This is a genomic window from Desulfomicrobium macestii (assembly GCF_014873765.1).
GTDB lineage: Bacteria > Desulfobacterota > Desulfovibrionia > Desulfovibrionales > Desulfomicrobiaceae > Desulfomicrobium > Desulfomicrobium macestii.
Map to the genome: position 1 here is coordinate 1 of NZ_JADBGG010000008.1, position 57671 is coordinate 57671.

Below are 57671 nucleotides of genomic sequence, written 5' to 3' on the forward strand. Positions count from 1 at the left end.
ATAATTTTGGATCGTAACCCTTCCACCTGCATGACACGACGCACAGTCTCAAGACTACACGACAGACCCGCGTCTTCGACGAGGTCTCTGTGCACCTTTCGATATCCGTAAATACCATTGCTTTGGCGATGGTAAAAGCGGACTGCCTCACGCAACGTCTCATTTCGAGTTGCCCGCCGGCTTTTTCGAGCGGACAACCATCCATAAAAACCGCTGGCACTGACTCTGGCCAGTTTGCACAGTAAATTTACAGGATATTGATCTCTCAGTGTTTTTATCCATGCGTACTTTACAGAGATTCCTTGGCAAAGTACGCCGCAGCCTTTTTTAAAATCTCCACCTCCAAACGCAGACGGGCATTTTCTTCCCGCATAGCTTTAGCGTCCTGCGCGGCAGCATCAGTGACTTCCGCCGCTGGAATCTCTCCGCTGGCACGGAATTGTCGGACCCAATCACGTACTGACCACGAACTGCAACCTAATTGCTCTCCGGCCACACGACACGAATACCCCAACTCGGTAACGAGCTTGACCGCAGATAATTTGAATTCTTTTGAATACTTGGCTGATCTTCCCATGTGTGTCTCCTCATGAGCGGAAGATAACCTCTCAAGCCGTGTCCGTCATCCTTAAGGCAGTCCAGCGGACCGGATCGCGACCGCCCTGCCGCCCATTCTCTTCATCCTCCAAAAAATTCCACGAACACCACGCCTTTCCAATTCCCACCAACAACCGCCTCACACGTCGCACCAAGCGGTCCGGTTCGTCCCGGTCAAGGCGCGCCGACTGTCTGATTGAGCCAGGCATCGTTTGCTGAATCGTTGCCAAACGTCCGGCCCCGGCCTCGCGCGCCACCACGCAGCGGCTCAGCATTACGAGGCCCGCGAAAGAGTTTCGGCGGGTCTTGACCGGGGCGGACCGGATCGCGACCGCCCTGCCGCCCATTCTCTTCCATCTCCACAAAAGCCCAGTCCAAAAAAAACGCGCCCCGGAAGGCGCGTTTCAAAAAACATTGAAGGAATAACTCCTAAAGCTTGAACTTCTTCACCAGTTGTTCCAGGGCTCCCGCCAACAGGGACAGGTTCTCCGAGCTCTGCTTGAGTTCGGTGCTGTTGCCCGAGATATGGCCGGAAGCGTCGCTGACCTGCACGATATCCTTGGCGATTTCACCAGTGACCATGGAGGCCTGGGACACGTTTTCGTTCACTTCCTGGATGCCAAGGGAAGCCTGGCCAACGTTTTCGGCAATCTCCCGGGTGGCGGCAGACTGCTGTTCCACGGCGGCGGCGATGGTGGAGACGAAGTCTCTCACCTCACCGATCACCGCCATGACCTGGGCGATCTCCTCCACGGTGGCGGAGGTCGAGGTCTGAATGCCTTCAATGCGCTGCCGGATCTCGTCCGTGGCCGTGGCGGTCTGGTTGGCCAGTTCCTTGATCTCGTTGGCGACGACGGCAAAACCCTTTCCGGCATCGCCTGCCCGGGCCGCCTCGATGGTGGCGTTCAGGGCCAGCAGGTTGGTCTGGGAGGAGATGGCGTTGATGGCCTCGGTAACCTTACCGATTTCCCTGGCCGCCACTCCCAGCTTGTCCACACGTTCCGAGGCCGAGGTGGCCTTGTCCACGGCCCGCATGGTCACCTCGCGGGTCTTGTCCGTGGTTCCGGCGATCTCATGGATGGTGGAACTCATCTCCTCGGCAGCGGCGGCCACGGTGCCCACGTTCACGGAGGCCTGCTCCATGGCGGCGGCCACGGTGTTCATGTTCGCGTTCATCTCTTCCGAGGCGGTGGCCACCGTGTTGGACTTCAAGGACAAGTCCTCGGCGTTTCTGAGCATTCCGTCGGACATGCGCTCCAGTTCCGCCGAGGAGCCCATAAGCACCTTGGCCCGCTGGGTGATCTCGGTCACGATGCCCCGCAGGCTGGACGCCATGTTGTTCAGATCTTTCTGCATCCGGCCCAGCTCATCGCCGCTGTCGATCTTGAGCTCTCCACTCATGTCGCCCGTGGCCATGCGCTTCAGGAATTCACCCGTGGATCGCAGCGGATTCAGGAGACTGGCCCTGACCAGCAACCAGCCGAGCACGCCCAGGATGATCAGGATGCCGACAGTCCATCCGCCCATGCTGAGGGCGGCCATTGTCACGGCCTCGTTCGCTTCCTTGAGGGAGGAAATGATGACGAACGCTCCGTGGACCTCGCCGGGCTTCCAGCCTTCCTTCACGCCGCCCGTCGGATCCTTTTCGCCCTTGGGATCGCCATGGCAGTACATGCAGTCCTCGGAGAGGCGGATGGGCTTGAAATAGAGCAGCCGGTCCTTCTCAACGATGACTTTCTCGGCCAGGTTCGTGCGCGAAAACTCGGTCAGGACTTCCCTCTCCAGGGCGCTTGGCGCATTTTTCGGATTGCGCGGACTTTCCTTGGGAACCCTGAATTCATAGCCGGCCTCGGCCGCCTTGGCCGCGGCCGTGTTCATGGCCGTGACGATGGGCACGGCCTGCAGGAGCTTCGCAGGATCGCTACGAAGTTCATCGAGGGGCCGAAGCACTCCAAGTTTGTGCTTGTGCGCCATGTCCTCGCGCACCGATTCGGCCATCATGACCACGGATCGGCTTTCCTTCAGTCGTGCGCTGATCGCCGCCTCCTGGATGTCGCTGATGTGCAGATAGGCCATAACGACGGCCAGCAGGATGGGACCACAGAAGATGATCAAAAGCACCTTCCAGGTCAGGCTGAGGCGATACCACATTATTATTACTCCGAAATTCATTTAAAGGTGAAGTCACGGCAGATCGAAAATACATAAGCGGCCAACAACGGTGAAAAATTATTCAGACAACGAGGTGAAAGCAAAAGCCTCCACGTCCACCAGTCCCCTGTCCGTCAGGCGCAGACGGGGAATGACCGGCAGGGAAAGGAAGGAGAGCTGCATGAAGGGGTTGATGTTCTCCGGGCAGCCGAGTTCCCGGGCGCTGGCGTTCAGGTGATCCAGCCCGGCCGCGACCGTTTCGGGATCCTCATCGCTCATGAGCCCGGCCAGGGGCAGGGGCACCAGATTGAGCACCCAGCCGTCGCGCACGCAGACAAATCCGCCGCCGCAGTCGGCCAGGGCGCGCATGGCCAGGATCATGTCGCTGTCCGAGACGCCCGCCACGATCAGATTGTGGGAATCGTGGGCCACGGTGCCGGCGATGGCGCCGCTCTTGAGCCCGAGGCCCCGCACCAGCCCGAGCCCGACCCCGCCGCTGCTGCGATGCCGCTCGAAGACGGCCAGCTTGACCACGTCGGCATCCGGGTCCGCCATGATCATGCCATCGCGGACCAGAGGCTCGACCAGGTCCATCCCGGTCACGATCTGTCCAGGAATCGTGCGGATGACGCGAACTTTCTTCCCGGCGGCCGGGGCGGGCATGTCGAGGCAGGAGGATTTCATCTCCCCCAGGTGCACGCTTTTTGTCACGACGCGTTCCGTGGAGGCGGGCCGCCAGGATTGGGGACTGATGGCCCGGCCGCCGAGGTAGGCCTGAAAAATGGAGAAGGATTCAAGGTCGTCGAGCAGCACGAAATCGGCCCGGTAGCCCGGCGCCACGGCCCCCCTGCGGCGCAGGCCGAAATAGCGCGCGGTGTTGATGGAGGCCATCTGGATGGCCCGCATGGGCGCAAGGCCCCGGCTCACGGCCAGCCGAATGGTGTGGTCCAGGTGTCCGTCCCGCAGCAGATCGTCGCAGTGGCGGTCGTCGGTGACCAGGGAGCAGTTCTGACTGTTGAAGTCGTTGATGAGCGGCAGGAGGTCGAACAGGTTCTTTTCGGAGCTGCCCTCGCGGATCATGACGTGCATGCCTGCGCGCAATTTTTCCAGGGCCTCCTCCAGATGGCAGGCCTCGTGATCGCTGCCGGGTCCGGCCAGGACGTAGGCGTTGAGGTCGAATCCGGACAGACCCGGAGCGTGCCCGTCAATGGGACGGTCTCCGGCCGCGAAGAGCTTGCCCATGACCTGAGGGTCCTGGTAGAGTACTCCGGGATAGTTCATCATCTCCGCCAGCCCCAGAATGCGGTCCGGATATTCCTTGAACATGGCCGCGATGTCCTGGGCGGTGATGAGCGCCCCGGCGGTCTCCAGATGCGTGGCCGGAACGCAGGAAGGCATCATGCAGCGGATATCGAGGGGCAGGTCGCGGGTGATCTCAAGAAGCCACCTGATCCCGTCCAGTCCCAGAACATTGGCCAGCTCGTGCGGATCGCAGACGACCACGGCCGTGCCGTGGGAAGCCGCCACCTGCGCGAACCGGACAGGATCGAGCAGGGTGGACTCGATGTGGATGTGCCCTTCGACCAGGCCCGGGCACAGATGGCGCCCGCAGGCATCGACGACATCAAGGGCGTCGTATTCGCCAAATCCGACCACCACTCCGTTCTTCACGCCAACGCTGCCGGGATGGATTTCCCCGGAGAGGACGTTGACCACCTGACAGTTTCGGATCAGCAGATCCACCGGGGTCTCGCCTCGGGCGGCATGTAAAAGGCTGTTCATGGGCATGTATTCACCTCGACTGGTTTTGAATCCGACTTTGGCTCACGGCTGGGTTTTCCAGCGACGATGCATCCAGAACCACTGCTCCGGGTAGCGAAGCACCATCTGTTCGACGGCCCCGGTATAAAAACGGCAGATCTGCTCGATCCGCTCCGCCCTGCTGCCTTCAAGAACGGCCGTGTCCAGGCTGGGCAGGGTCACGGCCCTAAACCGCCCCTGCGGCAGGCGGATAAGGAAAAAAGGCCAGACTTCGGCCTTGGCACGCAGGGCCAGAATGGCCGGGCCCTTGTTCACCGCCGCGGTCTTGCCCAGAAAGGGCAGAAACTGCGCCTCGGCGCGCTTGCAATTGTGATCGACCAGAAACGCGCAGAGCCCACCTCGACGCAGTTTGCCCAGGGCTTCGGTCGCGGCCTCGCGATGGGGAAGGACCCGTATCTTGCTCTGGGTGCGCATGTGCATCAAAAGATCGGCCAGGGCGGCATCCTTGGGCAGCCGGGCCACGACCTGGCAATCGGTCTTGGTGTTGAAGCGCTTGAGCACTCCGCCAAGCAGCTCCCAGCATCCAAGATGCGCGGTCACGCCCACGACGGGACGCTGCGTTGCGCCCATGCGCTCGAAGAGATCCGGATTCTCGTATTCGATGCGCTCCTCCAGGAAGCGGTGATCCATGTAGCGGGCGTGAAAAAGCTCCAGAAAAGAGCAGGCGCTGTGCCGGAAACTGGCTTTGGCGAGTTCCCTTGCCTCACTTTCCCCAAGGCCGAGGCGGTCGCGCATGCAGGCCGTGGTTTCCTTGCGCCTAGAAGGCAGGACGGCCCACATGAGTTTGCCGATACCGTTTCCCAAGGCATGCAGCCGCTCCAGCGATAATGACGTGCCCAGGGGCAAAAAAGCGTTGTAGGCTATGTGTCTCACAAGTTTTTTCCAAGAGAGTTCATGATCTGTTCAAGATGTTCGCACTGCCTTTGCATTTCCGCAGGATCGTCGCCAAGCTCGGGCAGGAAAACGGGATCGCCGTAGATGATGGTGCATCTGGAAAACGGCCAAGGCAGTTGAAATTTGTCCCAGGCGCGATGAAAGACCTTTGCCCGGCTCATGACAGCCCGCACCGGCACGATGGGCGAACCGGCGTGCCGGGCCAGGAACACGGCCCCCGGCTTGACCTTGTGGCGCGGTCCGCGCGGCCCGTCCACGGTGAAAATGATGCCCACGCCCTGCTCGTCCATGACCCGCTTGGCGGCGATCAGGGCGCGCATGCCGCCGCGCGAACTGGAACCGCGCACGGACATGAAGCCGAAACTCTCCAGCACCCGGGCCAGGATTTCCCCGTCCTTGCTCTGACTGACCACACAGGCCATGCGCTCACCGGCATGGGCGGGAATAAGGGGAAAAATCTCGTCGTGCCAGAGCATGATCACGGGACGCTTGGCGCGCAGCTCCGGATCAGTGAAGACATCGGTATTGAGCCGCTCCACACGCAAGGTCAAGTGCCACAGACGCACAAAAAAGGCCAAAACGGCACCAATCAACCTGGGGGAAACGGGAATCCGCACCATGCATCTCCTCATGTAATCGGAATGGAATCGAATTTTTCGTTGGAAAGATAAAAAACGTATAGGTTTAAACGATTTGACCGGAACCCGGGGTCACGACAATCATCTGAAAAAAACAAAAAGGGAGTCTCACCATGCCCATAGTTCTCAATTGCGAAAACGAACCATGCCCCAACCCCGTATTGCGTTGCAAGCGGCTTCTGGACGAGCAAACGCCCAAAATGATGGAAGTCATAGTCGACAACGAGGCAGCCATGGACAACGTCAGCCGCTATCTGGCCAGCAAGGGCATGCGCATAGACGAGACGCGCAAGGACGGCACGCTGTGGACCATCAAGGCCTCTTCACAGGACCCGCAGGCATCAGCCTCGCAGGCCCCGCAAGCCTCGCAGGCCTCGCAGGACGGTCCGGAGAATGCGAAATCGTCCGACGCGGCCAAAATCCTGGTCTTTCTCACGTCAGACACCATGGGCGCGGGAGATGACACTCTGGGTTCCAGGCTGATGGGCAATTTCCTGAACACCCTGCCGGAGCTTGGCGATACGCTGTGGCGCATCATCATGGTCAACGGGGCCGTTAAACTCGCCACGGCGACAAATCCGGCCGTGGAGGCGCTCAAGAAACTGGAGGCCGCGGGAGTGTCCATTCTGGTCTGCGGCACCTGTCTGGAATTCTTCAAGCTCATGGATCAAAAAGCGGTCGGACAGGTCACCAACATGCTCGACGTGGTCACCAGCCAGCAGGTCGCGGACAAGATTATCAGCTTGTAGGCGGTAGCCAAAAGTCCAGTATTCCTTCCAGACAATAAAAAAGGCAGGGATCCCCTTCTTCAAGGGGATGACGACTTTTTGCAGTGACATCTTCAAGGGGATGACGTTTTTTTTGCAGCGACATCTTCGTTCATGAAGCGGGACTGTCTGGCGCTGACGGTGTCTTCATCCCACCTTCGGCCAGCGGCAGTCCCGCCTCTTTCCAGGCCAGAATCCCGCCGCGCAGATCGTAAACGCGCCTGAACCCCAGCTCATCCGCCATCCGCAGCACATGCGAACTGCGATTGCCGCTGCGACAGTACATGAAGATGGTCGCGTCGCGGTCCAGCTGTGCGAAACGTTCCCGGAAATCCGAGGCGTAGTAGTCAAGCAGTGCAGCGCCTTCGATAAAGCCCTGACCGAATTCTCCCGGTGTGCGCACGTCGAGGATGAGGAAATCGGGGTTGTTCCGGTTTCGGCTCATCAGATCGACGGCGGCAGCGGGTTCGAGCAGTCGCTCATCCTGGGTCAGGCATCCGGCCGAGAAGACGAGCAGAATCCAGAAAACGGCCGCAAACACGCACTGCATGCCCACGAACCGGGTTTCGCGGGTGTTCACAGAATTCGCTCCGGAGCCGAGAAAATGGAAAAGCGGTTCTGGCGGGCGAAGCCGATCAGGGTCAGGTTCATTTCCCGAGCCAGGAGCACGGCCTGGTGAGTCGGGGCGCCCAGGGAAACCAGGATGGAAATGCCGGCCCTTCTGCCCTTGTGCACGATCTCCGAGGAAATGCGCCCCGAGGTGATCATGACCGTACGCCCGAGGTCCACGCCCAGCGCCAGGGCCCGGCCCACGACCTTGTCGGCGGCGTTGTGCCGCCCGACGTCGTCCCGGATGAGCTCCGGATCCTGTCCGTCCACGCTCAGCGCCACGGTATGCACGCCGCCCGTGGCGTGGTGCAGGTCCGAATAGCGGCGGAACCAGTTCGCAAGCTCCTGGACGCGCCCGGCGGGGAGGGTGAAGCCGAAAGGCATGGGCCCGCTTCCGGCCAGTTCCAGGGCGCTGGCGAACATGACCCCCTTGCCGCAACCCGAGGTGAAGGTACGACGGGAGAGTTGCTCCGGGTCCACTGCACAGGCAAGGCTGACACGCACCGCCCAGACGGCCGGATCGACCTCGCAGTCCAGAAAATCCTCGGGCCGGGCCAGCAATCCGGAAGTGTGCAGAAAGCCGCGCGCCAGATCGCCAAGATGTTCGGGGGTGCACATCAGGGTGGCGATTTCCGTATCCCGGGTCATGATGGTCACGGGCACTTCCGTGGCCACGACATCGGTCTCGTGCGCGAAACCGGCGGCCGTGACCTTGACGATATCCATCTGCACCAGAGGCTCTAAAGGCTGGGGGTCTGCCATGGGGACTCCTGAGAAAAAATTGAAGAACTCCGCCGTCATCATCCGGAGGAGGCAACCCGGAACGGCGAAAGAAGATGGGCACGGGGAATGTCCTACTTGCAGCCCGTCTCCTGTCAAGGCGAAGAATCGCGTTTCCGCCGGGGCACATGCAGTCAATGCACCACGTCGACACCCTCTTGAAGAAGGCCTTCCATGTCTTTTCAACTACCCGAAAAGAATGGATTCCAACTTTCGCGAAAATGACTTTTCACAGCATCGCCTCACTGTTGGCAATAACCAATCGTAACAGATCCGAGCGCGACCTTCCGCTTCGTGACAAAGTTCACATTTGAGTCCTTGCCCTCCAGAAGCTAAGAATATAAAGAAAAAACTTTACCCGAGGGACACCCTGACCCGCTTTTAATTCCCCCACGACGAGGAGGAAAAGCGGCATGGGAATCAGATCTGGAACATTCAAGGAGGAAATGATGAACCGTCTTCGTACGCTGGCCCTGGTAGGACTGATGATCTTAGGCAGCGCCACGATCGCCCTGAGCGAAACTTTCGAAATTCCCGAGAGCGTGACCATGAGCCCCAAGCAGTTTGAAGGCTACACGCCCAAGAAAGGGGATGTGACCTTCAACCATGCTTCGCACATGGATATCGCCTGTCAGCAGTGCCACCATACCGTGCCTGACACCTATACCATTGAAAGCTGCATGACCGAAGGCTGTCATGACAACATCAAGGAACGGACGGAAATTTCCTCGGTCTACCGGACTTTCCACACCACCAAGGACTCGGAAAAGAGCTGCGTCGGCTGCCACCGCGAACTCAAACGCCAGGGCCCAAGCGACGCGCCCTTGGCCTGCAATAGCTGCCACGTGCAGTAATCCTTCCACGCCCCCGGCTGTCCGGGGGCGTTTCGTTCATGCCCTCATCTTATCGCCTCGATGGAACATTCGTGAATCGAAGGCAACTTCGAACTCACACCTCACGTCATTCCCGCGCAGGCGGGAATCCTGCCTTGACCAGACGAATCTTGAAAATCGGGGGATGGATCCCCGCCTGCGCGAGGATGACGCACCCACCACGACGCATAGTCTCCCTGATGCCGCCGGATGGATCCCCGCCTGCGCGGGGATGACACCGAGGTGAACGCAGACTTGTACCCTGCCGTCCCCTGCACAAGCCCGAGCGGTGCGGTTCGTTGCGGCAAGGGCCGCCGACTGTCTGACTGAGCCAGGCATCGTTGGCTTCCCCGTCGTCCCGGGCACCGCCTCTTCCACCCTCCATCAATCTCAACTCAACCACCACGTTCTCACCCCCGACTCTTCAACGGCTTCGCCCCTGCACAAGCCCGAGCGGTTCGGTTTGCGCCTTACAAGGTCCGTCGACTGTCTGACTGAGCCAGGCATCGTCGGTTTCCACGTCGTCCCGTCCATCCCTTGCTCAAGCCCGAGCGGTCCGTTTTGCGCCGGGAAGGGCCGCCGACTGTCTGACTGAGCCAGGCATCGTCGGTTTTCCCTGTCGTCCCACGTCCATCCCTTGCTCAAGCCCGAGCGGTCCGTTTTGCGCCGGGAAGGGCCGTCGACTGTCTGACTGAGCCAGGCATCGTTGGCTTCCCCGTCGTCCCCCGCCTGACCCTGATCGTTCGCCCTGCACGCGACGGGGAAGCCTTACGAGGCCCGCGAAGGAGTTTCGGCGGGCCTTGTAAGGCGCAAACCGGATCGCGACGCCCTGAGCAGCCCATGCCTTAAGCTGTCTTTTCATCTGCCTCCGCCCTGCCTTTTCCTCCACCCTCCACTCAAAATTGACCTCAACCCCCTATTCATGCTTCAGTACTACCGCATCAAAAAAATACGGAGTTCCGCATGACCACGCCGCCCCCCTCCCCCCTCATCAGCGCCCGGGACCTGACCAAGGTCTATTACCCCGGCGCGGCCGTGGAAGTGCGGGCCCTGGGCGGGGTCAGCCTGGACCTCTTTCCCGGCGAACTGGTCGTGCTCCTCGGCGCATCCGGCAGCGGCAAATCGACCCTGCTGAACATCCTGGGCGGCCTCGACACCCCCACCAGCGGCGCCCTCTCCTACCGCGGGCAGGACCTGACCGGCGCCGACGAAACAACCCTCACCGCCTACCGCCGCGAAAACGTCGGCTTCATCTTCCAGTTCTACAACCTCATCCCCAGTCTCACGGCCCGCGAGAACGTGGCCCTCATCACCGACATCGCCGACGACCCCATGGACCCGGCCGAAGCCCTGAACCGGGTCGGCCTGTCCGGACGCATGGACCATTTCCCGTCCCAGCTCTCGGGCGGCGAGCAGCAGCGCGTGGCCATCGCCCGCGCCATCGCCAAGAACCCCGACGTGCTCCTGTGCGACGAGCCCACGGGCGCCCTGGACGTGCGCACGGGCATCACCGTGCTCTCGGCCATCGAGCGCATCAACGCGGAGCTCGGCACCCTGGCCGTGGTCATCACCCACAACGTGGCCATCGCGGACATGGCCGACCGCGTCATCCTGCTCTCGGACGGGCGCATCACGGACATCCGCGCCAACGCGACCCGCCGCCGGGCGGAAGAGCTGGAGTGGTGAGATGCGCGCCCTGAACGTCAAACTCCTGCGCGACCTGTGGTCCATGAAGGGGCAGATGGCCGCCGTGGCCCTGGTCATGTCCTGCGGCCTGATGGTCATGATCATGGCCCGCGGGCTGGTCATGTCCCTGGAGACGGCCCGGGACGAGTACTACGCCTCCCACCGCCTGGCCCACGTCTTCTGCGACCTCAAGCGCGCCCCCAACGCCATCGGGACGCGCCTGCGGGAGATCGACGGCGTGGCGTCCCTTGAGACGCGCATCAAGGGCGCCCTGACCCTGGACCTGCCCGGCCTGGCCGAACCGGCGGACGGCCTGGTCCTGTCCCTGCCCGACGGCCGGGAGACGGAGGTCAACCGCCTGCACCTGCGCCAGGGGCGCCTGCCCGAGCCCTACAGCCCGGACGAGGTCGTGGTCAGCGAACCCTTCGCCAAGGCCCACGGCTTCGTCCCCGGCCACACCTTGGAGGCCACCATCTACGGGGCGCGGACTACGCTGCGCATCGTCGGCGTCGGCATGTCGCCGGAGTACGTGTACGAGACGCGGCCCGGCGAGACCGTGCCCGACAACCGCCGCTACGGCACCTTCTGGATGAGCGAAGGGTCCCTGGCCGACGCCTTCATCCTCAAGGGCGCCTTCAACAGCGTCATCCTGACCCTGGCCCCCGGAGCCGAAACCGGTCCCGTGAAGAAGGACCTGGACCGTATCCTGGCCCCTTACGGCGCGCTGGTGGCCTTCGACCGCTCGGAGCACGTCTCGACCAAGCTCATCGACGACCGCATCGCCATGCTCAAGGGGTTCGCCATCGCCTTCCCGGTCATTTTCCTGTCCATCGCCGCCTTCATGACCAGCGCGGCCCTGACGCGGCTGGTCCGCCTGCAGCGCGAGCAGATCGCCCAGCTCAAGGCTTTTGGCTACTCCTCGGCGGACGTGGGCCTGCACTATTTCCAGTTCGCCCTGGCCGCCGTCGTGGCCGCCACCCTGCTGGGCTCCGTGGTCGGCCTGTGGCTGGGGCAGAATCTGGTGGAGATCTACCGCCGCTTCTTCCAGTTCCCGAACCTCGTCTTCCGGCCCGACTGGTGGGCCCTGGGCCTGGCGTTGGCCGCCAGCGCCGGAGCGTCCTTCATCGGTGTGCTCGGGGCCGTGCGCCAGGCCGTGAAGCTGCCCCCGGCCGAAGCCATGCGGCCCGAGCCGCCGACGCGCTTCGAGCCGTCCGTGCTGGAGCGCATGGGCCTTTTGCGCCTGCTCTCGCCCATCCAGCGCATGGCCCTGCGCAACCTGGAGCGCAGGCCCTGGCAGGCCTTTTTCACGGCGCTGGGCCTGGCCATGGCCACGGCCATCCCCATCGTGCCCGGGGCCATGGGCGACGGCATCGACTACCTCATGGACTTCCAGTGGCGGCTGGCCCAGCGCCAGGACGCCACCGTATCCCTCATCGAACCCGCCTCCCCGGCGGCCCTGCACGCCCTGGCGGCCATGCCGGGGGTGCTGCACGTCGAGCCCTTCCGCGTGGTGCAGGGCCGCATCGTGAACGGCCTGCATGAGCGCCGCGTCGGTCTGACCGGGCGCCTGCCCGACGCGCGCCTGAACCTGCTCCTCGACGACAAAGGGCGGGCCGTGGAGCTGCCGCTGGCGGGCCTGCTCCTGTCCGAGAAGCTGGCCGAAGTGCTGGAACTTGCGCCCGGGGACCCGGTGCGCATCGAGGTCCAGGAAGGACGCCGCCCGGTGCTTGAAACCTTCGTGGCCGGGACCATCACGGATTTCGCCGGGGTCGGGGCCTACATGGACTTCCACGCCCTGGGCCGGCTCATGGGCGAGGAGCGGGTCGTCAGCGGCGCGCACCTGACCCTGGACAATACATATCGAAGCGAGTTTCTGGACGCGGCGGCGGACACCCCGGCCATCGCCTCGGCCGTCTTCACCTCCTCGGCCCGCGAGAGCTTCCAGCTGGCCATGGGCGACATGATGGGCGTGGTGCAGGCCGTCTATTTCGGCTTCGCCATCATCGTGTCCTGCGGGGTGGTCTACAACGGGGCGCGCATCGCCCTGTCCGAACGCACCCGCGACCTGGCCACCCTGCGCGTGCTGGGCTTTTCCGAAGCCGAAACGACCATGATCCTGCTCTCGGAGCTCATCTTCCTGACCCTTGCGGCCCTGCTGCCTGGACTGCTGATCGGCAGCGAGATGGCCCGGGTCCTGGTCCTCACGGCCAACACCGAGTCCGTACGCATGCCGCTGGTGCTGACCGGCAGGGCTTATGCCACGGCCGTGCTCATTGTCCTCTCGTCGTCCATGGCGTCCTTCCTGGTGGTCGGACGCCGCATCAGGAACCTGCAACTCCTCGCCGTACTGAAGGCTCCCGAATGAACACTACGCGCAGGCGCCGTCCGTGGCGCATCCTCCTCTTCGTCCTTCTGTGCCTCGCCCTGGCCGCGCTCCTGATCGCGGGCTTCTGGCCCTCGCCCCTGCCCGTGCAGACGGGGCGGGTGGCCAGCGCGCCCATGACCGTCAGCGTGACCGAGGAAGGCAAGACGCGCATCCGCAGCCGCTATGTGGTCTTCCCGCCCACTGCGGGGTTCCTGCGGCGCGTGGAGCTGCGCGCCGGGACGCGGATCATGGCGGGCCGGACCGTGCTGGCCGTGCTCACGCCCGAGGCCTCGACCTTCCTGACCCCGCGCGCACGGGCCGAAGCCGGGGCCAGGCTGGACGCGGCCGAGGCCGCCGAGCGCGTGCGCCGGGCCGAGCGCGAGCGCGTGGCCACGAGCCTGGAGCTGGCGCGCACGGACCTTGCGCGCCTGGACGCCCTGCTGAAAAGTGGCGCCGTGGCCCAGCAGGAATGGGACAGGGCGGAGAACCAGGTGCGCGTGCTGGAGCGGGAGCTGCAGGCGGCGACCTTCGCCCTGCAGGTGGCCGGGCACGAGACCCGCGTGGCCCGGGCGGCCCTGAGCCGGGGCGCCGCGCCAGGCCAGGACGAGGCCGTGCCCATCCTGGCCCCGGTGGACGGGTACGTCCTGGCCGTCATGGAGGAGAACGCCCGCGCCGTGGCCGCGTCCACGCCCATCATGGAGGTCGGCGACCCGCGCGACCTGGAGATCGAGATCGAGCTGCTCTCGACCGACGCCGTGGCCGTGAAGCCCGGGGCCGAGGCGGCCATCGCGCACTGGGGCGGCCAGGGGGAGCTGCGGGCCCGGGTGACGGTGGTGGAACCCGGAGGGTTCACCAAGGTCTCGGCCATCGGCGTGGAGGAGCAGCGGGTCAAGGTGCGGGCCGAACTCATGGACGACCTGCCTGAAGGGGTCATGCTCGGCGACCGCTACGGCGTGCAGGCGCGCATCGTCACCTGGCGCGGCGAGGACGTGCCGCAGGTGCCGACGAGCGCCCTGTTCCGACGCGGCGGAAAGTGGATGGCCTTTGTGCTGGACGCCGGCAAGGCATGGGTGCGGACGGTGGAGATCGGCCGAGAGAATGGCCTGCATGCCGAAGTGCGGGACGGGCTGAAGGAAGGCGAACGGGTCATCCTGCATCCGCCGGATACGCTCGCGGACGGGATGCGGGTCAGGGAGGAGGGGCAATGATACCGGGCTGCGGACGATGACCTGTCGCAACTGTCTGTAGCGTCAAGAAAGCATGGTTCCCCGCCTGCGCGGGGATGACTGGGAAGGGCCGTCAGGTACGCCCAATCCGAACCATGGTTCCCCGCCTGCGCGGGGATGACACGTTGGTTTCCCGGGCATTCGGAGCAGGAATCGGCAGATGGCGGATACCTGCCGTCCCGAACCCGATCTTTCCTTCGTCCCACCCAACGCCCGATCTTTCCTTCGTCCCGCCAACGCCAGGTCCGAGCGTGTCGGGCGGTCTCCGGCGAGGGTCGTCGACTGTCTGACCGAGCCAGGCATCGTTTGCTTCCCGGCCGTGTCCGTTCGAAGCGCCGCCCAATGCCCAAGACTCAAGGCCGGGAAGCATTACGAGGCCAGCGAGGGAGTTTCGACGGCCCTCGCCGGAGACCGCCCGGCACGCGACCGCACTGATACAGCCCCATCACGCCCGGGAAAGGATCTCCACAGAAACATTGCTACAGGGACCACCAATCCCCCCGACGCCCCCGCACGTGCTCAGAACTACAGCCCGTGCACGAACACCCGGTCTTCCATCCCCATCTTGCGGGCCATGTCCGCGATCTGGGCCTGGTGGGTGAACATGATGATCTGGTTGCTCCCAGCCATGCCGGCGAACACGTCGAGGGTGGCCCTGGCCCGCTCTTCGTCGAAATTGATGAGGATGTCGTCGACGATGAAGGGCATGGCCTCCGCGCTTTGCAGGCGCAGCTGCAGGCTGGCCAGGCGCAGGGCCAGGTAGAGCTGGTCCCTGGTGCCGGAGCTCATGCCCTCGACCCGCACCAGAAATCCGTTTGAACGCACGCCCATGAGAACGGGCCTATCGCCGTCGTCGATATCCGCCCGCAGCGCGGCAAACGAGCCCAGGGTCAGGTCCTTGAACAGGCCGGAGGCGATGGCCAGCAGCGGGTCCTGGTGGGCGGCCCGGTAACGCTCGATCTCGGCGCGCAGCACCCGGGAGGCGAGCTTGAGCCGGATGAAGCTGTCCGTCAGGCGCGCGATGCGGGCCAGAACCTCCTGCATCTCCTCGGCGATGCGCGCGGCGGCGTCGTCGCCGTTCATGCGCGCCAGCTCGCTTTTTTCCTGGCCCACCCGCTCCGCCAAAGGCCCGGTCCGCGGCCTGACCTCCTCATCGAGCTCCGCGCGCAGGGCCGCGATCCTGCCCGGCAGGGCATCGGCGTCCTGCCCGGCGGCCAGCGCCTCCAGATCCTGCAAGGTGCCGCCCTCGGCCATGCCGGCCAAGGTCGATTCGACCTCGTGCAGATCACGGCGCACCTCGGCATACTCGGCAAAACGGCGCTCGGCCGCGTCCATGCACTCGTCGTCCGCGCAGTGCGACTGTAGACGCAGGGCGGCCATGCCTTCGTCCAGAAGCCGCAGCTCCTCGCGCAGGACGCGGACAGTCTCGTGCAGGGCGGCCTTTTCCTGGGCGTGCCGCATGGAGACGGCCTGGTCCCGAACGGCCTGGGCCAGAAGGCCCTTGAGCCGCGCCACGGCCAACGCCGCATCGAGCTCCTTTTCGTCCGGGGCGATCAGGGCGGCGAGCTCCCGCACGCTGTTCTCGAAGGCCCGCGCGTCGCGCTCGATGCCCTTGAGGCGCTTGCGCAGCACATCCTCTTCGTGGAGCTTGGCCAGGCACTCCTGCACCGTCTCCACATAATCGGCGGCCTCGTCCGGGGACGCGCCGTCAGGCAGGCCAAGAGAGCCCAGGGCCTCATCCCAGGCCTGCCGCCACTCGTCCAGATTCAGGCGGGCGGTCTGCACGTTCGCTTCGGCCTTGTCCCGGGCCGCCTCCAGCTCACGGACCGACCTGGCCAGGGCTTCGCGCCTGGAGTTGGCTTCGCGCAGGCTGTCGACCACGGCCTGGGCCCGGCGCACCACCACCTCAAGCCCGGTCCCCGGCAGGGGCGGCTGCTCCTGCGCCGCCGCCAGCTCCCGCATCAGCACGGCCCGCAATTCCTGTTGCCGCGCCTGCCCGGCCCGCACCTCGGCCTCGATTCTGCCCAGTTCCTCGACCTGCAGGCGCAGGGCCTCGAAATTGCCCAGCCAGGCCCGCATCTCGCGCGGGCCAAGGGGGATGATCGAGCTTGCGGCCCACTGCTTACGCCAACGCGCCAGAAGATCCTCGCGCGCCTGGCGCGAGATTTCCGACCTGCGGCACAGCTCGTCCAGATTCCGGCTCGCGGCCTCGATCCCGGCCAGAAGCTGGCCGTGCTTCTGCACCCGGTCCGCTTCGCGGTACATGCGGTCGGCGGTCTGGTCGGCCAGCTCCACGCTCTCTTCGTACGCCTCGGGCAGGGGCCGCTCCGGCGCATAGAGAAGGCTTTCGCGCGTCACGTCCTCCCCATCGAGCCAGCACCGGCGCAGCAGCGACCAGCCCTCTTCGCGGCGGGCGCGGCAGCCGGCCAGCTCGGTCTCCGACGGGACCACGGAAGCGTGCTCGATGGCGCGCAACTCCCGGTTCAGGTTGGCCAGCTCCTGGCTCAACCGCTCCTCTTCGACGGAATGCCGCCGCAGCTCCTCGTCCACCTGGTGCAGCGCCTGCTCGAATTCATTCACGGTCTCGGGCAACGGCAGGCGGACCCCCGCCACCCCGTCCAGGGTTCCGTCCCACAGCCCGAGGCGCTGCAGGGCGGCCTGACAGGCGCCCCGGGCCCGCAGCAGATCCGCGCGGCGGCGTTCCAGTTCGCCGTCCAGGTCACCGGCCTTGAGCACCAGATTGAGGGCCTGGATCAGGGCCCCGGCCTCGGCGGCCGGACCCGCGGCGGCCAGCTCGGCCTTTTTGCCCTCGAGCTCGCGCTGCACCTCGCGCAGTCGCTGTTCGGTTTGGCGGACCTCCTGCAGCACGGCCTCACGCCGCTGCCCAAGGGTCTGGACCGACTTGCGCCTGGCCAGCCCCGGGCGCAGGCTTTCGGCCTGCCCGACGTCGAGGTCCGGCCGGATGCGGCGCAGGAGCTGGGCCGCTTCGGTCTTGTAGGCCACGCGCATGCCTTCGAGGCCGGGGAAATCCTTCTGGCCCTTGCGGTACTCGCCCAGACGCTGATGCAGATCCTCGATGTCGTCGGCATGGTCGAGGACCGCCTGGTTCAGACCGGCGGCAACCTGCATGCCCTCAAGCTCGGCCAGCCGCTGCAGCGCGCCTTCCAGACGGACCTTGGCCAGTCGCCGCTCTTCATCCAGCTGCCGCCGTCTGGCGCCGAAATCATCGGGCAGGATTACAACCTCACCCATAACTTGAAGTTTTTCGAGCAGCAGATTCCGCCGGCCCAGAAACGGCAAGGCCCGTCCCAGGCGCTCCAGCCGGTGGATCTCGCGCTCCAGCTCAAGGCCCCGGCTGGTCAGGACGCGCAGCTCCTCCTCGGCCTGGGCCAGGGCCTGGCGGTGCCTGGTCCACTCCTGGCTGCCCAGGCTGGCCTGGCGCAGGCGCGACTGCAACTCCTTGTAATGCGCGACGGCCAGGTTGATCTCCCGGCTGGTGGCCTTTGGCCGGAACAGCCCGTCGGCCTCGCGCTCAAGACCGTCGATGACGGCCCGAAGGGACGCGAAGCCCGCTCCGGCCGAAAACAGGGCCTGCCCGATCTCGCCCTCCTGATCGAGGATGCTCTGCCCTCCCTGGACAAGGGTCTCGTGATTGATGCCGTACATGCTGGAAAAAAGGTCCTGCCCCAGCCCCTGCAAATACGGGGCGAGGGCCTCGGCGGGGAGGGGCTGGTCCTGCGCGTCGAAGAGGTCGTTCCTGTTCTTCTTGCGCCGGTAAAAACATAGCTCGTCGCCGTCGGCGCGCTGCAAGCAGCCGCCGACCAGCAGCTGGTCGTAGGCGTGCAGGAAATTGTCGCCGGTGCGGGGCGGGAACCCGTAAAAAAGGGCCTGCAGCGCGCGCATGGCGCTCGATTTGCCCGCCTCGTTGGGACCGTGGACAACGTGCAGCCCGGGCAGGGCCGAATCAAAATCCAGCACACGGTCGCTGAACGGGCCGTAGGCCTTGAATTCCAGACGCCTGATTTTCATGCGCCCTCCTGCAGCCGGGACAAGAGCAGATCCCTGACCTCGTCGCGCAGCATGGCCAGCCCCTCCCCGTCCGGGCCGAAGGGATCGGCGTCCCCCAGCAGCTCGGCGGGAAGCTTGGAGCGCAGGGCCTCGAACTCGGGCACCATTTCCGTCAGCGGGGATGCGTCGAGGCGCAGCTGCGCGATGGCCTGCACCAAGCCGCCGAGCGGGGAATCGGCATCCGGGGCGGCGTCGGAGGCCAGGGGTTTCGTGGCGATGCGCAGCTTTTCGAGCCACACATCGCCCAGGTCCGCGGCCATGATGCGGAAGTCATCGCGCAGGCGCTCCTCCATACGATGCAGCTCTTCATGCAGGGCGCTGCGCCCCTCGAGCACGACCCGCAGCGCCACGGGGCGGCCTTCGGCGTCGCGCCGCTCACGCTCCATGGCCTCGCGCACGCGGTCGGCCACGGCTTCGATACGCTCGCACGGCGCGAGGTCCACCCGGCAGAGCGCGAAACGCAAGACGTCGAGGCACCGGAATTCCGCGTCCGTGATCCGCCCGTCCTCGACGGTGACGATCCGGCAGCCCTTGGCCCCGGCTTCGCGGATGTGCCGGGCCTGGATGTTGCCGGAAAAGACCACCCACGGATGGGTCTGCACGACCTCACCCTGGTGCACATGCCCCAGCGCCCAATAATCGTAGCCCTTGGAGGCCAGGCCTTCCAGCGTGCACGGGGCGTAGGGCTCGTGCCCGGCGCGGCCGGTCAGGCTGGTGTGCAGCAGGCCGATGTTGCACAGGCCGGGCAGGGCCTGCGGATAGGCGCGGCTCAGATCCTCGGTCACGCTGCGCCCTGCGAAGCTCTGGCCGTGGATGGCCACGCCCAGCTCATCAAGCGTCCTTGTCTCCGGTTTCCTGTGGGAAAAGATGGTCACGTTGTCCGGCAGGCCGAGGGCGCGGGTCAGGGAGCTGGCCGCGTCATGGTTGCCGGAGACCAGGAAAACCCTGATGCCCGCCTCGCGCAGGCGGCCCATGCGGTGGGTGAAGTACAGACCGGTGTTGTAGTCCTTCCAGTCGCCGTCAAAAAGGTCCCCGGCCAGCAGGACAAAGGCCACGCCTTCGTCGATGGCGAGGCTGACCAGGTTGTCGAAGGCCCGCCGCGCGGCCCCGCGGATCTGCTCCACGGGGGCGTCGGGGTAGGATTCAAGGCCCCTCAGGGGGCTGTCGAGATGGATGTCGGCGGCATGAATGAAGCGGAACATGGGTCACCCTTGAAGAAGCTTGGAGGCAGGCCGCCTGTCAGAAGATGGGCATGTCCTGTCCGTTCACGGCCAGCTTGCCGCTGGCGAACATGGCCTGGGTCTTGATGATGCCGTCCTCGCGCACGATCAGGTTGCGCGCCAGCAGCGGCTCGATCTGTTCGGCGTAGCGCTGTTGCACCAAGGTATCGAGATCGCCTTCGATCTGTTCGTTTTCGAGAGCAATACGCAGCAGGCCCTTGAGCAGTTCCTCGTGCACGGCCATCTGCGCGGCGGCTTCAAGATGCTGCAGGAGCATGAGCGGATTCAGCGCGGCCTCGGCCCCCGGAGCCAGCAACTTGAGGGAAAAGGCGCCCGTGAAATCACCCATGGGCGTGGCCACCCGCAAATGCGGCATGTTCAGCTCCGGCGTTCCGGTCAGCACCTTGGCAAAGAAAGCGGCATAAAGTTCTCCGACCCGGTCAAAGAACATCTCGGACTCCGTGTCGGGCATGGTATGGTAGAGTTGCCTGAGTGCGGCCTGAAATTCGCTCAGGGCCGCCGCGTCGATGTTCCTGCCCGTCAGCTCGCAGGAGGCCGGGCCATAGGCCGTGCCGCCCACGTCAACGCTCTGAAGGTCGACAATCTGCGAGTAATGATACAGTGCGCCGTCGCAGCTGCTATTGGAGGATACACGCAGATCACGCACCGTGATCGCGTCCCCTTCCGCCGGAGTGATGTTCATGGCCGAAACGCCCACCGTGGCCTGACCTGCATAGACGAAAGGCAGGACCTCGATCATGTCGAAATCCGACGACAGGGCCTCAAGTTCCATGTTCCCGTCCGCAGTCTTCAGCGCCAGACCCGGCATGGCCAGCTCGCCGCGCAGGGCACGGGTCGTTGGGAGATATTCGCCCTTCAGGGCAAGGCCCCCCCAGGTGACATGCTCGCCGTCCATGTCCCTGTCGATGGCGGGGATGAGCACATCGCCCGAGACCTCGCCGCCGAAACCGACACGCACCTCGGAAGTGGTTTGCGCCAGCTCGGGAAGCCGGGTGAAAAGGGTCTGTCCCACCCCTTCGGCAGTCAGGGGTTCGACAGTGCTCGTGATCCTCATGATCCCCGGCTTGCTGAAAAAGTTTCCGCCCTCGCCCGTCAGGGGTCCATGATGCAGGACATGACCGACGACAAAACGCAGGATTTCATCGTCGTTCGAATCGGTCAGGGTTCCGGGAACCCGAAGTTCAACCAGGGTCTGAGCCGTGGAAGTGAAGAAGCCGCGCTCGTAACGCTGATTTGAGAGCGAGAGAAATCCATACCGCTCGTATTCTTTAACTGCTGAAAAATACTGCTCCCGGGCCTGTCCCCCAAGCATGTATGCGGCTCCCGCATAGGCGCCAACGGCCAGAAATATCAAAAACGACAAGAACTTCTTCACACAACCTCCAGGCGTGCTCCGCCGGATAATGTCACCATTCAACGCCACAGCCAATCTGCTGGCATATCATGCTCAAGAAAACAACACATATCAAACACTTCACACCGCACTAAAATCATCCTGCCGTTGTGCGGACGCAAAAAAATGACCCCCCTGGAAACGGCTTCCAGGGGGGTACAAGGAGGGGGAGGGACTTTTTTGTCTACTTCAGGACGCTCAAAGTGGCCTTGGCTATGGCCAGTTCCTCGTTAGTGGGGATAACGAGGATGGCGACCTTGCTTCCGTCAGCCTGCACTGCCGTCGCGACTTTCTTGCGACCGGCGTTGCGGGTGGAATCTATACTGATGCCGAGATGTTCGAGATTCGCGCAGACGCGGGCACGGACGATTTCGTCATTCTCGCCGATGCCGGCGGTGAAGACCAGGGCGTCCAGGGGACCGGTCACGGCGTAATAGGCGCCGATGTATTTCTTGATGCGGTAGACGAACATGTCCACAGCCAGGGCGGCTTTCTTGTCGCCCTTTTCGGCTGCGGAATGGATGTCGCGCATGTCGTTCATGCCGCAGATGCCCTTGAGGCCGCTCTGCTTGTTCAAAATGGAGTCAACCTCATCCATGGAGAGGCCCTTTTCCTTCATGAGAAAAGGCAGGATGGCGGGATCGATGTCGCCGCTGCGGGTGCCCATCATCACGCCCGCCAGAGGGGTGAGGCCCATGGAGGTGTCGATGCACTTGCCGCCGCGCACGGCCGCCATGCTGCAGCCGTTGCCCAGATGCAGGGTGACCAGGTTCACTTCGTCCTCGGCCTTGCCGAGCATGGCCGCCGCCTGCTGCGCGACATAGCGGTGCGAGGTGCCGTGGAATCCGTAACGGCGGATCTTGAGCTCTTCGTACAGTTCGTAGGGGATCGGGTACATGAACGCTTCGGCGGGCATGGTCTGATGGAATTCCGTGTCGAACACGGCCACCTGCGGCACACCGGCGAAAAGCTCGCGGGCAACCTCGATGCCGACCAGGTTGGCCGGGTTGTGCAGGGGCGAAAGATGGCAGTTCTCACGGATCTTCTCGACCACGTCGTCATCGATGAGCGTGCTCTTGAACAGGGTCTCGCCGCCCTGAACGACACGGTGCCCGATGGCGTTGATTTCGGCGGAGGAGGCGATGACGCCGGTGTCCGCGCCCGTGACCAGATCGACCACGGTGTGCATGGCCGCGCGATGGTCGGGGAAGGCCACTTCGCGCTCGACCTCGGCCTCGCGCTCGGTGCCCGGCCAGGACTTCTGGCTGACCTTGCCCATGGCGTCGCCGATGCGCTCGACCAGGCCGGTGGTCATGACCGCGCCGTTATCCATGTCCAGGAGCTGGTATTTGAGGGAGGAACTCCCTGAATTGACTACAAATATCTTCATAATATCCTCTCTATATTAAACCTTTTTCGGCCTGGGCCTGAATGGCCGTGATGGCTACGGTGTTGACGATATCGGCGACGGTGCAACCGCGGCTCAGGTCATTGACGGGTTTGTTGAGGCCCTGCAGGACCGGCCCGATGGCCACGGCGTTGGCGGCGCGCTGCACTGCCTTGTAGGTGTTGTTGCCGGTGTTCAGATCCGGGAAGATGAAAACCGTGGCCCGGCCGGCGACCTGGCTGCCCGGCAGCTTCTTGGCGCCGACTTCCGGATCGATGGCCGCGTCATACTGGAGCGGACCTTCAAGGAGCAGGCCCGGAGCCTTTTCGCGGGCGATGCGGGTGGCCTCGATGACCACGTCCACGTCTCCGCCCGCACCGGAATCACCGGTGGAATAGGACAGCATGGCGACGCGCGGCTCAACTCCGAAAATGCGGGCCGTCTCGGCGGAGTTCATGGCGATCTCGGCCAGCTGCGGCGCAGTGGGATTGGGGTTCACGGCGCAGTCGCCGAAAACCAGCACGCGGTCTTTGAGGCACATCAGGAACACGCTCGACACGATGGACGCGCCGGGCTTGGTCTTGATGATCTGAAATGCGGGACGGATGGTATGGGCCGTGGTGTTGATGGCGCCGGAAACCATACCGTCGGCCTGGCCCTTGAAGACCATCATGGTGCCGTAATAGGTCGGGTCCACCATGCAGTCGCAGGCCACTTCCTTGGAAACGCCCTTCTTCTTGCGCAGTTCCATGAAGGTGGAGACGTAATCGGCATATTCGGGGGACGCGGCCGGATCGATGATGTTCACGCCGGTCAGGCTGAGTCCGAGCTGGGAAGTCATGGATGCGATGGCCTTGGGGTCGCCGAGGATGGTCAGATCGACCACGCCGCGTCGCAGCAGGATGTCGGCGGCACGCAGGATGCGGTCATCGCCGCCTTCGGGCAGGACGATATGCTGCTTGTTGCGCTTGGCCTTTTCGATGAGGCCGTACTCGAACATCTGCGGAGTGACCTTGGTCGATTTCCGGGTATCGAGGCGCTGGCGAAGTTCGTCAGTGGCCACGTTCTCCTCGAACACGCCAAGGGCGGAGGCGATCTTCTTCTGATCGCCCGGCTCGATCTTGCCGTACATGTTGTACAGGCGGCGCGCGGTCTGGAAGGTGGCTTCCTTGCCGAGCAATACGGGTACGGGCACGCCGGTCCAGCCGTCGATGAGCCGGGCCACGCTCTTGCCGGGGGCGATGCCGCCGGTGAGCAGGATTCCGGAGATGTCGGGATAGGATGACGACTGCCGGGATGCCAGGCTGCTGACGATGATGTCCGAGCGGTCGCCAGGGGTGACCACCAGGCTGCCGCGCTCAATGTAATTGAGAAAATTTTCGATCTGCATGGCGGCCACGACGATGTCGTCGACCTGTGTGCCAAGATTTTCCTTGCCGTAAAGCACTTCCGCTCCGACCCACTTCATGACGTCGCCCACCGTGGGCTTGCCCAGAATGGCCACCTCGGGGATGATGTAGAGCAGCATGTCGGGCTTGTTCATGGACTTCTTGAGCGCGATGCGCAGGGCTTCGCGATCCGGGACGTCGGTGCGGTTTATGACCACGCCGAGAATGTCCACGGCCTTGTCGGCAAAGGATTCCACCGCAAGCTTGGTGGTGCTTATGATCTCGTGCTCGGTCTTCTGGCAGGCGTTGGAGATGACCAGAAGCGGGCTGCCCAGGTTGGCGGCGATGTCGGCGTTGATGTCGAACTCGAACGCGGGGCTGGTGCCTTCGAAATCAGTGCCTTCAAGCAGCACGAAATCGCACTTGCTCTCCAGCTCTTTGTATTTGTTGATGATCTTTTCAATCAAGAGAGAATGCTGACCCGCGTTGACCAGTTCCTTGGCCTGCTGCATGGTCAGGGCGTAGGTCTCGCTGTACTGCAGGCCCAGGTAGAACTGGGACAGTACGAGGTCGATGTCGTGGTCCTTGCGGTCAGGCACATCGTTGATGATGGGTCTGAAAAAACCGACACGCCGAATGTCGCGCAGGAGCATTTGCATGACGCCCAGAACGATGGCTGATTTTCCGCTTCGAGATTCCGTTGCCGTAATGTATAGATTTCTGGCCATAGTGCTTCCCTTGAAAGCCGGTTTCTTCTCGGGCGCGCACCGTGAGTGATTAGCGGCGACCCGTCAAATTGGTTGGTTACACAATCCGGTTGTTTGTGAAAAAAAGAGAACGATTAGTCAATGCCTTTTTTTCGACGGAATTTCAACCAACTGCATTATTAATCGAAAAGGCGCCGACACCGGGGTCAAAACCCCATGCGCCGACGCCGTGTCTCATTAAAGCGTTTCCGCGTAGATTTCCATGACGTGTTTGACTGCGATCTGATCCTTGTGCTGGGAAAGCATGTCGGAAATCTGCAGCATGCACGCCGGGCAACCGGTTGCGACTACCTGGGCTCCGGAAGCGACAATGTTGTCGCGCTTCTGGGCACCAATGTCCTTGGAGACCTTGTAGTGCTGAAGGTTGAAGCTGCCGCCGCAACCGCAGCAACGATCGGCATCGGACATCTCGACAAATTCCATGTTCGGATTGGACTTCAGAAGAGCTCGGGGCTGTTCAGAAACCTTCATGGATTTTTTAAGATGACACGGATCATGGTATGTGACCTTGGTCCCATGGCCTTCGACGGGCATGGACACCTTCAGCACGTCAACCATGAACTGGTTGACGTCCATGACCTTGGCGGACATGGCCGCGATGCGGTCCTGCATGCTCTGGGTCTTGTCCCCGGACATGAGCGGCCACAGTTCGTGCATGGTCGCCGTGCAGGTGGCGCAGGCAGTGAGTAGATAATCGAAGTTCTCTTTTTCGAAAATCTCCAGATTACGTTTCACAAGCTTGTCGAAAGACCCCTTGTCGCCCGAAGCCAGCGCCGGGATGCCGCAACACGCCTGGCCTGACGGCATGAAGATGCCCACTTCGTGATGGGTCAAGGCCTTGAGTACAGCCTGGCCGACCTGCGGGAATATCTTGTCGATGACGCAGCCGGGGAAAAAGGCCACCCGATATCCGCTCTTGCCGGGCCGGGTGTTGCGGGACGGTTCCAGCTTGCGCAGCGACTTCTTGGCCAGAGGCATGAAATGCCGGCCTTCGATGACCGCCAGATCAATGCGGGAACAGGACGAACCGATGACTTCGTTCGCGGACTTGGTGAACACGCCCTGGAACTTGGAAGCCACGTCCATGACGGAATTGAATACGCCAGGCTTGGTCAGAAGGCCCTGGAAGATGGCCTTCTTGACGGCGGGCAAACCCATGTATGTGTTCACGATGACGCGGGCTTTCAGGAAAATGTCCAGCACCTTCACGCCGCTGGGACAGTTGGCCGCGCACGAGCCGCACAGCAGGCACATGTTGAGCTTGTCCTGAACGCCTACGGGATCCTTGATCATTTCATGGGACAGGTTTTCCAGGAGCGCGATCTTGCCCCGGGCCACGTCGCCCTCATTCATGGTTTCGGCAAAAACCGGGCAAACAGCCTGGCACATGCCGCACTTCATGCACGCGACCATCTGGTCGTCGAGTTCATGCAGCATTTTGGCCAGTTGATGAACGTCTGCAGTCATGACTAGCCTCCGATTATTTTGCCGGGATTGAGCAGGTAATTGGGATCAACTGCTTTCTTGAGCCTGCGCGAGTAAATGATGGTCGCCTTGGAAGTTTCCTTCTCCAGCCACTTGGACTTGGCCGTACCGATGCCGTGCTCGCCGGACAGGGTACCGCCCAGGGACAGGGCCACATCGAAGATCTCGTCCACGGCCTGCTCCACGCGATGGAATTCTTCCTTGTCGCGTCTGTCGGTCAGGATGGTCGGATGCAAATTGCCGTCACCGGCATGGCCGAAGGTGCCGATCTGCAGCTTGTACTTGGCGCCGATGTTGTTGATGGCCGTGATCATGGCCGGAATCTGGCTGCGCGGCACGGTGGCGTCTTCGAGGACGGTGGTCGGACGGGCGCGGGCCAGGGCAGGCAACGCGTTGCGGCGGGCTTCCCAAAGCTTGTTCTTCTCGGCGGCGTCCTTGGCCATCTGTACGCGTTTGGCGCCGTGCTTCTTGCAGATATCCAGAACCTTTTCGGCGTCGTCCTCGACCAGGGCAATGTGGCCGCCGTCGACTTCGATCAGCAGAATGGCTGCGGCGTCCCGCGGCAGACCGGCCTTGGTGAAATCCTCGACGTAGTTGATGGTCGCGTTGTCGAGCAGTTCCAGGGTGCAGGGAACGATCTTGTTGGCGATGATGGCCGCGACCGTCTCGGAAGCCTTGGCGATGTCGTCGAATTCGGCGAGCATGGCCTTGGAGGCGACTGGCGGCGGAACGAGCTTCAGGATGATCTCGTCGAAGACGCCAAGGGTCCCTTCGGAACCGACCATGAGCTGGGCGATATTGAGGCCCGTGACGCATTTGACGGTCTTGCCGCCGGACTTGATGTATTCGCCTTCGGCGTTCCAGAAATTGACGCCCATGACGTAGTCTTTGGTCACGCCGTATTTCAGGCCGCGCAGGCCGCCCGCGTTCTCGGCGACGTTGCCGCCCAGGGTGGACACGGCCTGGGAGCCCGGATCGGGCGGATAGAACAGGCCGCGCTTGGCCACTTCGGCCGCGAACTTGGCGGTGACTGCGCCGGGCTGGACCACGGCGTAGAGATCCTGTTCGTTGATTTCCAAAATTTTGTTGAGACCGTTGGTCAGGATGACGACGCCATGTTCCTTGGTGGGAATGGTGCCGCCGCTCAGATTGGTACCGGCGCCGCGAACGGTCATGGGCAGCTTGTTTTCGTTGCACAAGGCCACGGTTCTGCCCAGCTGCTCGCTGTTTGTCGGACGCAGGACCAGCTCGGGGATGACCGCGTCGAGAACTGCGGCATCATATGAATAGGAGTGCCGGTCGGACTCGCTATCGAGGACATTATCTTTGCCCAGCAGGGTCTTGAACTCAGTGAGCAGACTCGTCGAAATCATTATTCTCTCCTTGCGTGAGATTCTTATGGATTCTCATGAAATGCGGTCCCGAAAGCCTTGCGCGAACCTTCGGGACCGCCTGGTAACTTAGAACAGATGCGGCAGGAAGACGAAGCTCATGAGACTGGCCACGATGCCTACGACAATGCCGTAGATCAGGAAGGGCCAGAATGTGCGCTTCAGGATCATGCCTTCACGGCCGATGAGGCCGGTCACGGCGCAGACAGCCACGATGTTGTGGATGCAGACCATGTTGCCCATGGCGCCACCGACGACCTGAGCGGCGACGATGATCTGACGGGGCAGTTCAAGCTGCTGGGCCACGCCCCACTGGAATTCGGCGAACAGAAGGTCGGAGACCGTGTTCGATCCAGTGATGAACGCACCCAGGCCGCCGACATAGGAGGCCAGCATCGGCCATGCGTTGCCCGCGAAAGCGGCAACGGTCTTGGCCATGGCCAGGGGCATGGAGGGGTAGCTGTTGGGGTTCAGGGCGATATCGGCAACGCCGGAACCGCGGAAGATGGAAACCAGGGCCACTGCGGCGAAGAGCGCGATGGTCGGGGCCTTCATCTTGACGAAGGACTCGGTCCAGGCCTGCTTGACGGCAGAACCCTTCATGCCGTGGATCAGGATGGTCAGCAGCGCGACCAGCATGAAAGGAATGGTACCGGGCAGGTACAGGTACTGGATGGAGGCGGAAACGCCCTCATAGCCAAGGATGTTCTTGAAGGGAATGGACTGGGCGGCCAGGATGCCCTTCAGGCCCAGTTCGGGGATACGGGTAACGACCAGGATGGCGCCGATCAGGATGTAGGGCAGCCATGCCTTGAACTGGCTCATGTGAGCCTTGAACTCGGTGTTGGTGGCCGTGGCGATGGTACCGGTCCATTCAGCGTCCCAAGTGGACTGCGGGCCGAAATCCCAGCTTTCCTTGGGCACGCAGAATCCGGCCTTGGCGCCGGCCACGATGATGCCGAGGCCGACAAGACCACCGATCAGGGACGGGAATTCAGGACCGACCAGCCATGCGAAGGTCAGGTAGGGAACAATGAAAGCCACGGCGGCGAAAACACAGAACTGCCATGCGGCGAAGCCTTCGCTCCAGGACTTGTTCTTGCCGAAGAAGCGGGTCAGGAAGCCGAGCATGAAGATGGGCAGGATGAAGATCATCGGGCCATGCATGACGGTCGCCCACTGGCCGATGACCTTGGCGAAGGAACCGAAATCTACGAAGTTCAGCCCGGGTACGCCGGAAGCGACTGCTGCCTTGGCCAGCGGGTCCAGGAACTTGAGGCCGACGAGAATGGGTGTTCCGACCGCGCCGAAAGATACGGGGAAGGAGTTGAAGACCAGACAGATGACCGCTGCGGCCAGGGGCGGGAAGCCCAGGGACAGGAGCAGCGGTGCGGCCAGTGCGGCGGGCGTGCCGAATCCGGCCGCGCCTTCGATGAATGCCGCGAACATGAAGCCGATGATGATGGCCTGGATACGCTTGTCACGGCTGATGCCCTGCATTCCGTACTGAATGGTTTCCATTCCTCCTGAATATTTCAGGGTGTACAGGATGATGATCGCGCCGAAGACGATGATCAAGACGCCGATGGCGACCACGATACCCTGAAGCGACAGGGCCGCGACATAACCGACGGGCAGATTCCATGCGAGAATTGCGCCGAGGGCACACACAAGCCATGCAAGAGGCATGGCTTTGGTAGAAGGCCAGCGCATGCCGACCATCAGTACAAGAGCCACCAAAATAGGCAACAGAGCCACCATTGCCAAGACAGGAATTGACATATCTCCCTCCAATAAAACTGATGAATGGACCGCCGGTCCGAAAGGGACCCCACCCTCTCGGACCGGCAGCTTGCCTTTACCTATTTGCCGGCGCGGCCGTCATCGCAGGGCTCGCCAGGCTTGTTGGCCCCCGCATGCTCCGCCGTCGCCGTCAATGTACAACCCTCGCCCGCTGCAGGAGCGGCGACGGGAGCGGAAGCCGCCTTAACCGTCGTGGGCACCTGCTTGGCAAGATACTCGTACATTTCAAAACGCTGCAGATAATCCTGCTCGATCTGGGTCCGCAGTCTCTTGGAGTCTTCGGGCGCGATCTTTTCGAGCAGGGCGTATCTGTTTTCGCTGGCCAGGAATTCCTGGATGCTTCCGTCCGGAGCCTTGGAGTCCAGGATGAACGGATTCTTGCCTTCATCCGCGAGCAGAGGATTGTAGCGGTACAGCGGCCAGTAGCCGGACTGTACTGCCAGCTTCGATTCGAGCTGGGTCTTGCCCATGCCCTTGCGAAGTCCCTGGTTGATGCACGGAGCGTAGGCGATGATCAGGGACGGTCCGGGATAGGCTTCCGCCTCGCGCAGGGCCTTCAGAAGCTGCTGCTTGTCGTAGCCCATGGAAACCGTGGCTACATAGACATAGCCGTAGCTCATGACCATGCGTCCAAGATCCTTCTTCCCTGTCCGCTTTCCTGCGGCAGCGAATTTGGCGATGGAACCAAGCGGAGTCGCCTTGGAGGACTGTCCGCCAGTGTTGGAGTACACTTCCGTGTCCATCACCAGAACGTTGATGTCTTCGCCAGAGGCCAGAACATGGTCCAGCCCGCCATAGCCGATATCGTAGGCCCATCCGTCACCGCCGAAGATCCAGAAGGAGTTCTTGGCGAACAGCTCTTCGCGCTCATAGATGGCGTCGAGCAGTTCGTCGCGGTTCATGAAGGCCAGGATGTCACGAATGTTGTCGCCGTATTCCTTGCATTTTTCGGCGTTGGCGCGATTTTCGAGCCAACCCTTGAAGGCCTCGGCCAGATCTTCAGGCAGTTCGCCTTCCAGGGCCTTGGCGACCAGGTCGGCCAGCTTGGCCTGACGCTGGGCATAAGCCATCTGGATGCCGTAGCCGAATTCGGCCGCATCCTCGAACAGGGAGTTGCCCCAGGCAGGACCATGACCGTCGGCGTTGACCGTGTACGGAGTGGTCGGAGCCGAAGCGCCCCAGATGGAGGAGCAGCCCGTGGCGTTGGCGATGATCATGCGCTCGCCGAAGAGCTGGGTCATGACTTTTACATACGGAGTCTCGCCGCAACCGGCGCAGGCGCCGGAGAATTCCATCAGCGGCTTCTGGAACTGACTGCCCTTGACGGTGTCGCGGCGGGTCAGGTTGTCCTTGAAAGGAACGGTGACCGAGAAGTCGTAGTTGGGCACTTCGCGTCCGGTCTGGGTCTCCAGGGGCTTCATGACCAAGGCGGTGTTCTTGGCCGGACAGATGTCGGCGCAGTTACCGCAACCCATGCAGTCCAGAGTGTTGACCTGCATGCGGAACTTCATGCCCTTGAATTCCTTGCCCATGGCGTCGAGGGTCTCAAAGGTCTCGGGAGCGTCGGCCATCTCTTCTTCGGTCAGCAGCACGGGGATGATGGCCGCGTGCGGGCAGACAAAGGAGCACTGGTTGCACTGGATGCAGTTGGCCGCGATCCATTCGGGCACGTTGATGGCCACGCCGCGCTTTTCGAACTGGGAAGTGGCCACGGGGAACAGTCCGTCGGGCTCGAAGGCGGAGACAGGCAGGCTGTCGCCCTTCTGGGCCAGGATGGGACGCATGACGTTCTTGACGAAATCAGGAACATCCTGCTCGGAGGCGCAGTCGCAAGCCGCGTCGGCCCAGGCGGCCGGGACCTTGATCTCGATCAGGTTGGCGGAAGCCTGATCAACGGCCGCGATGTTCATATTGACGATCTTGTCGCCCTTCTTGCCATAGGCCTTCTTGATGGCCTTCTTCAGGAGCGCGACGGCTTCTTCGAAGGGCATGACGTTGGCGAGCTTGAAGAAAGCGGTCTGCATGACCATGTTGATGCGGTTGCCAAGGCCAGCTTCGGCTGCGATCTTGACCGCGTCGATATTGTAGAACTTGAGGTTCTTCTTAGCGATGGTGCGGCGCATGGAAGCGGGCAGTTCCTTCTCCATGTCCTCGGCGGTCCAATTGGAGTTCAGGACGAAGGTGCCGCCGTCCTTGATGCCGTCGAGCACGTCGTAGGTGTGCACGTAGCTGGCCTTGTGGCAGGCGATGTAATCGGCCGCGTTGACCAGATAAGTGGACTGGATGGGCTCCTTGCCGAAGCGCAGGTGGGAAACGGTGATGCCGCCGGACTTCTTGGAGTCGTAGGCAAAGTAACCCTGTGCGTACATGTCGGTGTTGTCGCCGATGATCTTGATGGCTTCCTTGTTGGCGCCGACAGTTCCGTCGGAGCCCAGGCCCCAGAACTTGCACTGCACGGTGCCGGCCGGGGTGGTGTCGGCGAAGGCCGGCACGTCGAGGGAGGTGTGGGTCACATCGTCTTCGATGCCGACGTTGAAGTGATGCTTGGGCTGAGCGACCATCATGTTGTCATACACGGCCTTGACCATGGCCGGGGTGAACTCCTTGGAGCCCAGGCCATAACGGCCGGCGACGATCTCGGGCATCTCCCCGCGTTCCATGTAGGCAGTGCAGATATCCTTATACAGCGGATCGCCCTTGGCGCCGGGCTCCTTGGTGCGGTCGAGCACGGTGATGACGGAAGCCGTGGCAGGCAGAACCTGCAGGAAGTACTCAGGCAGGAACGGACGATACAGGCGGACCTTGACCAAGCCGACCTTCTCGCCCTTGGCCAGGAGGTGGCGCACCACTTCCTCGATGGTTTCACAGGAAGAACCCATGGCCACGATGACGCGCTCGGCCTGAGGATGACCGACGTAGTCGAAAGGCTTGTAGGAACGACCGGTGATGGACGTGACCTTCTTCATCTGCTCCACCACGATGGAAGAGAGTTGATCGTAGTAGACATTGGAAGCTTCGCGGCCCTGATAATAAATGTCGGGATTCTGGGCGGTGCCGCGAATGGACGGATTGGCCGGGCTCATGGCGCGTTCACGGAATTCGGCGATGGCCTCGTGATTGACGACCTTCTTGATGTCTTCGTAGTCGATGACTTCGATCTTCTGAATTTCGTGGGAAGAGCGGAAGCCGTCGAAGAAGTGCAGGAAGGGGATGCTCGATTCAATGGAGGACAGATGCGCGACTAGGGCCAGATCCATGCATTCCTGCACGGAACTGGAAGCCAGCATGGCGAAGCCGGTCTGGCGACAGGCCATGACGTCCTGATGATCGCCGAAGATGGACAGGGCATGCGCGGCAACGGCGCGTGCGCTGACATGGAAGACGCCGGGAAGCAATTCACCGGAAATCTTGTACATGTTCGGGATCATGAGCAAAAGGCCCTGGGAACAGGTAAAGGTGGAGGTCAGCGCGCCACCGGCCAGGGAACCGTGCACAGCACCGGCAGCGCCAGCTTCGGACTGCATCTGGCGAACCATGACCTTCTGATCAAATATATTGAGGCGCCCTTGCGCGGCCCACTCATCAGCGATCTCGCCCATGGTGGAGGAAGGGGTGATCGGATAAATTGCCGCCGTATCGCTCATCGCATAGGCGATATGAGTGACTGCGGTATTTCCATCCATGGTTTTCATATTTTTTGCCATGTATCTTCTCCTAAAAGCCAAGTTGTTGTTTTCAAGCGATATCGCAACTTTTCTCGTGCTTCCGTTCGCTTTAAACAAGTTTTGTGCCACATAACCAAAACCACCTAACCAACTGAAATAAAAAAAACTTATGAGACAGTGATCGTATTTGTCATAGCCCCCCTTCCGGTTTGTCTGAAAAAAAAGACAATAAATATTTTTCCCTGGAAATAGCACGTTAGTTCGGGAATGCAAACATACAACTTCAATCCGGTTAACGCGCTTAATTGGCTGGTTAATGGTCAAAAAAGGGATTTTGGGCAGGTGTCCGTTTTTTCGGACAAACCTTTCGACAAAATCCCCTAATCAGTTCCGACAAAGGAAAATTGACGCTCAATCCCAAAAATTCCCACACCTGCCGGGCCCCCTCGGACGAACCGTTACCAGGATCGGGGCCATGCCGCTGTCCGATTTTCCGGACTCGAATTGATCCCGCCAGTGTAATACAATTTGGTTGACTAAACAACCATTTTTCTTCAGTCTCGCTTCAGACTCGTCCTGCGGGACCATGAACAGGCACATCCCATGGACCTGCGGAAGTTTCAAATTTGGAAGAATCGTATCATCCTGACGCGACCGGTGTTTCAAATTTGCACAAAAATTCTCATGAAATATTGAGCCCAAGAAGCGAAAGCAAAAAATAACATCTGCGGCAACATCCTGAAAAAGCGGATTTATTTGGATGCCGTGAAAGAATGAAACACGATACGGCAAAGTCGTTGGCAGCAATTTTGCACAAAAAATGAAACAGGCAGCTTGCCAGGAAGGCAAAAACTGCTTTATATATGGTTATCTGGAGGTTTAACATGAAAGGAAAAAGCATAACGAAAAATGGCGTGATTCGAGGATTGTCGCAAAACGAAACGATGCAGCTGTCACAACTGCTGACCCCGATGCAAAAGCAGCGCATCAACGACGGCGACAGTGTCCTGGTCAAGACGGAATATATCGTTGATTCCTGGAAAGAATACTGGCTCGGAAAAGAGCAGGACGAAGAACAGGATTACTAGGCTTCGATATCGTGCTTTTTGAGCATGGCATAAAGGTGCGACCGTGAAAGCCCCGAGACTGCCAGCATCTTCTGAATATCCTTGCCGTGGCTGCCCACGAGCCTGAGCAGATATTCCCTTTCTTTGGACGTTTTGAAGTCCTTCAATGTGGGCAGGGCCTCCTCCACTTCCTCCAACGCTTCCTCCGGCCCCGCTTCCCCATCCGCTCTTCCCTTGCCCAATTTGGTCTTGGCGACCCGAATACGCACCGCCTGAGGCAGGTGCTGGGCATAGACCGTTTTTTCGGCTCCCGAAAGCACAAAAGCCTGTTCAATGGTATTGAAAAGCTCGCGCACGTTGCCGGGCCAATCGTAACGTTTGAGCATCTCGACCAGTTCCGGATCCATCTCTTTGATCGGAATGTTGCGTTGCCGGCACAATTTGTCGATATGGTGACGGGCCAGGATGATCACGTCTTCCTCGCGATCACGCAGGGCGGGCAGATGCAGCTGGATGGTGTTGATGCGATAGAAAAGGTCCTGCCTGAACTCACCAGCCTTGACCATGGCCGCAAGGTCCCGGTTGGTGGCCGAGATGAGCCTGAAATCACTCTCCAATTCCTGATTCGACCCCACCGGCCTGAAGCGGCGCTCCTGCAGGACGCGCAGGAAGGTCTTCTGCGCCGAAAGCGGCAACTCCCCGATTTCATCCAGAAAAAGCGTGCCCTGATCGGCAAGCTTGACCAGCCCTATCCTGTCCCGCGCGGCGCCGGTGAAGGAGCCCTTGGTATGACCGAAGAGAATGCTCTCAAGCAGGGATTCGGTCAGGGAATCGCAGTCCACGACCACAAAAGCGCGCGCCGAGCGCAGGCTGTTGCGGTGGATGGTGCGGGCCAGAAGCTCCTTGCCGGTTCCCGTCTCGCCGGTGACCAGCACGGTGGAGTCCGATCCGCTGGCCTGGGCGATGCGCTCGTAGCACTGGCGCATGACGCTGCTCTCCCCCACCACGTCTTTGAGATCCAGGGCCACGGACTGGCCCATGGCTTTCTTCTCCTCGCGGTAGGCAAGGGCGCGGTTCAGGGTCTCCTTGATCTGCTTGATGGGCGAAGGCTTGACCAGATAGTCCCAGACCCCGCCCTGGATGGCCAATTCGGCCCCGTCGGGATCACCCTGACCGGTCAAGACGATCACGTCAGGCGGAGTCTCGTGGTTGCGAATCTGTCCCAGGGCCTCAAGCCCGTTGCCGTCGGGAAGGCGCACGTCAAGGAAGACCAGATCGAACTCCATGCCGCTCAGCCGCGCCAGCCCGTCTTTGAGCGTATGGGCGGCGTGACACTCGTGGCCAAGGCGAAAAATGAGGCTCTCAAGCGTTTCGCAAACCTGCGGGTCATCGTCGATAATGAGTATCCTGGCCATCATGCATCCTTGTCGAGGACATCGCGGATGGCTCGTCCGACCATGTCCTTGTTGTACGGTTTACCGAGAAAAAACTTGATGTTGCCGGCCTGACCCAGGAATTCCTCGGCCTGCTTTCTCCCCGACACCATGATCACCGGCAGGTCGGGGCGCCGCTCCTGCAGAATCCCTGCAACATCGAAGCCGTTCATGCCGGGCATGTCGTAGTCGGTAATGACCAGATCAAAAGGCAACCCCTCGTCGCAGATGGCGAAAATGGCTTCGGCGGGATTCTGGAAGGGATGCACTTCATAGCCGAGCTGCTCAAGAACACGGGGGATGAGCATCAGCTGATCCTCGTCGTCCTCGATGAAGGCCAGGCGCTCGCTGCCCATGACCAAGGCTCCCGCGCACACGCCGGGCAGGAGGCACAGCTCGTTCATGGTCGGCAGGAGGATGTCGAAGCGGGTGAATCCGGGGGTGCTTGAGAGCCTGATTTCCCCGCCGTGATTGCGCACTATGCCGTGCACCACGGCCAGTCCGAGGCCCGTGCCCTCGCCCTTGCCCTTGGTGGTGAAAAAGGGGTCGTAGATCTTGTCCTGGATGTTCTCGTCGATGCCCGGGCCATCGTCTTCGATGCACAGCCTGCTGTAAATGCCCGGGGCTAGATTGCCGAGCTGCGCGTCGTCGCGGTCCAGCGTCATCCGGCTCAGGCGGATGGAAATATTGCCGCCGCCCTCGCCCAACGCCTGAAACGCGTTGGTGGCAAGATTCATGACTATCTGATGAACCTGGGTCGGATCGGCAAGGCAAAGGGGCAGGTCGTCGTCAATTTCGGACAGGACCATGATGTTGCGCGGCATGGAGACGCGAATCAGCGCCACGGCCTCGCTGACAACCTCGCGCAGGTCCGTGGGCAGAAATCCTTCCTGGGTCGGACGGCTGAAGGTCAGGATCTGCTTGATCAGACCGCTGCCGCGAACGGCGGCCTTGAGGGAGCGCTCAAGATCCTTCCAGTTCAGGCTGTCTTCGGGGATGTCCTCCATGGCAAGCTCGGTGGAATTCATGATGGATGTCAATATATTATTGAAATCATGGGCGATTCCACCAGCCAGCGTGCCAATTGCCTCCATCTTCTGGGATTGCAGCAGCTGCTTTTCCAGATTCATGGTCTGGGTGATGTCCTCGGCCGTACTGAGGATGCCCACGACCTCCCCGTGCGGCCCGTGCAGAGGCACCTTGTTGACCAGCAGCCACATGTTCTCGCCGGCCAGGTTACGGGTCTCAAGACGCAGCCGGAAACGCGGCTCGTCGGTCTCGACCACTTCCTCGTCGAGCCGGGTGATCTGCTCCACCTCATGGGCATAGCTCACAACATCGGCGTATTTCCTGCCAAAAATGGCCGAGAGCTCGGTCTGGCCAACATGGGCCAGAAAATTTCGATTCGCGCCGATGATCCTGAGTTCGCGATCCTTCCAGTGCACAAGCTGGGGGATGGTATCAAGGACCAGCTGCAACATGGCCTCGGAAGCGGCCAGGGCCAGCTCCGCTGCCTTGCGGTCCGTGATGTCCTCGACGAATCCCTCGAAATGGCAGAAATCGTCGTTGCATCCGCGCACGGCACGGGCGTTCAGATTGGCGGTGATGATATCACCCGCGCGGGTGCGGAAAAGAACCTCGAACTCCACGCTGCCCCTGTTCTGCTGATACAGGTCGACAACCCTCTCCCGGTCGCTCTGCTGAAAATACAGGGAGGATATGTTCGGATTGTCCGCGATCAGATCTTCCGGACTCGCGTACCCGAGCATCCTGGCCAGGGCGGGGTTCGCGACCATCCAGGAGCCGTCGGGCGTGGTCTGAAAAATGCCCAGGGCCGAGTTTTCGAAGATGGTGCGGTATTTTTCCTCGGCCGCTCGCAGGTCGTCCTCGGCCTTCTTGCGATCCGAAATGTCGTAGATGACGCCCACTATCCCCGCGTTCTCGCCCTGGGCGTCGGCGTAGGTGGCCTTGTGCAGCACCGCCGAGCGCAAGGAGCCGTCACCGTGCCGGACCTGGGCCTCGTAGGAATCCATGCGCATGTCGAGCAGGGGCGCGAAACGCGTCTCGACCAGCGCCAGCTCCTGGGACTCGAAACCCTTGTCATGCTCCCAACTCACCCCGAACCAGTGCTCGAACGCCCGATTGATGCCGGCGATGGCTCCGCCGCGGTCGGTGAAATAGATGGGGATGGGCAGGGTATCCATGAGGGTGCGCAAGAACGAGAGCTGGTTCTTGATCCGCACCTCGATCTGCTTGCGCTCCCAGATGTTGATCACCAGCAGGATCAGCACCAGCGACAGGATGACAAGGCTGATGATGATGGTCCAGAACTGGTGCCTGTTGATGGAATAGAACGGCGAAGGCTCGTTGATGAGGATGCTGCCCTCGGGCAGGAGCCTGCGGTCGATTCCGAGGCGCATGAGCACGCGATAGTCGAACTTGGGCGGATCGTCGGGACTGACGGATATCTCGATGTCGGCCGGAGATTCCCCATCCAGAATGCGCAGCCCCATCTCGGCCACGGCCTGGCCGTGACTGTAGCCGCTGATCATCTTCCCGCCCACCATGCCGTGCCCGAGCAGGAATTCCCATGCGCTGTACAGCGGAACGCCCGTCTCCTGCCAGACTATCTCAAGCAGATCCTGGGCCGAATACACGGCCTCGCCCACATCCTTGTAAAAGGGGATGAAGAAGAAGATGCTGTCCGGCGAGGCGAAGCGCACCTTTGATATCAGTTCGTCGAGAGAAAACTCGTCCAGAAACTCAACTTCGATTTCAGTGGGCAGGCCGGGGATCTGCGCCCGGACCTGGTTGGCGATGGCCACCCCGGTCATGCTCTGATCGCCGATGACCACCAGGCGTTTCTTGCCCGGATGAAATTTGAGAGCCAGCTCGATGTTCCACGGGACCTCGAATTCTTCCAGCACTCCGGTCATGCGTGAGCGCATGGGCACATTTCCGGCCTCCACATCATTGATCCCGCAAAAAACTATGGGCACTTCGGGAAACAGGTCCTCGCCGTGCTCTGAAATAAACTCATAGGCATTGTTGTCAGACGTGACTATGAGATCAAAATGTGTCGTCTTGAATTTGAATTTATAATAATTAAAAAGTATTTCATTTATCTTCTCTCCTGAATATCTTTTGGAGTCCATATATTCTATCTGAAGATAAATATTCTTTCCACTATTTCTGAATGTTTCGCGCACGCCATCAAATATGCTGTCAGACCATTCATATCCATTATGATATGAATTTATATAGAGCACATTGATTTTTTTTTCATCCTGCCCAAAAGCATGAGGAATGAACAAAAACATAAGCAGGCAAAAAAATATGTTCCGCACACGATCTCCAAAAATTTCAATTCAAAATTGCAACGGTTCAACAAAGACACAGAAATCTTTGATGAACCGTTGCAATAACTTCTATTTTACTGCGTTCAAGTTCTTCAAAGCGATATACAGAGCCTGGGTGCCCATGTTTTCCAATCCCTGCGCCATGGCCGCGACATACAACTGCTCGACCAGGGCGAGGCCGGGCAAGGCGATGCGCATTTTCCTGGCTTCGGCCAGGGCGATGCCCATGTCCTTCACGAAATGCTTGATGAAAAAGCCCGGATCGTAGTCATCCTTGGCGATCCGGCGCCCCAGATTGTTGATGGACCAGGAACCGGCCGCCCCGCTGCCGATGACGTCGATGACGTCGTCCACGTCCAGGCCGGACTTCACGGCATACAGGAGGGATTCCACGACTCCGATCATGGTCCCGGCGATGAGAATCTGGTTGCTCATCTTGGTGTGCTGACCTGCACCTGAATCACCCATGAGCCGGATGTTCTTTCCCATCTTCTCAAAAAGGGGCAGGGTCCGGTCAAAGGCTTCCTGCTCGCCACCGACCATGATGGCCAGGCTGCCGCCGCGCGCACCGAGATCGCCTCCGGAGACCGGAGCATCCAGCGCGGACAGGCCACGGGCCCGGGCCGCCTCGTGAATCTCCTTGGCCAGCGCGGGCTCGGAAGTGGTCATGTCCACAAGCACGCATCCCGGCGCGGCCCGCTCCACCAGACCGCCGTCGCCAAGATAAACGGCCCGCACATCGGCCGGATAACCTACAATGGTAAACACGAACTCCGAATCCACGGCGACTTCGCCCGGGGTTTCACACCACTGCGCACCAGCGGCGATGGTGCTTTCCGCCGAAGCCTTGGTGCGCGTATGGACCTTGACTTCATGTCCTGCCGCAAGCAGGTGCCCGCACATGGAGCGCCCCATGACTCCGATTCCGACCCAGCCTATTTTACTCATGATTCCTCCAGAGTTGATTCAAGATAAATGCCAATTGCCAAAGCAGAACCGCCGTCCAGCTCAGGGCGGACGCGGTCCGGCAAAACAAAAAAAAACAATAAAGAACTGTAATTTCAAAGTATTAGAGTATTATTTGCCAAACAGGAAAAACATACATATAATGAACGATTATTTCGGATTCAAATTAGACCATACGAGGTTGCCATGATCTGCCAGAAATGCGGAAGCGACAGTGTCGCCGAGGAAACCATCTCATATCAGATGGAATGCCGTAACCACTTGTTTTGCTTTGAGGATGTACCAGCACCCAAATGTTCGGAATGCGGACATTTCATCATAACCCAGGAAGCGATGGGCATCATGCTGACCAAGATCGAACAGCTGTCGCAAAAAGCCACCATATCCTATCACAGGTGCAGATGGCCCAAGTCCCAGCTTCTCGACGAACAGGCCCAGCAGGATGTCGAAATTCAGGTCGCCGCGGAACTCGTGGAAACAATCAACAAAAGTTCGCGCAAATAGCACTTCGCGATGCCATCGAAAAAAGCCGCACTTCGCGGCTTTTTTTTGGACTTGCCTCCGACTAAAGTCAACCCCCCCACGCCGCCGATTCTGGCGGTATTTTTTTGCCATCCATACATTGATCAGTGCATTTTCCTCGCCAGAAGTGAGGTATGTATCCGTAAAGGTACTCTGAACGATATCTGCTTCATCCGCATATTCCTTTATTCAACATACGTACTCATCCCGATAGACAAAATCGATTTATTACGGCCGTATTCTGCCCGCCCCAAATTCCGAAAATCCGAAATTAAGCACGAAAAACCCTTAGCACGAGTAAGTAAAAAATACTGCACAATGTCTATTAAAAGAGTGGGTAAAACTATTTATTAACTCTTACAAATGACAAGGGCAATGGTCGGATTTCATTAATTTGGTGGTTGAAGCGAGAAGGAAAAGCACGGAACTCCCCGGACAGTTCAAGCCTTGGGGGGACAAAACGGCAAAGCTCCTGTCCGATTCGTGCAACAAAGACAGAGAAATCTGGATCAAATGCCACCGGTTCTGCCCTGGCAAAAAACAAAGAGAAACGCCCATGACAAAAAAAAGGATTCTGCTGGTCGAGGATGACAGCCTGCTGCGGATGGGTCTCAAATCCATGATCGACATGCACGGCGAATACATGATCGACGATGATGTCGCCACCGGGAAAGAGGCGCTGCGGTCATTTCAAATGAAAAAGCAGGACGTTATTCTGCTTGATTTGCGGCTCCCGGACATTCCGGGTACGGAGGTTCTGCAAAGAATCAGGCAGATCGAGCCGAACGTGAAGATCATCGTGCTCACGGCCAGCGATGACAACGACTTCATCTTCGACGCCCTGGAGCATGGGGCCAACGCCTATGTCCTGAAGGGATCGAATCCGGACGAACTGTTCCTGGCCGTGCAATATGCCTTGGATGACGACTTGTTTATCAGCCCTCACCTGGCCAAGGCCATCGTCAGGGACTATCTCCTTGTGAACAGGCAGCGCAAGGCGCTGCCTCCCATGCAAAACCTCACCGCCCGTGAAAAGGAAATCGTGAGACTCATCATAGACGGCTGGAAAAGCAAGGAGATCGCCGAATCACTCTTCATCAGCATCAAGACGGTGGACAAACACCGCTCCAACATCCTCGGCAAGCTCGGCATCAACAGTTGCAACGAGTTGCGACACGGCAGCCTGTTCCTGCCGGAAGACGAAATTGATACGGGCAGACATTTGAATCGGACCGGATCCTCCAACAAACTTTAAGAAGCCGAGTCCCAAAAAAACGATGGCACAGCAAAAAGTCGAGGGACTTACGAACACAAAGGAGTGCAGGATGATAGAAAGCAAATTGTGCTCTCCCCAAAAATCGGTTCTCGTGGTCGACGATGACGAAATTTGCCGCTGCGTCACCTCCGAAGTCCTGGAGAATCTCGGCCTCAAGGTCGACCTGGCCGAAAACGCCGATCAGGCGACAAGCCTTGCCAAGGCGAACAGCTACGACCTGATCCTGCTCGACTTTCACATGCCGGTCATGAATGGAATAGACCTCGCCCGGCATCTGCAGGACAACGGCGCAGCCACGGAAGACAGAATCTATCTGCTGACCGGCGAGGAACCGGAAGCCATTTTGAAAAAAATGCATGCAGGAAGCTCGCTGCGCATTTTCCACAAGCCTCTGGAGCTCGCCCAAGTCATGTCTTACTTCTCCCCCCGTGAAAACGAAGACCCGATCGGAGCGGCCACCTACCATCCCCTGAAGATCACAGGGTTCGACATGTCCCACGCCCTGGCGAATTTCCTGGGGAACGAATCCGCGTTTTTCAACGTATTGCGCGAGTTCCCCGCCTACGGAGCAAAATTCATCTTCGAATATTCAACGCACCTGAAGAACAGGAACATCAAGGAATGCATGCGCCTTGCCCACAGTCTCAAAGGGTCCTCGCTCATGATCGGCGCCACGGAGATAAACATGCTGGCAAAGGCTCTCGAATCGGCATGTCATGGCGCATCGGACATGCAACGTGTCGGGGAGATCTTCGAAAAAATGGAAGCAAAAATCCTTGAAGCCTCGGAAAGCATCAAAAAACATCTTCAAGACCACAGCGCGTAGCCATTCATAAAAAAGAGGGCCGGCCAAACACACGGTTGGTCAGCCCCACTCCAGCAACATCTCGCGGACCCTCGGGTCCGCCTGCTTTTTCATGCCCCGCCCAAGGCAAGATCCGAGACAGCTAAACCGGGCGCTCCATTCGGAAAAGGCGCACTCCCGCAGGATGATCCTCAAGCCTGAGGCCCATGGCGGCCAATTTTTCGCGCAGCGCATCAGCCTGGACAAAATCCTTTGTCTTGCGGGCTTCCTCGCGCCGGCCGACCAGATCCGCGGCCTCAAGCGGCCAGGATTTTTCAGCCAGCGGCAGGCGCGAATGATCCAGAAAGCCAAGCACCCGGTCGCAGGCCAGAAGCTGCTCGGCCACCAGTGCGGCTTCATCCGCGCTCATCTTTCCGGCGCGGGCGTTGACGGACTTGGCGAAGGCGAAGAGCGTCGGCCAGAAGTGGGCCAGATCGAGATTGTCGTCGAGCGCCGTGGCAAAAGCGGTTTTCAGGTCGTAAATAGCCTGCTCAAGCTGCGGGGAAACGCCCGTTCCAGCACCGCCAAGGGAAGCCGATACGTAGGCGTCCTGCAGCCGGTTCTGGTTCTTGACCCACATGACAAGGCTTTCCGGCGAATAGGCCAGGGATTTGAGGTAGGAGGCGGACAAGAGCCACAGCCGCAGGGCAGGTCCGGTGCCCGCGACGGCGAGGACCTCGGTGAGCGACGGCACCGTATCGCCCTGTTCGCGCGGGGTCACGGGCTGGGACACCATCCAGGCCATGGGCCGCACTCCGGCCCCGGCGCTCCAGATGGCGCAAAAGTTGTCCATATGCGGAAAACGGTGCGACTCGGCGGCAAACATGACCGTGACCGTGCCCAGAGCGTCCAGGGCAGTGGCGGCCAACTGCAGAAACCAGCTCGGGCGGACCTTGCCCCATTCGGTCTCGATCACGTCCCCCAGTTTGAGGTCCTGCAAGGTGGCCCGCTTGAGGAGCGTGAAGTCGGCGGGATTATCCTTCACATAGTCAGCCAGATCCACGGTGTAGCCCAGATTCATGCCCGCCGTGTCCACGCACGAGATCTGCCCGTAGGTCTTGTCCCGGGTCACGTCGAAATAGACGGACCTGAGTTTCTCGTAGGCCTGACCCTTGGCCAGCAGCTTGCGCGCAAGGCCCAGGGCGCGTTCCTGACTGGCTCCGGCCAGGGGAAAGAGTACGGTATCGGAAACGCCCAGCGCCTTGGCCTGGGCGAGCATGAACTCCCGCGCCCTCTGCCCGAAGTCCTGCAAACCGGCCTTGGCTTCCCGGGCCGCCGCCAGGGCGCGATCGTCCATGTCCGCGAGACCCACGGCCAGACGCACGTTCTGCCCGCGCTCAATCAGGGCCTTGGCCAGCACGTCCAGCCAGACAATGCGCCGCCAGACATCCAGCTCACCCAGGTCGTCAAGGCTCGGTCCCGGCGTGAACAGCGCGTGTCCGCCTGCCGGACTGCCCAGGCATTCGAGGCATCCGGTGGCCACGCTGCGCACCCCCAGACCATGCCGGGCCAGCGGTGAAAAAAGCGTGGTCGAGAGATAGCGCTCTCCCGTATCCGGACAGATGAAGACAATGAGCCCCTCTTTTCCGGCCTCGTCCAGTTCCCTGGCGATGCGCAAGGCTCCAGCCAGGGCCGCGCCCGCGCTCATTCCGGACAATATCCCCTCTTCCCGCGCCAGTTGCCGCGAGCAGGCGAAGGCCTCCTCGTCCTCGACGTGGATGATCCGGTCCAGGGCACGCTTGTCGTAAATTCCGGGAGGATAGGATTCCTGCATGTTCTTGAGGCCCTGAATCTTGTGCCCGGCGTAGGGTTCGACCGCGACAACCTCAACGCCTGGAGCGCTCTCTTTCATGCGCTTGGCGATACCCATGGCCGTCCCCGAGGTGCCAAGGCTTATGACCACATGGGTGGCCCGGCCTTCGGTCTGCTCGATGATTTCCCGGCCCGTGCCCATGTAATGAGCCGCTATGCTGGCCGGGTTGTTGAACTGGTCCATGAGCACATAGGTCTGCGGCTCTTCGCGCGCCAGCCGGTATGCTTCCTCGATGGCGCCGTCGGTGCCGAGACGGCCGGGAGTCAGACGCAGTTCCGCCCCGAAGGCGCGCATGATGCGCTTTCGTTCCTCGGAAGCGGAATCTGGCATGAGCAGGGTCAACCTGTAGCCCTTGACCGCGCAGACCATGGCCAGTCCGACTCCGGTGTTCCCGCTGGTGGCCTCGATGACGATCTTGTCCGGGGTCAGTTCCCCCGACGCCTCGGCCGCCTCGATCATGGCCAGAGCCACGCGGTCCTTGATGGACCCGCCGACGTTCTGGGCTTCGAGCTTGGTCGCCAGGCGAATGCGCGGATGAGGAAAGACGCGGTTCAGAAAAACTATGGGAGTGGCCCCGATAAGAGAGAGAATGGTCGGATGAATCATGGAAAAACCCTGCTGATGGATTGAACGCAAGGGCGCAAACCTAGGGTAAAACCCGTTTCCGGGCAAGGGGCGGAACATGCCCGGGCCGCTCTCACCGTCTCACCGGTCCCTGACTCGCGCGGCTGCGGCGGTACTCCCCTTTTTAAAAACAATCCCAATGATTTAACACTATTGTCAATCGGCCCTCGACAATATTGCATTTTTGCGGCCTTCGCATGGTGGCGGAGCGGACTGAAATCCTTAAAAAATCATATATTTCCGATATTTATAAAAATAACCACTCTGGCCTCTTCCTTGCTTAACAGGCTTGGCCACGTTCCGCTCCCGTTGCGCAACCTCCCCGGCCAAACGAGGTGTAACTGCAAAAAGCCGTCATCTCCTTGAAGGATTGAGACATTTTTTTTGACTTTAACTCACTGAAAAAATTTGACTTTCCGCCTTCGCGAAAATGACATCGAGGCTCATTCGCGACAGATTGCAGTGGAGTCAAACAAGACAAGGCAGCTCGATAATGGAAAAGATAGACCTCTTATGGATACTCATCTCGGCCTCGCTGGTATTCCTGATGCAGCCCGGATTCATGTGCCTGGAATCAGGGCTTACCCGCTCGAAAAATTCCATCAACGTCGCGATCAAGAATTTTGCCGATTTTGTACTATCGGCGGCCGTGTTCTGGGTGCTGGGTTTCGGACTGATGTTCGGGCATCTCTCCTGGGACCTTTTCCACGTTCCGGACTTCAGCCCCGCCACCAAGGACTCTTCAGGGTTCTCGGCGGCCTTCTTCTTTTTCCAGATCATGTTCTGCGGCACCGCCACGACGATCTTTTCCGGAGCCGTGGCGGAACGCATGCGCTTCGTGTCGTATCTCATTGTCGCGCTCATCTTTTCCGTCCTCGTCTACCCTCTTTACGGACATCTTGCCTGGAACGGACTTGACGCCGGACAACTGACCGGATGGCTGGGCGAGCGCGGCTTCGTGGATTTCGCCGGATCCATGGTCGTTCACGGCGTGGGCGGATGGCTGGCCCTGGCGGCGCTGATCGTAATCGGACCACGCAAGGGGCGCTTCCCCAAGGACGCCCCCCCGCGAGAGATCAACGCAGGCAACCTGCCCCTGACCGTGCTTGGCGCTTTTTTGATCTGGCTGGGCTGGTTCGGCTTCAACGGCGGATCCACCCTTGCACTCGATACGACCGTGCCCGGTATCATCGTGAACACCGTACTGGCCGGTGTCGCCGGAGGAACGAGCAATCTGCTTCTTGGCTGGCTGACAAGCCGAACTCCGAAAATCACCTATCTCGTCAACGGCGTCCTCGGCGGGCTGGTGGCCGTGACCGCAAGCTGCCACGCCGTGGACAATTTCGCAGCCACATGCATAGGCCTCGTGGCCGGTGCGGTTTGTCTGGGCTGCGAAACCCTGCTCACGCGCCTGCACATCGACGACGCCGTGGGCGCAGTGCCGGTGCACCTGGGTTGTGGGATCTGGGGCATACTTGCCGTGGCCGTCTTCGGCGATCCGACCGCGCTGGGCACGGGGCTGAGCATGCCCGATCAGCTCTGGATCCAGTGCGTGGGCATTTTCATCGCTTTTGTCGTCGCTTTCGCGCTGCCGCTGGCCCTGCTCAGATTCATCGATCCCATATTCCCCTTGCGCGTGGCTCCCGAGGACGAAGAGACCGGTCTGAACGTCAGCGAACACGGCGCACGCACGGATATCCACGATCTTTTCGAGATGCTCGACAGACAGGCCGCCACCCGGGATTTCAGCCTGCGCGCCCCCGAGGAACCCTTCACGGAAGTCGGGCATATCGCCCACCGTTACAATCACGTGCTGGACGCCCTGAACGACGCAGTCTCCAAGACCGAAGCCATTGTCAAAAGCGCCGCCGACGCGATCATCGTCTTCACCACGGACACCCTACGCATCATATCCGCCAACCCCGGAGCGAGCCTCATCTTCGGATATTCCGGCGTGAATCTGGAACAAATGTCCATTCCCGACCTCGTGCCTGTCCAGAACCGCTCCGGCTCGGCCGACGACTCAAGCGAATCCGCCCTGGCGCACGCCCTGCGCTCCCGAAACCAGGTCGAGATCACGGGACGCCGGGCTGACGGCTCCCCGGTGACCCTTGAGGCGGTGGTCAAGCAGTCGAGCGGACGCCAGGGAGACTTTTTCATCGGCACGTTCCGCGACATCTCCGAACGCAAACGCTACGAGAACGAGCTGCGCAAGGCCGAAGAAAACTTCCGGGGCATCTTTGAAAACGCCGTGGAGGGAATTTTCCGGACCACCACGCAGGGACGCTATCTGCAGGCCAACCCGGCACTGGCAAAGATATACGGGTTCGAAAGCCCGGCCGAGCTCATGCGCCACTACGACGACATCAGCCGCCAGCTCTATGTCGAAGCCGGGCGCAGGGAAGAGTTCATCCGGACGCTGGAGGAGACCGAGGCGATTTTCGATTTCGAATCGGCCATCCGTCGCAAGGACGGCTCCATCATCTGGATTTCGGAGAATGCGCGGGCCGTGAAGGACGCGACGGGACATGTCGTCTGCTATGAGGGTACGGTCATGGACATCACCCAGCGCCGCGCCATGCAGCAGGCCCTGGACCGGCAGATGGCCCTTTTCGGACAATTGTTCGAGGATTCCCCGCTGGCCATCGTCTTGGTGGATACCGTCGGCCGCATCGTCGAGGTCAACGGCGGCTTCGAGAACCTTTTCGGCTACCGGCGCGGCGAAATTCTGGGCAAGGACAACAGGATCTTCATCGTACCCGAGGATCAGCTGTCCGAGGTCAACAGCGTCCGCCAGCGCATCCTGGAAGGTGAGACGGTGCAACGGGAATCGCTCCGGCGAACCCGCCGGGGCGAGGTCATCCCGGTCAACATCCTGGGGCATCCGGTGCGCATCGGCGGCGAGATCACCAACATATTCTGGATCTATCAGGACATCTCCGAGCGCAAGGAATTCGAACGGCAGATCACCCATCAGGCCTTCCACGACTCCCTGACCGGCCTGCCGAACCGCTCCCTCTTTCGGGAACGCCTAGGACGCGCCGTGGAGAGAACAAAGAGACGCCCCGACTATCATTTCGCCGCCATGCTCATCGATCTGAACAAGTTCAAATGGGTCAACGACTCCCTCGGGCATCAGGCCGGCGACGCCCTGCTGGTGGAGATCGCGTCCCGCCTGAATTCCTGCGTGCGCCGCGTGGACACGGTGGCCAGGCTTGGCGGAGACGAATTCGCCGTGCTGCTTGAGGAATTCCGGACCAACAAGGAAGTCATCGCAGTGGCCAACCGCATCCAGAGCGAGGTGCGACGCCCCTTTCTCTGGAACGGAAAGGAGATCGTCTCCGGGGCCAGCGTGGGCATCGTGCTGCAGACACGCGACTACGGACGGGCCGAAGACATCCTGCGGGATGCGGACATAGCCATGTACAAGGCCAAGGAGCGCGGACGGGGACATCTGGTTTTTCACAACCGCATGCGTCAGGAGGTGCTGGAGGTCATCAACATGGAGAACGAGCTGCGGCGAGCCATCGAAGAAAATGACCTGGAGCTCCACTATCAGCCAATTATCGATGTCGAGGAAGGAAAACTCGAAGGGTTCGAGGCGCTCGTGCGCTGGCGCCATCCGGAACGCGGCATGATCATGCCCGACCGCTTCATCCCCCTGGCCGAGGAATCCGGGCTGATCGTGCCCCTGGGGCAGTGGGTGATCAACGCGGCCTGCAGGCAGCTGAAAGTCTGGGATGACGGGAGCGGGTCCGCCGACTACGGCCTGACCATGAGCGTCAACCTCTCGTGCAAGCAGTTCGCCCAGCACACCCTGGTCGAGATGATTTCAAGAGCGCTGCGCGAGAACGACATCGCCGCGCCACGTCTGAAACTCGAAATCACCGAAAGCGCCATCATCCTCGACCCCTCCGCCGCGGCGGAAAAAATGCGCCGCTTGAAGGAGCTCGGAGTGCTTTTGGCCGTGGACGATTTCGGCACCGGCTACTCTTCCCTGAGTTACCTGCGCCAGTTCCCCATGGACATCCTCAAGATCGACCGCTCCTTCATCAGCGGCACGGATACGCCCAAGGAAAACGCCGAGATCGTCCGCTCCATCGTGGACATGGCCCACAGCCTGGGCCTCAGAGTGACCGCCGAAGGCGTGGAGACGCAGGAACAGCTTGACCGCCTGCAGTCCATCAACTGCGATCGCGCCCAGGGCTACATGTTCTCAAAACCCATGATTCCAGACGATGCCGGGGAGATGATTCGCGCGGCAATTTTAGAGGAAGGCTCGAACTGAAGTCGGGAAAGAAAGAGGGATTGAATCCTTTAATCGCTTCCACCAACTCTCAGCAAATGCGCTCCTGCGGGGCGTCATACCCATGGTCATGGCCGCTAGCTTACCGGCTCATCCTCCTACAGGGCAGGACTACTACCTACGTAGCTGCAACCCCTTGAAATTATATCTTGTGTCATCTTCGCTCTGTGCGCTACAGGCTTGAAAATTTTATCGCCAAGAGATCAGCGCATTGTGCCGCCCATGACGTCTTGCTCCATATCGTTAAAAATTATTAACCAAGTAGGTTAATCATAATTGACGGAGGATGATTTTGGATATATTTTTCAAAAACAAAAAGCTTGCAAAGGAATTTAGCGAAGGGGCGCGCCTTGAAAGACTGCACGGAGTTCAACGAGCTCGAAAAATTCGTCTACGAATGGGCGAGTTTCGAGCCGCAGCTTGTCTCATGGATTTCTGGCCGCCCAAAAGTGGACCCGGTCGATGCCACGAACTGGCGCATGGCAAGCGTAACGGTCAGCTTTCCGTAGATTTGGATCATCCCTATCGTCTGATTTTTTCTCCCGCCCATGATCCGATACCCACGCACGAGGATGGCGGTCTGGACTGGTCAAAGGTGGCCGCCATCGTGATTTTGGGAGTGGAGGATACCCATGAATAACGTACAAAATAACAAATTTATACCGGACTATCTCGTTACGCCTGGAGAGGTGCTGGCAGATTACCTTGATGATTTGGGCATGACCCAGGCCGAGCTTGCGGATCGAACAGGCTTGACCAAAAAAACCATCAACGAAATCATCAAGGCCAAGGCGCCCATAACTCCTGAAACGGCCTTGAAATTCGAACGCACACTGGGGCGCCCGGCCCACTTTTGGAGCAACCTGGAACGCCACTATCAAGACGACCTGACGCGACTTGCCGAGCAGCGGCGCATGGCGTCGTATCTGGAATGGCTCAAGCGGGTGCCGGTTTCCACCATGGCAAAGCTGGGCTGGATTCCCAAGCTCAAGGATACGTTCGAGCAGCTCGACGCGGTGCTGTGCTATTACGGCGTGGCATCTCCAACGCAATGGCAAACAGTCTGGAGCGAATATCAGGTTGCCTATCGGCAGACTGCCAGATTCGAAGGGTGCGCGGAGGCCGTTTCCGCATGGCTCCGGCAAGGGGAAATCCAGGCTCAACGCATCGAGTGCGCCCCTTTTGATCGCAAGCGTTTTCTGGAGGTTCTTGACCTCATTCGCACCCTGACCACTGCCCCTCCCAATGTTTTCACGCCCCAACTGGTTTCCCTTTGCGCTTCCGCGGGAGTGGCCGTGGTTTTCGTCCCGGAACTGCCGAAGACAGGCACTTGGGGGGCTACCAGGTGGCTCGGAGATCGCGCGGTAATCCAACTCAGCCTACGCTATAAAAGCGATGACCATCTCTGGTTCACCTTTTTCCACGAAGCCGGACACATCCTCAAGCATGGCCGCAAGACGGTGATCATAGAAGGCAACGGGCTCGATGACGAGAAAGAAAGGGAAGCTAACGCCTTTGCCAGAGACAGACTCATCCCACCGGCCGAGATGCGACGGCTTGTCAAGGCTGACAGTCTGTCGGCATCGGATATCAAAACCTTTGCCGCAGAAATCGGGATCGCTCCCGGCATTGTCCTTGGACGCCTGCAACACGACGGGATAATTCCCTATAAGACGGGTCTTAACAGCCTGAAGATGTTTTATCGGTGGAAAAGCGCGGATGATGAGTGATGGATCAGGCGGTGGGATTCAGGAAGAAATTGAAATCCAAGGCCAGACATTGAATTGCTTAGCCCTGACCATTCCGGAAAAAATGGAGTTTATCATTTAACTGACTCCAAAAAATCAAGATTCAAAGTTAGATCCCAGTTTCACAGTTTCAATGCTGCTTTCAGGGTTGGCGAGCAGACTGGAGCCCGAGGCGGACCCGTTGATGTGTTTTCCGACGCCCTGCTGCACGTGGTGCGCAAAGCTCTGGCCACAGAAGCCGTGCTCGAAAAGAAAATGGCGACTCTGGCGAACTGGGCTGGAAAGACAGCGACATCCTCGATGCGTGCGCCCAAGGCACCGCCATCATTGATATGTCGTACCTGATCAAGGCCTTTGAGAAGTAGGCCAAAGCCCGGCCGAACTGGCTACTCTTCCTCCTGCTCCACCCCCAGCCGCTCCCACTGCTCCCGGGCTTCGGCCTGCGCCGATGCGATCCGTTCTGCCTCCCAGGGTTCGATGACCAGCGCTTCGGCCACAAGCTGCCAGATGTATTTCACCTCGTAGGTGCAATCGGGGTAGAATTTGGGGATGCGGCGCATGATCTGGTCGCGGCAGTTGGAGCAGCCCACGACCACCACGTCCGCGCCCGAATCCTTGATCTGCTGATATTTGTAGCGCGCGTGCCAGGCCGACTCCTGCTCGAAGGGCATGGGCCACATGCCGCCGCCCGCTCCGCAACAGAAATTCTTCTCGCGGGTCGGGGTCAGTTCCACGAAATCATCGACGCAGGCCGCCACGATCTCGCGCGGTTCGTCGAAATAGCCCTTGCCGTAATGCGCCGCCAGTTCGCGGCCGTGCTTGCACGAATCGTGAAAGGTGAAACGCCGGCCCTTGTGCACGCTCTTGTCCAGGCGAACGCGGCCCTCGCGGATCAGTTTCAGAAGATAATCGTAGAGATAGACGAAATCCACGGCACTGTCCGGATTTTCCGCCGCCAGCGCGCTCATGCCCTTGCGGCAGCCATACGAACCGCCACCGCAGTCGGGCATGATCATGGTTTTTATGGCGCAGGACTGCATGTATTCGATCTTGCGGCGGGCAAGCTCGCGATTGCCGTCATAGTTGCCGGTGAAGAGCGCCCAGTCCACGGCCTCCCAGCCGGTGGAGGGCACGGTCCAGTTTTCGCGGGCGGCGTAGAAAATCTTCCACCACCAGAACTGGTCCTCGAAATCGCCGTAGACTTCCTTGGAATTGGGAAAAAAGAGGATGTCCGCGCCCTTCTTGTCCACAGGCACATGAAATCCCGGACATTCCTGAGCCAGGTCCCGGCCCAGGTCGTACATGCCGCCGAGGTAGTCTTCCCGGCTGATGGCCAGATTGTTGCCCGTGGCCAGATTGTTGGCCATGCCCTTGTGCAGCGATCCGGGAACCGCCTCGCGCGGCCGCAGGCTTTTCATGTGGGCCATGACTGACGGAATGTCGATGCCCGCCGGACAGACTCCCGCGCAGCGGCCGCAACCCGTGCACAGCCAGGGAAAATTGGAAGCCACGACTTCATCCGCCATCCCATTGGCCAGAAGACGCATGACCTTGCGCGTATCCCACCCCGCCATGCCCGGCGTCCCCGTGATCGGACAGCCATTGGCGCAGGAGCCGCAGACCATGCAGGCTGAAAAATCGAACCGCTCCAAAAAGGAGCGCAAATCCGGACTCATGAAACAAGATGGAGTGCTCATGGCTACCCTTGCCCAAAAAAAATTATCACACACACAATTTTGTGATTAAAATTATCTTTCAGATATTTTCACAAGTCAACATGATATGTTCGTTTTCGAAAATGGCAACGGGTCACTCAAACTTCGAAATCCGCCAATTTTGGACGATCATCAGATCAGAATAAAACTTGTTATCATAACTGAAAGATAAAAAATGAGAATACGTATAAATGAGTATTCTTCTCTTCGCGCTCTTGAATTTTTAAGTATTTCAAGCTAGACGCGCAAACAAGAACGTCCACCCTCCAAATCCAAGGACCGTCTATGCGCATCGGACTCGCCACTGCCCCCGTTCCCATGTCGATGGAGCATTCGCTCCGGAACATCCTCGATTTCATGGACCAGGCCGCTTCTTTTGACGTGGACCTGCTCTGTTTTCCCGAAGCATATCTGCCCGGAATGCGCGGCCAGCATTTTTCCATTCCCCTGTGTGAACAAGCAGAGCTGCGCGAAGCCTTGGAGATGGAGTGCAAGGCCGCGGCCGACCATGAAATGGGAGTCATACTGCCCATGGAATGGCCTTCGGAGCAAGGGCGCTACAACCTTGTACAGGTTATTTCACCCGAAGGCAGGATCATGGGACGCCAGTGCAAGACCCAACTCGATCCAGGCGAAGAAGGAATTTATATCCCCGGCCGGGGGCGGCAGATTTTCGAAATGAACGGAGTCAAGTTTGGAGTGGTCATATGCCATGAGGGATGGCGCTACCCGGAAACCGTCCGCTGGTCGGCCTGCCGGGGAGCCCAGATCGTCTTCCATCCCCAATGCACCGGCAGCAACACGACCGGACGCACGTCCCAGGCCTGGGGAGACCCGGACGGCCCCTATTACGAGATGGCCATGGTCTGCCGCAGCGTTGAAAACGGCATCTTTTTCGCCAGCGTGAACTATGCCCTCGATTACCAGGACTCGGCCACCAGCCTGGTCGCACCCGACGGCTCCTGCCTGGCGCATCAGCCCTACGGGCAGCCGGGGCTTCTGGTCCAGCAACTGGAGTTGGAACTGGCCACGGGCCTGCCCGCCAAGCGCTACGCGCCGGACCGCTACTAGAACACGTCCTTCACGAATCGAGCCCGAACTTCTTCATCTTGCTGCGCAGGGTGACCCTGGTCACCCCCAGCACGCGCGCGGCCTCGCTCTTGTTGTTGCCCACCTGCTCCAGGGTGCGTGCGATGGCCTCGCGCTCCGCATCCTCCAATGATTGCCCGCCGGACGGACCCGTGTCCGACTTCGCGGACCCGCGCAGAGTCGCGGGCAGGTCATTCTCCGTGACGAATTCGCCCGGCGAAAGGATGACCGCGCGCTCCACCACATTCTCCAGCTCACGCACGTTGCCGGGCCAGTCGTAATGAAGCATCAGGTCCATGACTCGGGGTGAAAAACCGCGATAGCTCTTGCGGTTGCGTTCAGCGAAGCGGTGCAGGAAATGCCGGGCCAACAGGGGAATGTCCTCGGGCCTCTCCCTGAGCGCGGGAACACGCAGGGCGATGACGTTCAGGCGGTAATACAAATCCTCTCGAAAGCCGCCGTCCCGGACTTCCGCCTCAAGGTCGCGGTTGGTCGCGGCGAGAACCCGCACGTCCACGCGGATGGATCTATCGCTGCCCAGGCGCTGCACCTCCCCCTGCTGCAAGGCGCGCAGGAGTTTGGCCTGCAACCCGGGAGCCATCTCTCCGATCTCGTCCAGAAAGAGGGTGCCGCCGTCGGCCTGCACGAACCGTCCGTCCCGCTGACGCTGCGCCCCGGTGTACGCCCCCTTTTCATGCCCGAAGAGCTCGCTTTCGAGCAGATTTTCCGCCAGGGCCGCGCAGTTGACCGTGACCATCGGTCTGGCCTTGCGCGGACTCCCCTCGTGCAGCGCCTTGGCCACCAGCTCCTTGCCCGTGCCGGATTCGCCCAGGATCAGCACGGATGCTTCGGATGGGGCCACGGCCCGGATCATGGCCGTAAGCTCGCGCATGGGGGGCGAGTCGCCGATCATCTCCGAAACCGGGTCCGCCGCGCCGCCGGCCCCCACCACGCGCTGAGCCCCGCCCTGCTCCAACGCCCGTTCAAGGCCGGTGCGCAGCTCGTTAAAATCAAGAGGCTTGTGCAGATAGTCCAGAGCTCCGGCTTTCAGGGCCTGGACCGCGACGTCCACGGAAGAATAGGCGGTCATGATCAGCACGGGCAGATAGGGGTTGTAGCTCTTTATCCGGCGCAAGGCCTCGATCCCGTCCACCTCGGCCATGCGCACGTCGGTCAGGACCACGTCGTAGGCGCGCTCGCGCACCCTGGTCACGGCCATGGCCCCGTCATCCGCCGTATCGACCTCGTATCCCCAGCTGCCGAGCATGGCCACGAGCATGGTCATGTGGGCCCGGTCATCATCAACCACCAGAATTCGCGCCTTCATCGATTTTCTCCCTTTACAGGCAGATCAAGGGTCACTTGCGTGCCCTGCCCCGGCTCGGACGCAATCCGCACCTGTCCGCCGTGGGCCTCCACCATGGTTCTGACCGTGGCCAGCCCAAGGCCGGTCCCTTGATTCTTGGTGGTGAAATACGGGTCGAATATCCTGTCCAGATCCTGCGCCGGGATTCCGTGGCCGGTGTCGCTCACCCGCAATTCAAGCCGGTCCTTCACGCGCTGCGCGGAAACGGTCAGGACGCCTCCTTGCGGCATGGCCTGGATGGCGTTCAGGAACAGATTCAGCAGGACTTGCAGCATGCGGTCCGGGTCGAGAGACTGTTTCTCAAGTTCCGCGATCCGGGTTTGCACGGCGATGCCCTTGCCCTGGCAATCACCTTCCACGAGCTTCAGGGCATGCCGGACAAGGTCGGACACATCGGTGGGCGCAAGGCGCGGCTGCGCAGGGTGGGTCAGCTCAAGCAGCTCGGTCACGACACGGTTCAGGCGGTCGACCTCGCCGATCATGACCTCGGCCAGTTCCCGATCCTGGGTCCCGGCTTCGAACTTGGCACCGAAATAGGTGGCAAAGCCCTTGATGGAGCTCAAGGGATTGCGGATCTCGTGGGCCACTCCGGCGGCAAGGGTGCCAAGCGCGGCCAGGCGTTCCTGCCGGGCCACCTCTCTTTCAAGCCCAGCCACCTTGCGTCGCCAGAAAAGCGTGACCGCTCCAGCAAAGGCCAGGGCCAGGCCAAGGCCACCGGCCATGGCCAGGGTCAGGACATCCTTGCGAACGGCGCGCAGATAGAGCGAGGCGTCAAGGCCCACTACGATGAGCGTGTGCTCATCGACAGAATTCGGGAAGGCTTCGTGCATCATGCCGCCATGCATGGCGCGCCGGGGCGGACGGGAATAGCGATAGACCACGAAGAGCGGATCATCGCCGGGCTGGATGATGGCCCACGCGGGCTCCGTGGATGCGGGCAGGGCGGATAACGCCTCCGCCGTGACGCCGCTGCCGGGCTCGGCCTCGCTCAGGGCCTCGAAGCGCCCTGCCGCGTCGATCAGCCCCAAAAAGCGCAGGTCCCCCTGCCGGATCATCTCGTCCATGAGGAAACGCAGGCGGAACTGCCTCCCCTCCTGCCCGCGCATGCCCATGCGCCGGGCGGCCTCCACGGACCGGATCAAGGTCTCCCCCTGGGTGGTCAGGATGCGGGCGATGGTGCGCTGCTCCCGCGCGCGTCCCTCCACGGCGAGCCAGATCAGGATCGCGGCCGCCAGCACCGCCGGCACAAAGAGGACCAGACCGCGCCGCCGCCAGAAAATGGATGTCGAAAGAGGTGCCTGATTGGTCATTGCCCGTGCCGTCCTTGAAGCGAGGCGTGCCCGGCACGCCTCGCGGTCTGATTGTCATTCTTGAACATGGAAACTACCAACGAAGCCCACGTCTAGCAAATACCCTGCCTGCCCGGTCATGACAGGCACCCCTCGCTGTTTCCCTTGACGTTGACGGACTCCAGGAATCCTCGCCCACGCGCGCATTGCCACGCAGGAAAGGATTTCGTAGGCAGGCCGAAAAGGAGCGCATCATGAGCCTTAACGAACTGCAGGAAGATGTCGATGCCTGGGTAAAGACAATCGGGGTTCGCTATTTTTCCGAGCTGACCAATCTTGGCATTCTCATGGAAGAGGTCGGCGAGGTGGCCCGCATCATGACCCGCCGTTACGGAGACCAGAGCTTCAAGGACAACGAGAAAACCGATTTGGGCGACGAGCTGGCCGATGTCCTTTTTGTGCTGACCTGCATCGCCAACCAGACCGGGGTCGATCTGACGGACGCCATGCGCCGCAACCTCGAAAAGAAAACCCTGCGCGACAAAAATCGCCACAAAAACAATCCAAAACTGCATTCGGAGTGAACCTGGTCAGAATCTGACCAGAAGCTTCAGGCAGGTGGTCAGATTCTATCCGCTCTCACGAGGCCCGAAATAGCACAATCAACAGTCGTAGTTTTAAAAATCAAATAAAACAGCAAGTTGAAGAACAAAACCCACTCTGGCACGCCCCTTGATATCCTCTTTGGTACATTCGCTAATCAAAACCATTTGGAGGATCTCATGAAAAGAACGACAAGCATCGCAATCCTGGCCATTTTCGGCATCATCGTACTCAGCACCCTGACTTTCGCCGGCCCCATGCGCGGCAACGGCGGCATGGGTGGCATGGGCGGCGCCGGGGACTGCACGGGCCGGAACATGAACCCTGCCATCCAGCAATTGCCCCAGGAAAAGCAGGACCAGCTCAAGAGCATCCTGGACGAACACCGCAAGGACATGGCCCCCATGCACAACGCCATGTGGGAGAAGCACACCCTGCTCAAGGCCCTGTCCGGCAACCCCAACACCAAGCCTGAAACCATCACCGCCCTGGTCGGCGAATTGAGCGACCTGCGCGTCCAGATGCAGACCAAGCGCGAAGCCCTGCAGGCCAGGGTGAGCAAGGAAATCGGCATCGACCTGCCCATGGGTTTTGGCATGCATGACCGCCGGGGCAAGGGCGGACATGGCCGTGGCCACGGTGAATTCGGCCAGCGCG

39 protein-coding genes (1 of these 39 running past the window's edge) are annotated in these 57671 nt (G+C 60.6%); 15 read left to right on the forward strand and 24 right to left on the reverse strand.

What is annotated here, in order from left to right:
- The 6 genes from H4684_RS06770 to H4684_RS06795 form a co-directional block, all read right to left on the reverse strand.
- A partial coding sequence (locus H4684_RS06770; RefSeq protein ID WP_225940299.1) for an IS3 family transposase occupies positions 1–197 on the reverse strand: 197 nt, incomplete at its 3' end.
- A gap of 92 nt (positions 198–289) precedes the next feature.
- On the reverse strand, positions 290–577 hold the full coding sequence (locus tag H4684_RS06775) for a transposase (protein ID WP_192623254.1): 288 nt from the start codon (positions 575–577) through the stop codon (positions 290–292).
- A gap of 449 nt (positions 578–1026) precedes the next feature.
- Positions 1027–2748, reverse strand: coding sequence for a methyl-accepting chemotaxis protein (locus tag H4684_RS06780; protein ID WP_092193840.1), 1722 nt, complete (start codon positions 2746–2748; stop codon positions 1027–1029).
- Between the two features lie 78 nt (positions 2749–2826).
- Positions 2827–4536 (reverse strand): adenine deaminase, encoded by a 1710-nt coding sequence (ade, locus tag H4684_RS06785; RefSeq protein ID WP_092193841.1) that lies wholly within the window; start codon positions 4534–4536, stop codon positions 2827–2829.
- Positions 4537–4572: 36 nt separating this feature from the next.
- Entirely contained in the window at positions 4573–5442 is an 870-nt protein-coding gene (locus H4684_RS06790; RefSeq protein WP_092193842.1) for a lysophospholipid acyltransferase family protein, read from the reverse strand.
- Entirely contained in the window at positions 5439–6083 is a 645-nt protein-coding gene (locus H4684_RS06795) for a lysophospholipid acyltransferase family protein (RefSeq protein WP_161949202.1), read from the reverse strand. The genes H4684_RS06790 and H4684_RS06795 overlap by 4 nt, the downstream gene beginning before the upstream one ends.
- Before the next feature lie 131 nt (positions 6084–6214).
- On the opposite strand from H4684_RS06795, the gene yedF reads away from it, so the two are divergent.
- On the forward strand, positions 6215–6850 hold the full coding sequence (yedF, locus tag H4684_RS06800; RefSeq protein WP_092193844.1) for a sulfurtransferase-like selenium metabolism protein YedF: 636 nt from the start codon (positions 6215–6217) through the stop codon (positions 6848–6850).
- A 130-nt stretch (positions 6851–6980) separates the two neighbouring features.
- Here yedF and H4684_RS06805 read toward each other — a convergent pair whose 3' ends face one another.
- Both H4684_RS06805 and fdhD read right to left on the reverse strand, forming a co-directional pair.
- Positions 6981–7448 carry a rhodanese-like domain-containing protein gene (locus H4684_RS06805; RefSeq protein ID WP_092193845.1) on the reverse strand — a complete coding sequence of 156 codons (468 nt, stop codon included), beginning with the start codon at positions 7446–7448 and terminating at the stop codon, positions 6981–6983.
- Entirely contained in the window at positions 7445–8239 is a 795-nt protein-coding gene (fdhD, locus tag H4684_RS06810; RefSeq protein ID WP_161949203.1) for a formate dehydrogenase accessory sulfurtransferase FdhD, read from the reverse strand. The genes H4684_RS06805 and fdhD overlap by 4 nt, the downstream gene beginning before the upstream one ends.
- A 467-nt stretch (positions 8240–8706) precedes the next feature.
- Here fdhD and H4684_RS06815 point away from each other — a divergent pair, with 467 nt between their 5' ends.
- From H4684_RS06815 to H4684_RS06830, 4 genes are all read left to right on the forward strand, one after another.
- A complete protein-coding gene (locus tag H4684_RS06815) occupies positions 8707–9111 on the forward strand; it encodes a cytochrome c3 family protein (RefSeq protein ID WP_161949204.1) in 405 nt (134 codons plus the stop codon).
- Positions 9112–10092: 981 nt separating this feature from the next.
- Positions 10093–10815 (forward strand): ABC transporter ATP-binding protein, encoded by a 723-nt coding sequence (locus tag H4684_RS06820; RefSeq protein WP_092193849.1) that lies wholly within the window; start codon positions 10093–10095, stop codon positions 10813–10815.
- A 1-nt stretch (position 10816) separates the two neighbouring features.
- Positions 10817–13180 carry an ABC transporter permease gene (locus tag H4684_RS06825; protein ID WP_092193850.1) on the forward strand — a complete coding sequence of 788 codons (2364 nt, stop codon included), beginning with the start codon at positions 10817–10819 and terminating at the stop codon, positions 13178–13180.
- Complete coding sequence (locus H4684_RS06830; RefSeq protein ID WP_092193851.1) at positions 13177–14388, forward strand: efflux RND transporter periplasmic adaptor subunit; 1212 nt, start codon at positions 13177–13179, stop codon at positions 14386–14388. The genes H4684_RS06825 and H4684_RS06830 overlap by 4 nt, the downstream gene beginning before the upstream one ends.
- 543 nt (positions 14389–14931) lie before the next feature.
- Here the strand turns inward: H4684_RS06830 and H4684_RS20955 are convergent.
- The 9 genes from H4684_RS20955 to nifJ all read right to left on the reverse strand — a co-directional run bounded on the left by H4684_RS20955 (position 14932) and on the right by nifJ (position 33033).
- Positions 14932–18435, reverse strand: a complete 3504-nt coding sequence (locus H4684_RS20955) for an ATP-binding protein (protein ID WP_192623255.1) — start codon at positions 18433–18435, stop codon at positions 14932–14934.
- The gene (locus tag H4684_RS06840; protein WP_192623256.1) at positions 18432–19676 is read right to left on the reverse strand and encodes a metallophosphoesterase family protein; all 1245 of its coding nucleotides are present in this window, start codon (positions 19674–19676) and stop codon (positions 18432–18434) included. Before H4684_RS06840 ends, H4684_RS20955 begins: the two co-directional genes overlap by 4 nt.
- 37 nt (positions 19677–19713) lie before the next feature.
- The gene (locus H4684_RS06845) at positions 19714–21090 is read right to left on the reverse strand and encodes a YdgA family protein (RefSeq protein ID WP_161949205.1); all 1377 of its coding nucleotides are present in this window, start codon (positions 21088–21090) and stop codon (positions 19714–19716) included.
- Between the two features lie 202 nt (positions 21091–21292).
- Positions 21293–22498: an acetate kinase gene (locus H4684_RS06850; protein WP_092193855.1), complete on the reverse strand. Its 1206-nt coding sequence runs from the start codon at positions 22496–22498 to the stop codon at positions 21293–21295.
- Positions 22499–22508: 10 nt separating this feature from the next.
- Entirely contained in the window at positions 22509–24611 is a 2103-nt protein-coding gene (pta, locus tag H4684_RS06855; protein WP_092193856.1) for a phosphate acetyltransferase, read from the reverse strand.
- A 216-nt stretch (positions 24612–24827) separates the two neighbouring features.
- Positions 24828–26117 (reverse strand): (Fe-S)-binding protein, encoded by a 1290-nt coding sequence (locus H4684_RS06860; RefSeq protein ID WP_092193857.1) that lies wholly within the window; start codon positions 26115–26117, stop codon positions 24828–24830.
- Positions 26118–26119: 2 nt separating this feature from the next.
- A complete protein-coding gene (locus H4684_RS06865) occupies positions 26120–27508 on the reverse strand; it encodes an FAD-binding oxidoreductase (RefSeq protein WP_092193858.1) in 1389 nt (462 codons plus the stop codon).
- Positions 27509–27595: 87 nt separating this feature from the next.
- Complete coding sequence (locus tag H4684_RS06870) at positions 27596–29308, reverse strand: L-lactate permease (RefSeq protein ID WP_092193859.1); 1713 nt, start codon at positions 29306–29308, stop codon at positions 27596–27598.
- An 80-nt stretch (positions 29309–29388) separates the two neighbouring features.
- Positions 29389–33033: a pyruvate:ferredoxin (flavodoxin) oxidoreductase gene (gene nifJ / locus H4684_RS06875; protein ID WP_092193860.1), complete on the reverse strand. Its 3645-nt coding sequence runs from the start codon at positions 33031–33033 to the stop codon at positions 29389–29391.
- An 845-nt stretch (positions 33034–33878) separates the two neighbouring features.
- Between nifJ and H4684_RS06880 the strand changes: the two genes are divergently transcribed.
- Positions 33879–34082, forward strand: a complete 204-nt coding sequence (locus tag H4684_RS06880) for a hypothetical protein (protein WP_092193861.1) — start codon at positions 33879–33881, stop codon at positions 34080–34082.
- Here H4684_RS06880 and H4684_RS06885 read toward each other — a convergent pair.
- The 3 genes from H4684_RS06885 to H4684_RS06895 all read right to left on the reverse strand — a co-directional run bounded on the left by H4684_RS06885 (position 34079) and on the right by H4684_RS06895 (position 39801).
- Complete coding sequence (locus H4684_RS06885) at positions 34079–35476, reverse strand: sigma-54-dependent transcriptional regulator (protein WP_192623257.1); 1398 nt, start codon at positions 35474–35476, stop codon at positions 34079–34081. The genes H4684_RS06880 and H4684_RS06885 overlap by 4 nt on opposite strands.
- Positions 35476–38814: a hybrid sensor histidine kinase/response regulator gene (locus H4684_RS06890; RefSeq protein WP_225940305.1), complete on the reverse strand. Its 3339-nt coding sequence runs from the start codon at positions 38812–38814 to the stop codon at positions 35476–35478. The genes H4684_RS06885 and H4684_RS06890 overlap by 1 nt, the downstream gene beginning before the upstream one ends.
- Before the next feature lie 108 nt (positions 38815–38922).
- The gene (locus H4684_RS06895) at positions 38923–39801 is read right to left on the reverse strand and encodes an NAD(P)-dependent oxidoreductase (protein ID WP_192623258.1); all 879 of its coding nucleotides are present in this window, start codon (positions 39799–39801) and stop codon (positions 38923–38925) included.
- Positions 39802–40005: 204 nt separating this feature from the next.
- On the opposite strand from H4684_RS06895, the gene H4684_RS06900 reads away from it, so the two are divergent.
- The 3 genes from H4684_RS06900 to H4684_RS06910 all read left to right on the forward strand — a co-directional run bounded on the left by H4684_RS06900 (position 40006) and on the right by H4684_RS06910 (position 42443).
- Positions 40006–40323, forward strand: coding sequence for a YgiT-type zinc finger protein (locus H4684_RS06900; RefSeq protein ID WP_092193865.1), 318 nt, complete (start codon positions 40006–40008; stop codon positions 40321–40323).
- A gap of 574 nt (positions 40324–40897) precedes the next feature.
- Positions 40898–41596, forward strand: coding sequence for a response regulator (locus H4684_RS06905; protein WP_092193866.1), 699 nt, complete (start codon positions 40898–40900; stop codon positions 41594–41596).
- 70 nt (positions 41597–41666) lie between these two features.
- A complete protein-coding gene (locus tag H4684_RS06910; protein ID WP_192623259.1) occupies positions 41667–42443 on the forward strand; it encodes a response regulator in 777 nt (258 codons plus the stop codon).
- Between the two features lie 121 nt (positions 42444–42564).
- On the opposite strand, the gene H4684_RS06915 is transcribed toward H4684_RS06910, so the two are convergent.
- The gene (locus H4684_RS06915) at positions 42565–44880 is read right to left on the reverse strand and encodes a cysteine synthase (RefSeq protein WP_092193868.1); all 2316 of its coding nucleotides are present in this window, start codon (positions 44878–44880) and stop codon (positions 42565–42567) included.
- 511 nt (positions 44881–45391) lie between these two features.
- On the opposite strand from H4684_RS06915, the gene amt reads away from it, so the two are divergent.
- The 3 genes from amt (at position 45392) to H4684_RS06930 (ending at position 50934) form a co-directional block, all read left to right on the forward strand.
- The gene (gene amt / locus H4684_RS06920; RefSeq protein ID WP_192623260.1) at positions 45392–49186 is read left to right on the forward strand and encodes an ammonium transporter; all 3795 of its coding nucleotides are present in this window, start codon (positions 45392–45394) and stop codon (positions 49184–49186) included.
- 310 nt (positions 49187–49496) lie between these two features.
- Entirely contained in the window at positions 49497–49844 is a 348-nt protein-coding gene (locus H4684_RS06925) for a type II toxin-antitoxin system RelE/ParE family toxin (RefSeq protein WP_092193914.1), read from the forward strand.
- On the forward strand, positions 49837–50934 hold the full coding sequence (locus tag H4684_RS06930; RefSeq protein ID WP_192623261.1) for a HigA family addiction module antitoxin: 1098 nt from the start codon (positions 49837–49839) through the stop codon (positions 50932–50934). The genes H4684_RS06925 and H4684_RS06930 overlap by 8 nt, the downstream gene beginning before the upstream one ends.
- 404 nt (positions 50935–51338) lie before the next feature.
- Here H4684_RS06930 and H4684_RS06935 read toward each other — a convergent pair whose 3' ends face one another.
- Positions 51339–52649 (reverse strand): (Fe-S)-binding protein, encoded by a 1311-nt coding sequence (locus H4684_RS06935; protein ID WP_192623262.1) that lies wholly within the window; start codon positions 52647–52649, stop codon positions 51339–51341.
- A 303-nt stretch (positions 52650–52952) separates the two neighbouring features.
- On the opposite strand from H4684_RS06935, the gene H4684_RS06940 reads away from it, so the two are divergent.
- Positions 52953–53738, forward strand: coding sequence for a carbon-nitrogen hydrolase family protein (locus H4684_RS06940; protein WP_192623263.1), 786 nt, complete (start codon positions 52953–52955; stop codon positions 53736–53738).
- Between the two features lie 10 nt (positions 53739–53748).
- On the opposite strand, the gene H4684_RS06945 is transcribed toward H4684_RS06940, so the two are convergent.
- Together H4684_RS06945 and zraS are read right to left on the reverse strand one after the other, a co-directional pair.
- Positions 53749–55083: a sigma-54-dependent transcriptional regulator gene (locus H4684_RS06945; protein WP_192623264.1), complete on the reverse strand. Its 1335-nt coding sequence runs from the start codon at positions 55081–55083 to the stop codon at positions 53749–53751.
- Positions 55080–56432, reverse strand: coding sequence for a two-component system sensor histidine kinase ZraS (gene zraS / locus H4684_RS06950; protein WP_192623265.1), 1353 nt, complete (start codon positions 56430–56432; stop codon positions 55080–55082). Before zraS ends, H4684_RS06945 begins: the two co-directional genes overlap by 4 nt.
- 233 nt (positions 56433–56665) lie before the next feature.
- Between zraS and H4684_RS06955 the strand changes: the two genes are divergently transcribed.
- Together H4684_RS06955 and H4684_RS06960 are read left to right on the forward strand one after the other, a co-directional pair.
- Positions 56666–56995 carry a nucleotide pyrophosphohydrolase gene (locus tag H4684_RS06955; RefSeq protein WP_192623266.1) on the forward strand — a complete coding sequence of 110 codons (330 nt, stop codon included), beginning with the start codon at positions 56666–56668 and terminating at the stop codon, positions 56993–56995.
- A 198-nt stretch (positions 56996–57193) separates the two neighbouring features.
- Positions 57194–57671, forward strand: partial view of a periplasmic heavy metal sensor gene (locus tag H4684_RS06960; protein ID WP_192623267.1) — the 5' portion only. It continues 95 nt past the right edge of the window; 478 of the gene's 573 nt are visible here — the first part of the coding sequence; its start codon is at positions 57194–57196; its stop codon lies off the right edge, out of view.

Coding starts and splice junctions, on each gene's coding strand:
- H4684_RS06885 (WP_192623257.1), bottom strand. CDS start 35,476: ATGGCCAGGATACTCATTATCGACGATGACCCGCAGGTTTGCGAAACG.
- H4684_RS06890 (WP_225940305.1), bottom strand. CDS start 38,814: ATGTTTTTGTTCATTCCTCATGCTTTTGGGCAGGATGAAAAAAAAATC.
- H4684_RS06865 (WP_092193858.1), bottom strand. CDS start 27,508: ATGATTTCGACGAGTCTGCTCACTGAGTTCAAGACCCTGCTGGGCAAA.
- H4684_RS06780 (WP_092193840.1), bottom strand. CDS start 2,748: ATGTGGTATCGCCTCAGCCTGACCTGGAAGGTGCTTTTGATCATCTTC.
- H4684_RS06935 (WP_192623262.1), bottom strand. CDS start 52,649: ATGAGCACTCCATCTTGTTTCATGAGTCCGGATTTGCGCTCCTTTTTG.
- H4684_RS06870 (WP_092193859.1), bottom strand. CDS start 29,308: ATGTCAATTCCTGTCTTGGCAATGGTGGCTCTGTTGCCTATTTTGGTG.
- amt (WP_192623260.1), top strand. CDS start 45,392: ATGGAAAAGATAGACCTCTTATGGATACTCATCTCGGCCTCGCTGGTA.
- H4684_RS06830 (WP_092193851.1), top strand. CDS start 13,177: ATGAACACTACGCGCAGGCGCCGTCCGTGGCGCATCCTCCTCTTCGTC.
- H4684_RS06910 (WP_192623259.1), top strand. CDS start 41,667: ATGATAGAAAGCAAATTGTGCTCTCCCCAAAAATCGGTTCTCGTGGTC.
- H4684_RS06945 (WP_192623264.1), bottom strand. CDS start 55,083: ATGAAGGCGCGAATTCTGGTGGTTGATGATGACCGGGCCCACATGACC.
- H4684_RS06880 (WP_092193861.1), top strand. CDS start 33,879: ATGAAAGGAAAAAGCATAACGAAAAATGGCGTGATTCGAGGATTGTCG.
- H4684_RS06905 (WP_092193866.1), top strand. CDS start 40,898: ATGACAAAAAAAAGGATTCTGCTGGTCGAGGATGACAGCCTGCTGCGG.
- fdhD (WP_161949203.1), bottom strand. CDS start 8,239: ATGGCAGACCCCCAGCCTTTAGAGCCTCTGGTGCAGATGGATATCGTC.
- ade (WP_092193841.1), bottom strand. CDS start 4,536: ATGCCCATGAACAGCCTTTTACATGCCGCCCGAGGCGAGACCCCGGTG.
- H4684_RS06900 (WP_092193865.1), top strand. CDS start 40,006: ATGATCTGCCAGAAATGCGGAAGCGACAGTGTCGCCGAGGAAACCATC.
- H4684_RS06895 (WP_192623258.1), bottom strand. CDS start 39,801: ATGAGTAAAATAGGCTGGGTCGGAATCGGAGTCATGGGGCGCTCCATG.
- pta (WP_092193856.1), bottom strand. CDS start 24,611: ATGGCCAGAAATCTATACATTACGGCAACGGAATCTCGAAGCGGAAAA.
- H4684_RS06940 (WP_192623263.1), top strand. CDS start 52,953: ATGCGCATCGGACTCGCCACTGCCCCCGTTCCCATGTCGATGGAGCAT.
- yedF (WP_092193844.1), top strand. CDS start 6,215: ATGCCCATAGTTCTCAATTGCGAAAACGAACCATGCCCCAACCCCGTA.
- H4684_RS06825 (WP_092193850.1), top strand. CDS start 10,817: ATGCGCGCCCTGAACGTCAAACTCCTGCGCGACCTGTGGTCCATGAAG.
- zraS (WP_192623265.1), bottom strand. CDS start 56,432: ATGACCAATCAGGCACCTCTTTCGACATCCATTTTCTGGCGGCGGCGC.
- H4684_RS20955 (WP_192623255.1), bottom strand. CDS start 18,435: ATGAAAATCAGGCGTCTGGAATTCAAGGCCTACGGCCCGTTCAGCGAC.
- H4684_RS06915 (WP_092193868.1), bottom strand. CDS start 44,880: ATGATTCATCCGACCATTCTCTCTCTTATCGGGGCCACTCCCATAGTT.
- nifJ (WP_092193860.1), bottom strand. CDS start 33,033: ATGGCAAAAAATATGAAAACCATGGATGGAAATACCGCAGTCACTCAT.
- H4684_RS06795 (WP_161949202.1), bottom strand. CDS start 6,083: ATGGTGCGGATTCCCGTTTCCCCCAGGTTGATTGGTGCCGTTTTGGCC.
- H4684_RS06840 (WP_192623256.1), bottom strand. CDS start 19,676: ATGTTCCGCTTCATTCATGCCGCCGACATCCATCTCGACAGCCCCCTG.
- H4684_RS06820 (WP_092193849.1), top strand. CDS start 10,093: ATGACCACGCCGCCCCCCTCCCCCCTCATCAGCGCCCGGGACCTGACC.
- H4684_RS06860 (WP_092193857.1), bottom strand. CDS start 26,117: ATGACTGCAGACGTTCATCAACTGGCCAAAATGCTGCATGAACTCGAC.
- H4684_RS06775 (WP_192623254.1), bottom strand. CDS start 577: ATGGGAAGATCAGCCAAGTATTCAAAAGAATTCAAATTATCTGCGGTC.
- H4684_RS06955 (WP_192623266.1), top strand. CDS start 56,666: ATGAGCCTTAACGAACTGCAGGAAGATGTCGATGCCTGGGTAAAGACA.
- H4684_RS06930 (WP_192623261.1), top strand. CDS start 49,837: ATGAATAACGTACAAAATAACAAATTTATACCGGACTATCTCGTTACG.
- H4684_RS06815 (WP_161949204.1), top strand. CDS start 8,707: ATGAACCGTCTTCGTACGCTGGCCCTGGTAGGACTGATGATCTTAGGC.
- H4684_RS06850 (WP_092193855.1), bottom strand. CDS start 22,498: ATGAAGATATTTGTAGTCAATTCAGGGAGTTCCTCCCTCAAATACCAG.